67 protein-coding genes and 1 CRISPR repeat array (2 of these 68 only partly in view) are annotated in these 55,338 nt (G+C 36.9%); of the genes, 26 read left to right on the top strand and 41 right to left on the bottom strand.

Annotated features, from left to right (window positions below; translation table 11 throughout):
* The 4 genes from KCV09_RS16125 to KCV09_RS16110 form a co-directional block, all read left to right on the top strand.
* Positions 1-221, top strand: the 3' portion of a protein-coding gene (locus KCV09_RS16125) for a hypothetical protein (protein WP_212515802.1). The gene continues 52 nt to the left of window position 1, outside the view; 221 of the gene's 273 nt are visible here — the last part of the coding sequence; its start codon lies beyond the left edge, outside the window; it ends in the stop codon at positions 219-221.
* 103 nt (positions 222-324) lie between these two features.
* On the top strand, positions 325-1,101 hold the full coding sequence (locus tag KCV09_RS16120; RefSeq protein ID WP_212515801.1) for a hypothetical protein: 777 nt from the start codon (positions 325-327) through the stop codon (positions 1,099-1,101).
* 147 nt (positions 1,102-1,248) lie between these two features.
* The gene (locus KCV09_RS16115; RefSeq protein ID WP_212515800.1) at positions 1,249-2,322 is read left to right on the top strand and encodes a DNA cytosine methyltransferase; all 1,074 of its coding nucleotides are present in this window, start codon (positions 1,249-1,251) and stop codon (positions 2,320-2,322) included.
* Positions 2,323-2,427: 105 nt separating this feature from the next.
* On the top strand, positions 2,428-3,753 hold the full coding sequence (locus KCV09_RS16110) for a DNA cytosine methyltransferase (protein WP_043041742.1): 1,326 nt from the start codon (positions 2,428-2,430) through the stop codon (positions 3,751-3,753).
* Between the two features lie 57 nt (positions 3,754-3,810).
* Here the strand turns inward: KCV09_RS16110 and KCV09_RS16105 are convergent, their stop codons facing one another.
* Complete coding sequence (locus KCV09_RS16105; RefSeq protein ID WP_212515799.1) at positions 3,811-4,266, bottom strand: hypothetical protein; 456 nt, start codon at positions 4,264-4,266, stop codon at positions 3,811-3,813.
* Positions 4,267-4,734: 468 nt separating this feature from the next.
* On the opposite strand from KCV09_RS16105, the gene cas3f reads away from it, so the two are divergent.
* The 6 genes from cas3f (at position 4,735) to KCV09_RS16075 (ending at position 13,674) form a co-directional block, all read left to right on the top strand.
* Positions 4,735-7,857, top strand: coding sequence for a type I-F CRISPR-associated helicase Cas3f (gene cas3f, locus KCV09_RS16100; RefSeq protein ID WP_212515798.1), 3,123 nt, complete (start codon positions 4,735-4,737; stop codon positions 7,855-7,857).
* Positions 7,858-7,859: 2 nt separating this feature from the next.
* Positions 7,860-9,149: a type I-F CRISPR-associated protein Csy1 gene (locus KCV09_RS16095; RefSeq protein ID WP_212515797.1), complete on the top strand. Its 1,290-nt coding sequence runs from the start codon at positions 7,860-7,862 to the stop codon at positions 9,147-9,149.
* Positions 9,149-10,066: a type I-F CRISPR-associated protein Csy2 gene (locus tag KCV09_RS16090; RefSeq protein ID WP_212515796.1), complete on the top strand. Its 918-nt coding sequence runs from the start codon at positions 9,149-9,151 to the stop codon at positions 10,064-10,066. The genes KCV09_RS16095 and KCV09_RS16090 overlap by 1 nt, the downstream gene beginning before the upstream one ends.
* Before the next feature lie 34 nt (positions 10,067-10,100).
* On the top strand, positions 10,101-11,147 hold the full coding sequence (gene csy3, locus KCV09_RS16085) for a type I-F CRISPR-associated protein Csy3 (protein WP_212515795.1): 1,047 nt from the start codon (positions 10,101-10,103) through the stop codon (positions 11,145-11,147).
* A gap of 13 nt (positions 11,148-11,160) precedes the next feature.
* Positions 11,161-11,694: a type I-F CRISPR-associated endoribonuclease Cas6/Csy4 gene (locus tag KCV09_RS16080; protein WP_212515794.1), complete on the top strand. Its 534-nt coding sequence runs from the start codon at positions 11,161-11,163 to the stop codon at positions 11,692-11,694.
* A 118-nt stretch (positions 11,695-11,812) separates the two neighbouring features.
* Positions 11,813-13,042: a CRISPR direct-repeat array (repeat unit 28 nt; unit sequence GTTGTCCATCGTATAGATGGTTTAGAAG).
* 53 nt (positions 13,043-13,095) lie between these two features.
* Complete coding sequence (locus KCV09_RS16075; protein ID WP_212515793.1) at positions 13,096-13,674, top strand: DNA cytosine methyltransferase; 579 nt, start codon at positions 13,096-13,098, stop codon at positions 13,672-13,674.
* Between the two features lie 75 nt (positions 13,675-13,749).
* Here KCV09_RS16075 and KCV09_RS16070 read toward each other — a convergent pair whose 3' ends face one another.
* Together KCV09_RS16070 and KCV09_RS16065 are read right to left on the bottom strand one after the other, a co-directional pair.
* The gene (locus KCV09_RS16070; protein WP_024160928.1) at positions 13,750-14,667 is read right to left on the bottom strand and encodes a hypothetical protein; all 918 of its coding nucleotides are present in this window, start codon (positions 14,665-14,667) and stop codon (positions 13,750-13,752) included.
* Positions 14,668-15,187: 520 nt separating this feature from the next.
* Positions 15,188-16,558: a hypothetical protein gene (locus KCV09_RS16065; RefSeq protein WP_227553500.1), complete on the bottom strand. Its 1,371-nt coding sequence runs from the start codon at positions 16,556-16,558 to the stop codon at positions 15,188-15,190.
* A 159-nt stretch (positions 16,559-16,717) separates the two neighbouring features.
* Here KCV09_RS16065 and umuD point away from each other — a divergent pair, with 159 nt between their 5' ends.
* A complete protein-coding gene (gene umuD / locus KCV09_RS16060; protein ID WP_005006020.1) occupies positions 16,718-17,278 on the top strand; it encodes a translesion error-prone DNA polymerase V autoproteolytic subunit in 561 nt (186 codons plus the stop codon).
* On the top strand, positions 17,275-18,564 hold the full coding sequence (locus KCV09_RS16055) for a Y-family DNA polymerase (protein ID WP_005006021.1): 1,290 nt from the start codon (positions 17,275-17,277) through the stop codon (positions 18,562-18,564). The genes umuD and KCV09_RS16055 overlap by 4 nt, the downstream gene beginning before the upstream one ends.
* A gap of 134 nt (positions 18,565-18,698) precedes the next feature.
* Here KCV09_RS16055 and KCV09_RS16050 read toward each other — a convergent pair whose 3' ends face one another.
* The 13 genes from KCV09_RS16050 to KCV09_RS15990 form a co-directional block, all read right to left on the bottom strand.
* Positions 18,699-18,986 (bottom strand): hypothetical protein, encoded by a 288-nt coding sequence (locus KCV09_RS16050; protein ID WP_032495678.1) that lies wholly within the window; start codon positions 18,984-18,986, stop codon positions 18,699-18,701.
* A 12-nt stretch (positions 18,987-18,998) separates the two neighbouring features.
* Positions 18,999-19,460: a hypothetical protein gene (locus KCV09_RS16045; RefSeq protein ID WP_046127872.1), complete on the bottom strand. Its 462-nt coding sequence runs from the start codon at positions 19,458-19,460 to the stop codon at positions 18,999-19,001.
* Positions 19,461-19,482: 22 nt separating this feature from the next.
* A complete protein-coding gene (locus tag KCV09_RS16395; protein ID WP_227504909.1) occupies positions 19,483-20,439 on the bottom strand; it encodes a hypothetical protein in 957 nt (318 codons plus the stop codon).
* A 335-nt stretch (positions 20,440-20,774) separates the two neighbouring features.
* Positions 20,775-21,194: a hypothetical protein gene (locus KCV09_RS16035; protein ID WP_214288679.1), complete on the bottom strand. Its 420-nt coding sequence runs from the start codon at positions 21,192-21,194 to the stop codon at positions 20,775-20,777.
* A 41-nt stretch (positions 21,195-21,235) separates the two neighbouring features.
* Complete coding sequence (locus tag KCV09_RS16030) at positions 21,236-21,391, bottom strand: hypothetical protein (protein WP_005006030.1); 156 nt, start codon at positions 21,389-21,391, stop codon at positions 21,236-21,238.
* Positions 21,392-21,573: 182 nt separating this feature from the next.
* A complete protein-coding gene (locus KCV09_RS16025) occupies positions 21,574-22,722 on the bottom strand; it encodes a hypothetical protein (RefSeq protein WP_212515792.1) in 1,149 nt (382 codons plus the stop codon).
* A 180-nt stretch (positions 22,723-22,902) separates the two neighbouring features.
* The gene (locus KCV09_RS16020) at positions 22,903-23,661 is read right to left on the bottom strand and encodes a zinc-finger-containing protein (protein ID WP_212515791.1); all 759 of its coding nucleotides are present in this window, start codon (positions 23,659-23,661) and stop codon (positions 22,903-22,905) included.
* 101 nt (positions 23,662-23,762) lie between these two features.
* Positions 23,763-24,371 (bottom strand): hypothetical protein, encoded by a 609-nt coding sequence (locus tag KCV09_RS16015; protein ID WP_033917498.1) that lies wholly within the window; start codon positions 24,369-24,371, stop codon positions 23,763-23,765.
* 31 nt (positions 24,372-24,402) lie between these two features.
* On the bottom strand, positions 24,403-25,236 hold the full coding sequence (locus KCV09_RS16010) for a hypothetical protein (protein ID WP_033917499.1): 834 nt from the start codon (positions 25,234-25,236) through the stop codon (positions 24,403-24,405).
* A gap of 12 nt (positions 25,237-25,248) precedes the next feature.
* The gene (locus KCV09_RS16005) at positions 25,249-25,890 is read right to left on the bottom strand and encodes a hypothetical protein (RefSeq protein ID WP_038350028.1); all 642 of its coding nucleotides are present in this window, start codon (positions 25,888-25,890) and stop codon (positions 25,249-25,251) included.
* Positions 25,891-26,110: 220 nt separating this feature from the next.
* Positions 26,111-26,641, bottom strand: a complete 531-nt coding sequence (locus KCV09_RS16000; RefSeq protein WP_038350029.1) for a hypothetical protein — start codon at positions 26,639-26,641, stop codon at positions 26,111-26,113.
* Between the two features lie 200 nt (positions 26,642-26,841).
* Positions 26,842-27,315: a hypothetical protein gene (locus KCV09_RS15995; RefSeq protein WP_227504915.1), complete on the bottom strand. Its 474-nt coding sequence runs from the start codon at positions 27,313-27,315 to the stop codon at positions 26,842-26,844.
* A gap of 88 nt (positions 27,316-27,403) precedes the next feature.
* On the bottom strand, positions 27,404-27,838 hold the full coding sequence (locus KCV09_RS15990; protein WP_038350030.1) for a DUF6573 family protein: 435 nt from the start codon (positions 27,836-27,838) through the stop codon (positions 27,404-27,406).
* A gap of 150 nt (positions 27,839-27,988) precedes the next feature.
* Here KCV09_RS15990 and KCV09_RS15985 point away from each other — a divergent pair, with 150 nt between their 5' ends.
* Positions 27,989-28,486, top strand: coding sequence for a cold shock domain-containing protein (locus KCV09_RS15985; protein WP_038350031.1), 498 nt, complete (start codon positions 27,989-27,991; stop codon positions 28,484-28,486).
* A 69-nt stretch (positions 28,487-28,555) separates the two neighbouring features.
* On the opposite strand, the gene KCV09_RS15980 is transcribed toward KCV09_RS15985, so the two are convergent.
* The 9 genes from KCV09_RS15980 to KCV09_RS15940 all read right to left on the bottom strand — a co-directional run bounded on the left by KCV09_RS15980 (position 28,556) and on the right by KCV09_RS15940 (position 34,622).
* Positions 28,556-28,831 (bottom strand): hypothetical protein, encoded by a 276-nt coding sequence (locus KCV09_RS15980; protein WP_228267120.1) that lies wholly within the window; start codon positions 28,829-28,831, stop codon positions 28,556-28,558.
* A gap of 220 nt (positions 28,832-29,051) precedes the next feature.
* Complete coding sequence (locus KCV09_RS15975) at positions 29,052-30,149, bottom strand: adenine nucleotide alpha hydrolase family protein (RefSeq protein WP_042892735.1); 1,098 nt, start codon at positions 30,147-30,149, stop codon at positions 29,052-29,054.
* Between the two features lie 228 nt (positions 30,150-30,377).
* On the bottom strand, positions 30,378-30,803 hold the full coding sequence (locus tag KCV09_RS15970; protein WP_228301599.1) for a hypothetical protein: 426 nt from the start codon (positions 30,801-30,803) through the stop codon (positions 30,378-30,380).
* A gap of 72 nt (positions 30,804-30,875) precedes the next feature.
* Positions 30,876-31,190, bottom strand: a complete 315-nt coding sequence (locus KCV09_RS15965; RefSeq protein ID WP_044111919.1) for a hypothetical protein — start codon at positions 31,188-31,190, stop codon at positions 30,876-30,878.
* A gap of 12 nt (positions 31,191-31,202) precedes the next feature.
* The gene (locus KCV09_RS15960; protein WP_212515790.1) at positions 31,203-32,045 is read right to left on the bottom strand and encodes a hypothetical protein; all 843 of its coding nucleotides are present in this window, start codon (positions 32,043-32,045) and stop codon (positions 31,203-31,205) included.
* A gap of 254 nt (positions 32,046-32,299) precedes the next feature.
* Positions 32,300-32,881: a hypothetical protein gene (locus KCV09_RS15955; RefSeq protein ID WP_228301598.1), complete on the bottom strand. Its 582-nt coding sequence runs from the start codon at positions 32,879-32,881 to the stop codon at positions 32,300-32,302.
* Complete coding sequence (locus tag KCV09_RS15950) at positions 32,874-33,437, bottom strand: hypothetical protein (protein WP_125272339.1); 564 nt, start codon at positions 33,435-33,437, stop codon at positions 32,874-32,876. Before KCV09_RS15950 ends, KCV09_RS15955 begins: the two co-directional genes overlap by 8 nt.
* Positions 33,438-33,581: 144 nt before the next feature.
* Positions 33,582-34,340 (bottom strand): Fic/DOC family protein, encoded by a 759-nt coding sequence (locus KCV09_RS15945; RefSeq protein WP_212515789.1) that lies wholly within the window; start codon positions 34,338-34,340, stop codon positions 33,582-33,584.
* Between the two features lie 69 nt (positions 34,341-34,409).
* Entirely contained in the window at positions 34,410-34,622 is a 213-nt protein-coding gene (locus KCV09_RS15940; protein WP_047471675.1) for a hypothetical protein, read from the bottom strand.
* A 197-nt stretch (positions 34,623-34,819) separates the two neighbouring features.
* On the opposite strand from KCV09_RS15940, the gene KCV09_RS15935 reads away from it, so the two are divergent.
* On the top strand, positions 34,820-35,275 hold the full coding sequence (locus KCV09_RS15935) for a hypothetical protein (protein ID WP_125297765.1): 456 nt from the start codon (positions 34,820-34,822) through the stop codon (positions 35,273-35,275).
* A 101-nt stretch (positions 35,276-35,376) separates the two neighbouring features.
* On the opposite strand, the gene KCV09_RS15930 is transcribed toward KCV09_RS15935, so the two are convergent.
* Positions 35,377-35,913 carry a hypothetical protein gene (locus KCV09_RS15930; protein ID WP_125297764.1) on the bottom strand — a complete coding sequence of 179 codons (537 nt, stop codon included), beginning with the start codon at positions 35,911-35,913 and terminating at the stop codon, positions 35,377-35,379.
* Positions 35,914-36,272: 359 nt separating this feature from the next.
* Here KCV09_RS15930 and KCV09_RS15925 point away from each other — a divergent pair, with 359 nt between their 5' ends.
* Complete coding sequence (locus KCV09_RS15925; protein ID WP_198054718.1) at positions 36,273-36,533, top strand: hypothetical protein; 261 nt, start codon at positions 36,273-36,275, stop codon at positions 36,531-36,533.
* Here KCV09_RS15925 and KCV09_RS15920 read toward each other — a convergent pair.
* The 5 genes from KCV09_RS15920 to KCV09_RS15900 all read right to left on the bottom strand — a co-directional run bounded on the left by KCV09_RS15920 (position 36,525) and on the right by KCV09_RS15900 (position 39,938).
* Positions 36,525-37,019: a hypothetical protein gene (locus KCV09_RS15920; protein ID WP_227553480.1), complete on the bottom strand. Its 495-nt coding sequence runs from the start codon at positions 37,017-37,019 to the stop codon at positions 36,525-36,527. The two genes, KCV09_RS15925 and KCV09_RS15920, sit on opposite strands and share 9 nt — an antisense overlap.
* 93 nt (positions 37,020-37,112) lie before the next feature.
* On the bottom strand, positions 37,113-37,538 hold the full coding sequence (locus tag KCV09_RS15915; protein ID WP_047471664.1) for a hypothetical protein: 426 nt from the start codon (positions 37,536-37,538) through the stop codon (positions 37,113-37,115).
* A 41-nt stretch (positions 37,539-37,579) separates the two neighbouring features.
* Positions 37,580-38,473: a hypothetical protein gene (locus tag KCV09_RS15910; RefSeq protein WP_212515788.1), complete on the bottom strand. Its 894-nt coding sequence runs from the start codon at positions 38,471-38,473 to the stop codon at positions 37,580-37,582.
* Positions 38,473-38,901, bottom strand: a complete 429-nt coding sequence (locus tag KCV09_RS15905) for a hypothetical protein (RefSeq protein WP_044100166.1) — start codon at positions 38,899-38,901, stop codon at positions 38,473-38,475. Before KCV09_RS15905 ends, KCV09_RS15910 begins: the two co-directional genes overlap by 1 nt.
* A 227-nt stretch (positions 38,902-39,128) precedes the next feature.
* Positions 39,129-39,938 carry a hypothetical protein gene (locus KCV09_RS15900; RefSeq protein WP_228274671.1) on the bottom strand — a complete coding sequence of 270 codons (810 nt, stop codon included), beginning with the start codon at positions 39,936-39,938 and terminating at the stop codon, positions 39,129-39,131.
* A gap of 201 nt (positions 39,939-40,139) precedes the next feature.
* On the opposite strand from KCV09_RS15900, the gene KCV09_RS15895 reads away from it, so the two are divergent.
* Positions 40,140-40,466 carry an H-NS histone family protein gene (locus KCV09_RS15895; RefSeq protein ID WP_024160744.1) on the top strand — a complete coding sequence of 109 codons (327 nt, stop codon included), beginning with the start codon at positions 40,140-40,142 and terminating at the stop codon, positions 40,464-40,466.
* Positions 40,467-40,545: 79 nt separating this feature from the next.
* Here the strand turns inward: KCV09_RS15895 and KCV09_RS15890 are convergent, their stop codons facing one another.
* Positions 40,546-40,815, bottom strand: a complete 270-nt coding sequence (locus KCV09_RS15890) for a hypothetical protein (RefSeq protein WP_038350036.1) — start codon at positions 40,813-40,815, stop codon at positions 40,546-40,548.
* A complete protein-coding gene (locus tag KCV09_RS15885; RefSeq protein ID WP_038350037.1) occupies positions 40,815-41,159 on the bottom strand; it encodes a hypothetical protein in 345 nt (114 codons plus the stop codon). The genes KCV09_RS15890 and KCV09_RS15885 overlap by 1 nt, the downstream gene beginning before the upstream one ends.
* A 160-nt stretch (positions 41,160-41,319) precedes the next feature.
* Between KCV09_RS15885 and KCV09_RS15880 the strand changes: the two genes are divergently transcribed.
* Positions 41,320-41,508: a hypothetical protein gene (locus KCV09_RS15880; RefSeq protein WP_024160741.1), complete on the top strand. Its 189-nt coding sequence runs from the start codon at positions 41,320-41,322 to the stop codon at positions 41,506-41,508.
* Between the two features lie 108 nt (positions 41,509-41,616).
* Here the strand turns inward: KCV09_RS15880 and KCV09_RS15875 are convergent, their stop codons facing one another.
* The 3 genes from KCV09_RS15875 to KCV09_RS16390 all read right to left on the bottom strand — a co-directional run bounded on the left by KCV09_RS15875 (position 41,617) and on the right by KCV09_RS16390 (position 43,610).
* Complete coding sequence (locus KCV09_RS15875; RefSeq protein ID WP_044102306.1) at positions 41,617-41,922, bottom strand: hypothetical protein; 306 nt, start codon at positions 41,920-41,922, stop codon at positions 41,617-41,619.
* 78 nt (positions 41,923-42,000) lie between these two features.
* Positions 42,001-43,089 (bottom strand): hypothetical protein, encoded by a 1,089-nt coding sequence (locus tag KCV09_RS15870; protein WP_212515787.1) that lies wholly within the window; start codon positions 43,087-43,089, stop codon positions 42,001-42,003.
* A gap of 77 nt (positions 43,090-43,166) precedes the next feature.
* The gene (locus KCV09_RS16390; protein ID WP_228274672.1) at positions 43,167-43,610 is read right to left on the bottom strand and encodes a type I-E CRISPR-associated protein Cas6/Cse3/CasE; all 444 of its coding nucleotides are present in this window, start codon (positions 43,608-43,610) and stop codon (positions 43,167-43,169) included.
* A 604-nt stretch (positions 43,611-44,214) separates the two neighbouring features.
* Between KCV09_RS16390 and KCV09_RS15860 the strand changes: the two genes are divergently transcribed.
* The 3 genes from KCV09_RS15860 to KCV09_RS15850 are packed head-to-tail and all read left to right on the top strand — an operon-like array spanning position 44,215 to position 47,431.
* Positions 44,215-45,399 (top strand): SprT-like domain-containing protein, encoded by a 1,185-nt coding sequence (locus KCV09_RS15860; RefSeq protein ID WP_129717105.1) that lies wholly within the window; start codon positions 44,215-44,217, stop codon positions 45,397-45,399.
* Positions 45,396-45,764, top strand: a complete 369-nt coding sequence (locus tag KCV09_RS15855) for a hypothetical protein (RefSeq protein WP_044102302.1) — start codon at positions 45,396-45,398, stop codon at positions 45,762-45,764. Before KCV09_RS15860 ends, KCV09_RS15855 begins: the two co-directional genes overlap by 4 nt.
* Positions 45,764-47,431, top strand: coding sequence for an SNF2-related protein (locus tag KCV09_RS15850; protein WP_024160737.1), 1,668 nt, complete (start codon positions 45,764-45,766; stop codon positions 47,429-47,431). Before KCV09_RS15855 ends, KCV09_RS15850 begins: the two co-directional genes overlap by 1 nt.
* 145 nt (positions 47,432-47,576) lie before the next feature.
* Here KCV09_RS15850 and KCV09_RS15845 read toward each other — a convergent pair whose 3' ends face one another.
* Positions 47,577-48,461 (bottom strand): hypothetical protein, encoded by an 885-nt coding sequence (locus KCV09_RS15845; protein WP_024160736.1) that lies wholly within the window; start codon positions 48,459-48,461, stop codon positions 47,577-47,579.
* A 156-nt stretch (positions 48,462-48,617) separates the two neighbouring features.
* Here KCV09_RS15845 and KCV09_RS15840 point away from each other — a divergent pair, with 156 nt between their 5' ends.
* A complete protein-coding gene (locus KCV09_RS15840) occupies positions 48,618-49,268 on the top strand; it encodes a hypothetical protein (protein ID WP_212515786.1) in 651 nt (216 codons plus the stop codon).
* Positions 49,244-50,035, top strand: coding sequence for a TraX family protein (locus KCV09_RS15835; RefSeq protein WP_038350041.1), 792 nt, complete (start codon positions 49,244-49,246; stop codon positions 50,033-50,035). The genes KCV09_RS15840 and KCV09_RS15835 overlap by 25 nt, the downstream gene beginning before the upstream one ends.
* A 68-nt stretch (positions 50,036-50,103) precedes the next feature.
* Here KCV09_RS15835 and KCV09_RS15830 read toward each other — a convergent pair whose 3' ends face one another.
* The 4 genes from KCV09_RS15830 to KCV09_RS15815 form a co-directional block, all read right to left on the bottom strand.
* Positions 50,104-50,850, bottom strand: coding sequence for a hypothetical protein (locus tag KCV09_RS15830; RefSeq protein WP_212515785.1), 747 nt, complete (start codon positions 50,848-50,850; stop codon positions 50,104-50,106).
* 118 nt (positions 50,851-50,968) lie between these two features.
* Positions 50,969-51,709 carry a hypothetical protein gene (locus tag KCV09_RS15825; RefSeq protein WP_212515784.1) on the bottom strand — a complete coding sequence of 247 codons (741 nt, stop codon included), beginning with the start codon at positions 51,707-51,709 and terminating at the stop codon, positions 50,969-50,971.
* 34 nt (positions 51,710-51,743) lie between these two features.
* On the bottom strand, positions 51,744-52,283 hold the full coding sequence (locus KCV09_RS15820) for a hypothetical protein (RefSeq protein WP_024160732.1): 540 nt from the start codon (positions 52,281-52,283) through the stop codon (positions 51,744-51,746).
* An 80-nt stretch (positions 52,284-52,363) separates the two neighbouring features.
* Entirely contained in the window at positions 52,364-52,786 is a 423-nt protein-coding gene (locus KCV09_RS15815) for a hypothetical protein (protein ID WP_024160731.1), read from the bottom strand.
* 59 nt (positions 52,787-52,845) lie between these two features.
* Here KCV09_RS15815 and KCV09_RS15810 point away from each other — a divergent pair, with 59 nt between their 5' ends.
* The 4 genes from KCV09_RS15810 to KCV09_RS15795 form a co-directional block, all read left to right on the top strand.
* Positions 52,846-53,652 carry a hypothetical protein gene (locus KCV09_RS15810; protein ID WP_024160730.1) on the top strand — a complete coding sequence of 269 codons (807 nt, stop codon included), beginning with the start codon at positions 52,846-52,848 and terminating at the stop codon, positions 53,650-53,652.
* A 1-nt stretch (position 53,653) separates the two neighbouring features.
* The gene (locus tag KCV09_RS15805) at positions 53,654-54,508 is read left to right on the top strand and encodes a transglycosylase SLT domain-containing protein (protein ID WP_024160729.1); all 855 of its coding nucleotides are present in this window, start codon (positions 53,654-53,656) and stop codon (positions 54,506-54,508) included.
* 85 nt (positions 54,509-54,593) lie between these two features.
* A complete protein-coding gene (locus KCV09_RS15800; protein ID WP_005006141.1) occupies positions 54,594-55,100 on the top strand; it encodes a thermonuclease family protein in 507 nt (168 codons plus the stop codon).
* A gap of 4 nt (positions 55,101-55,104) precedes the next feature.
* Positions 55,105-55,338: the 5' portion of a hypothetical protein gene (locus KCV09_RS15795; protein ID WP_024160728.1), read on the top strand. 75 nt of this gene lie beyond the right edge of the window; only the first 234 of its 309 coding nucleotides appear in the window; it begins with the start codon at positions 55,105-55,107; the stop codon falls past the right edge of the window.

Below are 55,338 nucleotides of genomic sequence, written 5' to 3'. Positions count from 1 at the left end.
AGTTACTAATTCTTTCACATGAACGCCGTTCACCAATTGGTATTAATTCTTATGTATCAAAAAATGGAAAATTGGATTCAACCAGTCCATCACCATTTCGTCATTATTTGATTAATGTTTTAAAAAGTGGTGATAAGGAGCCACGCGGTCAATTTTTTAAAGGGAAGCGCCCTGGTCCACGTACATTAATGATGGATGAATTTTGGTTGAAAAAATATTAATTATAAGACTGCGTTCTATTATTTTTTCAAAAAAGTTATTTCTTATAAAGTAGACTCTATAATTAGATTTATGGAGTTTTCTTTTTTTTGGAGTTAGCCACTTATGAAAAGGGCTGAGATCGATAAAATATTAAATGATTTGTATATTGAATTTAATGTAAAAGCAACGGCGTTACTTGAAGCAAGAAAGGTTTTTGTTAACTTTGATCCTGAGATTCAATTAAGTATATTACAGCTTAACCAGAATTCAGATCTTAATGCGGTACTTCCAGAACTACAAAAAGAGACTGATAAAGATCCTTTGTATTTAACACTATGCAATATCTATTGGATCAAGGTTTATAATCAGATTGTCAGTAAGAGTAACTATCGTTTAGAGGTCAAAACAATGTTCTATGCGAAGTACTGCACACAAAACGGCAAAGTGTTTGGGCTTAATGCTGCACGTAAGGCACTATCTGTTATGAATGATCTTTCAAATAATACATCACTGATTGATGTACTTGCTAATCAAGTCGGTATATACGATACGATATGGAGTTTTAAGTTTGTTGAGAAATCACCTAAAACACGTATTCATGGCACTGGTATCAATAAGAAAAGAAAAATAGACCAATGTTTCAATATGGTTCGTACTTTTGAACAAATAGCTAAAACAATTGATTTAAGCATCAGTGCTGATGAGTCATTGTTAGACATTGATGAAAAAAATTTTGATAAGGCTATCGAGGAATTAACAACAAATCTAAATATGAATAAAGGGTATTACATTCGTATTAACGAACATCTTGAAATTCAATTAGCGAAAACGGCAATCACTATTTACGTAAAGTTTAGTGAAATAGCATCAGGTAAACTTAATAAGTTATATGGGCGATAGGTGAAGTCATGATTTTAATTCGCTAATAATAAAAGGCTGATCATTTCAGCCTTTTTATTTCATATTATTTTTTTAAAAAAGTTTTATTAGAAAAACTGACTCTACAATTAAGTAATCAAGCTCATTGCTTAAAACTTGGAGTCGGTCATGGATTTAGAAAAAACGCAAAGCAATAATGAACAATTGCAACTTTTCAATAAGTATTTATTGGATGCAAGAAATAGCTTTATTGATGATGAATTTAAGATTTCAAACATCTTTGATGCACCGCACAAGAATGAAGTTGTTCGCTTAAATAAGAAATCACAAGCATATGTTGAAGCTAATGGCTGGATGTCCAGATCTTCCGCATTAGAACGTTTAGAACAATGGAAAAACGTTGCGTTTAACCAATATCTAGATCCAACGATCCGCAACCAAAACAACCAAAAAATTGTCCTTTCTCTTTTTGATTTGTCTGGCACATGGTCACAACCATGGGTTGATGCTGGCTATCAAGTATTTCGCTTTGATATACAGGCAGATCCTTATTTTGGCGATATTAATAACTTCAGCGTGGAATTCTTTAACGAGCTTTTTGCATGCTTTGATGGTTTGGACGTTCATGCGATTTTAGCTGCATGCCCATGTACTGACTTTGCTGTTTCTGGTGCAAGACATTTTACCGCCAAAGATGCTGATGGTCGCACGTTAAGCAGTATTGAGCTGGTGTACCAAACTTTAAGAACAATTGAATTTTTTAAACCGAATATTTGGGCAATTGAGAATCCAGTAGGGCGTATTGCAAGCTTAACCGGGTTGTCGCCGTGGCGTCTGTCGTTTGATCCGTTTCATTTTGGTGATACATACACCAAGAAAACATTATTGTGGGGCCGTTTCAATGCCAACCTACCAATTGCACCTGTTGAACCTGTTGAAGGCTCTAAAATGCACCGCCTATACGGTGGCAAGAGTATTGCGACTAAGAATGCTAGAAGCGTAACGCCTGAAGGTTTTGCATACTCATTTTTCACGGCAAACAACGCACATAGCAATTCGTTAATGACGATTTGCAACAAGTATGATCGTTTAGATCCTGAGCTTTTGAGTCGCTGTTTAAATAGCGGTTTGAGTGACTACGACATCTCTAATTTGATCGATGACGATTATTACGACTGTGATGATTATTCAGCACATCAAACATTAGAAAGTGCCGTTGAAAGCATGGGGGTGGCTGTATGAATCTGAGCAAGGTTATTCATGCTTATAGGTATCTGTCTCCAGAAGATGTACCGCATGAATTAAGAGATCTAAGCCATAAAGGGGCATTTGTAAGAGGGAATTTCTATGTATAACTTGCTTCCACATGAATTAATCGTTGATAACTTTGCTGGCGGTGGCGGTACATCAACTGGTTTAGAACGTGCGTTCGGTAGACCGATTGATATTGCAATTAATCATGATCCGAAAGCCTTGGCCATGCATCGCATCAATCATCCAAAAACAAAGCACTACTGCGAGAGTGTTTGGGATGTTAACCCTGTAAAGATTACGGGCAATCAACCTGTTGGCTTGGTTTGGCTTAGTCCAGACTGTAAACATCATAGCCGCGCGAAAGGTGGCAAGCCGTTAAACAAGAAGATCCGCGGTTTAGCTTGGATTGCTTTAAGGTGGGCTGCAACAGTTCGACCACGAATCATCATGCTTGAAAACGTGGTTGAGTTTGTTGAATGGGGTGATTTGGATAAGAACGGTAAACCGATTTTAAAGCGGAAAGGGCGAACGTTTAACTGTTTCGTGAATGCGCTCAGGTACCAAGGGTACACGGTCGAATATCGTGAACTACGAGCATGCGACTATGGTGCACCGACATTGAGAAATAGATTTTTCTTAATTGCTCGGCGTGACAATTTACCGATCGTCTGGCCAGAACCCACACATGCTGAATTTGACTTTTTTGCACCTCAAAAAACGAAAAAACAACCATGGAAGACAGCTGCTCAATGTGTGGACCTTAATTATGAATGTTTAAGCATATTCAAGCGTAAAAAACCTTTAGCACCAGCTACATTAGAGCGAATTGTGAGGGGGATTTTAAAATATATCGTTCACAACCCAAAACCTTACATCGTGGACAATGTGGCGCCAATTCTTACTGAGTGTGCCAATGGTTCAAGTCGTAGATCCATGCCAATAAATGAGCCATTACGTACAATTACAGCAGAAACAAAAGGCGGTACACATGCGCTATACGTGTGTCACCTATCTAAAATGAAAAAGGGGTGCACTGGCCAAGAGCTATCAGAACCATTTCACACGTTAACGACCGTGAATCAGTTTGCGGAAGTACGTGCGCTACTTTTGAAATTTACCGGGCAATTCAACTTTAAGAATGACTTGTTTGAACGTTTCGGCTTAATCGAAATCAATAATGAACATTATTATATTGAAGACATTGGTTTTAGGATGATTCAACCATTTGAGTTGTATAAGGCTCAGGGCTTTCCAAGCAATTACATCTTTACTCATGGTGTAGATGAAAATAACCAAAAAATTAAGCTGACGAAAACTGAGCAATACAGAATGGTAGGTAACTCAGTACCTCCTGATCTATCCCATGCACTTGTCAAAGCAAACTTTAAACATGAAATGGAATATCAAATTGCATCGTAAAAAAAACCTAGCATTGATTGGTCAATGCTAGGTGGGTATAAGACTTTTCAGGGGCTCTTATATTGCAAATGCTAACTGTGCTACTGGTGGCTTTAACATGCCCATTGATGTTAATACATCAGTGTATGTACGTACAGACCAGGTATTCGTTGATATATCAAAATAGATACAACTAAAAATAGTTTTGTACTCAGCGTACAGGGTAATCAAGTCAAAGCTATCGATATTGGCATTTTCAACCCGTTCGCTATATGTCGTACTGTAAGAGACACGCGTTAGATCTTCAGGTACAAAATAGACAATACGTGCTTTGTCGCCGTGTCGTTCGTGGTTGTATTTGATCGTATTACACTTTGATAATCTCTCAATGTAACGGTCAAAAGATGCAGAATTTTGAACCTCTTTGTAGAGTATTTCCGCTGCATGGTAAATAAAGCAGTTGCTTAACCCAATGCCGTGCGAACTAAGGACTTTTTCTCCATCTGTTTTAAACATCGTGTAGCGTAGATACATCTTGAATACTCCAGGTTTTAAGCAATGAGCTTGATGTATTCATTTTAAAGACTGTCTGGGCTTTAAAAGTTTTTCAAAAAAAAACCTAGCTAGGCTAGGTCAAAAGGGTAGAAGTTAATTAAATAACTTGAAGATCCAAAGTCCTAATGCTAAATCTGTTCCTTTAACATTGGGGTTCTTCATCTTCGGTTGGACTGTCTTTCGGCATCCAAAACTTATGTCTAAAGATATTGTTATTTTTGTGATAATAAAATAACCTCTATAACTCATGGTTTAGAAGTATCTATTGTACTTTTGTTTGTTGTCCATCTTATCGGTTTATGAACCGTAAGATAAGGTGGCAGTTGAAAATTAGTTGTCCATGAAAAAAAACTACATAAATTCACGTTTATGTAGTTTTTTTAAAGTATTTGAAAAAATATCCTATCTGTTGTAATTTTAATATAAATATTTATTGCAAAGTGTTTTATGGAAGCCCATATCGAGTTAGCTAGTTTATTAGCGCAAACTGCTGGATTGCTGCATGACTTTGGAAAAGCTAATGATTTTTTCCAAAGTAAGCTTGCTTCTAAAAAAGGTGTGGCTGATCCATTACGACATGAAGCTTTAAGTTCTTTAATCTTTAAAGCGATTTGCTCGGAGCTTCTACAAACCTATCAATTACATTCAGAAAGTGAAGTCATTACCTATCTGGCTAATTTTGGCTTTTCACGCTTATCTGTAGAAGACAGATTGAAAACTTATTTAAATACTGCAACACAGAGCAAACGACCTCAAAAGGAAAAATTTAACATCGGTGACTTTGAAATTTTGAATGCGATTCAATGGATCATTCTTTCACATCACAAGTTGCCAGTTTTTAGTACGCGTAAAGATAAAGCATTACTTGATTGCCTAACTGTAGAACGTAAGACTTCAGTAAGTGATATTCTGAAAACAGTGTCATGGACGAATGGCTTTGAAAATGAATCCGCAAAAAAAATAAATGAATTAGCGAAATGTTTTAACTTTAAAAAGGGATTAATTCACGATTCTGATAAATGGAGTGAGGCTTTATCTGAAAGCTTTGAGCATATTGCATCACGATATTCAGATTTCATGAAAGTAGCATCTGATGGAACATTAAGATTAGTTTTGCTTATGGCGCGGTCAATGATGATGATTGGTGACTATTATTATTCATCACAAAATGCTGATGAAGAATGGGTCGATAAATCAAAAATCTATGCAAATACGGATCAGGATGGTGTTTTAAAGCAAAAATTATCAGAGCATTTATTTCATGTTGGTCGTGAAGCAATTCAAGTAGGTCATTACTTTCCTAAATTTATACATGAAATGGATGTTCTTACGGGTCTTCCAGCATTGAAGCATAAGGGTATTGATGAAAATTCTCCTTTCGCTTGGCAAGATAGCGCCGTTTCCAAAATTAGAGATTATCAAGAGCATTCATCTCAATTAGCTAAAGGCCCCGTTTTAGTAATCAATCTTGCGAGTACTGGAAAGGGTAAAACGATTGGTAATGCTAAACTGATGCAAGCATTATCAGAGAGTGGGGCAGACCTACGCTATATCATTGGATTAGGGCAACGGTCACTGACATTACAAACATCAACTGAATATACCGAAACAATTGGTATGGGTGAAAATGACACAGCCATGCTAGTAGGGTCTAGTTCTTTTCTGAAATTCCAGGAAATAGAAAAAGCTCTAAAAGATTCATCAAACAATCAGCTATGGATTGAACAATCCAAAGATACTTTTGGGCATGAATCACAAGATCATTTCATCACTATTGAGCATGATTTTTTAGTCACTAATCCATCAGAGACAGAACCAGAATTTTTAAAGGTACTGTTTCCTGATTTAAAAAAGAAACCATCCAAACATATAAAAATGCGTAGCTTGCTGTATAAGCCAATCGTAGTATGCACCCTAGATCATATAATTCCAGCAACAGAATCGGTGCAAGGTGGTCATCACATCTTGCCATTTATACGATTAATGTCTTCAGATTTGGTCATCGATGAAATTGATGATTTTTCCGAAAAAGATTTGATTGCGATTTCACGGTTAATTCATCTCGCTGGAATGCTTGGTCGTAAAGTATTAGTTTCTTCAGCGACTATTACTCCCAAAATGGCTGAAGGGTTATTCAATGCGTTTAATACTGGCTGTGAGATCTATAACAAAACACTGTTAACTCCTCAACCAGTGCATACAGTGGTAGTTGATGAATTTAATTGCCATATCTATCAGTCAGAAACAATTCAGCAGTTCTCCAAAAAGTATGCTGAGTTTATTCGGTCTAGATCTCTTGAATTGAGTGAAGCAATAGTACGTAGACTAGCAGTTATTCATGAAATATCAGAACAGGATATAGCATCAAAAAATCCTAAATCTCAATATTTTCAGGCTATACAGACGCAATGTATTCAACTTCACGACACGAACCATGTAGTAGACATTGAGCGTAATAAACATGTTTCTTTTGGTCTAGTTCGAGTCGCTACAATTGATACTTGCATTCATTTGACCAAGTTTTTGATGAATGCTGAATTCCCAACTGATTATGAAGTTCGGGTCATGTGTTATCACAGTCGCCAAGTACTCTTACAACGAAATATTCAAGAGCAGTATTTGGATAAAACACTTAAACGAAAAAATCAAGAATCAAATAAAACACCAGCTATTCTTCATGAAGAGACTGTTAATCAGCACATAGATACCATAGCTGAGAAAAATATCTTATTTATTTTAGTTGTCACACCAATAGAAGAGGTGGGGAGAGATCATGATTTTGATTACGCCGTGGTAGAACCTAGTTCGTATAGATCTATCATTCAAATTGCTGGACGCGTTATGCGACATCGAACAAAAAAAGCTGTTTCAGCTAATATGGCCATAATGTCAATCAACATGAATGTTTTGAAGTCCAGAGATCCAGCATACATTAGCCCTGGGTTTGAGAAGTCTATCAAAGAAGATCAGGATCTCAATCTAAAGAATAAATCACTTCTAAACGCATTAGAAATGACTTCAGCAGAAATGAAACAGGGCTTCAAAATTGATTCAATTGGACGAATAGTCGAGCCAAGCCCATTGGTACCATCAGAGCGCTTCATTGATTTAGAGCATTATGCAATTGCTAAGAAAATGACGAACTATATGCTTTATGGCGCCGATAAATTACAAGGATGGTTAATTGACTCATGGTATTTGACCAATATTCATCAAGAACTCGTTCCCTTTCGTGAAAGTAAAGACGCTGATGTATCTCTTGTTGCACATGTTGAAGAAAATCTTGTCAGCTTTAAAGAGTCCGATATGAATCAAATGTTAGTGAGTCGAGATGAAATTATTCAAGTCAATATAGTCGAGCTATCTGAAGTGGAAAGTAAAAGGCTTTGGCTGCAACGTAACTACCGTGAAAATGTTGAATTATTCAAAACACACCTTAAAACGCATTTACAGTCTGACGAAGATCCATCAATTTTGTTTGGAGAAATACGTATCCCACTTAAGTTTTTAAAGTCAGTAAATCTATATAACGAAAACCTCGGCTGGTATAAACCAGAATTGGAGCAATAAGCATGTCTAAAGAAAGTGAAGAAAGCTTGACTGGACTCAAAGCATTCTTTGAAAAACGCCGTAAACAAAAAGAAACTATTGATTCTAGGTATTTTGTTCCGAAAGTTTGGTTATTTGAACCAAGACCAGGGAAAAAAGGTGCCTTAGCCAGAATCGATGACTTTAATAAGGTTAGTCTTTCAAATTATTGCGCTGGTTTATCATTTTCAAGTGCTAAAACAGCAAGCTTTAAAGCAATTGATCAAGTTGAACGTGGATATATTTATACAGATAAAAGGCTATCTACTGAAAACTATATCGATATGCTAGTTCCATCTGCATCTGTCCTTGATATAGCTGCATTTCTTCGCGTAAAGGAAGGGGATATTCCAGTCTATCAGCATATTTTAAATGATTCAGAACAGATCAAACTAGCTTTAGATTTAGAACCTGAACAATATGAACGCCTAAGAGTTGAGGTTCAGAAACTTTGTGAGAAAACAAATACGCGTATAAGTACTAGAAATCAGCTTTATACACATTACTTAGTGCCACAAGTCTATTTTCCAACTGATCTAAAAAATAATGAGTTCATCTTAGTTACACCCTTACCGCCAATTTCTCTTCTAAATGAAGTTAAGAAATTTGTACATACCAAGCTACACGGTATAGAAACTGAGGTTGCACGAAAAGCATTTTTCAGCCGTAAACCCCATGAAGATACAGTCATTGGCTTTAATAAATTAGTCAAGCTCAAATATGGTGGATCTCAACCACAAAATATTAGTGCTTTAAACAATGAAAATACTGGACGGTTCATACATTTACTTTGTGAAGCACCCTCGCTAAATTCACCACGTATTCCAAAAAATAACTTTTTTGGAATTTTGAATAAAGGAGATTTTCAATGGAATATCAACGCATTGTCGAATCTAGTCAAAAGTGATTATGGCAATAAAAAAATACGAGAGGCTATTACCCATCACATAAACCAAATAACGGATTTAGTTTTCTTGAAAGTGGTTGATTTTAATGGTTATGAAGCTGGATGGTCTGATCGTCCTGATGTACTACTTTCGATAGAACAAAAGTATTGGTTGGATAATAAGTATCAAGAAGAGCGCAAAAAAAATAAGGAATGGATGGCTGAAGTTTCTAAAGACTTTTCACGGTGGTTGATTGCTGAAATTGAATACAACTTAAAAACCAAACATTTAAATATCAAACTATCCAATGATGATTACGTTGAGATAAGAAATCATTTTATAACAGCTCTCGCAAAAGCAATAAAATTTCAATTGGAGTATATGTAATGCCACGGTTTTTCATACTCATTTCTAAAGCCGAAATCCAAGATGCTTGCGCCGTCAATGGGCCTTTAGCTATTGGATTTCCATCGATAACTGCATTCTATGGTGCAGCTATTCAAATACAACGGCATCTTAATCAGGATGAACAGTACCAAGATATTATGCTCAAGAGTGTAGGAGTATGCAGTCATTATTTTCATATGCGTTCAAACCAAAAAAATGATGCATTAGCTCATTTTGATATTCCGCATCTTTACTCTGGTCCATTACGTGAGAATGGCACTCGTGATGCCATAAACCCTCAACCTATCTGTGATTTTACGGTTAGTCTACTGCTTGAATTTGAAGGCGTTAATTCAAGCAATATGCATGATATATGCGCTGACGTAGAAAATGCTGTTTACTTCAATCGCATAGCGAGTGGAGATTGTGTATCCATCAAGTCTGTAGAGCTTTTATCTATGAGCTCAGAAAATATTGAAAAAACTGAAAAAGATATTCTAAGAAAGCTTTTGCCCGGTTTCGCAATGGTGTCGCGCCCTGACCTGTTAAATGATATGCAAAATCAAGCCGAAAATGATGTAACCGCATTCATGTCTAATTTCACCAAAAGCTTTACCTGGATAAAGAGTGATACCAAGGAAAAGGGCTCATGGAAGTTAGATAAAACAGCAATTAGACCTGGTTGGATTGTGCCAATGTGTGTTGGATACAAGGCAATTTCTGAGTTAAGCACTGTAAAAGGACAAAGGAGTTCTGAACGTGAACACATATTTGCTGAAGGTGTCACTACGTTAGGTGAGTTTATTGTACCGATTCGTCTTAATCTGAATCAAATGTTATGGGTTCCAAAAATTCAACCAGATAAAGGACTGTATTTGTATTCCCCTATAGAAAGCATTATCTCAAATCATTATTGAAAAATTAGTTAAATAAAACATTGGAGAACACATTATGAATGCACAAATAAACTCTATTTCTGCGGAAGATTTTACAACTGCATCGACACGCCGTTCAATTTCAACATCTCGTGGAAAAATGAAAGGTACTAAATGGACAGACCGTAAAGCCAATCAACCAATTGTTGTCACCAAAGAGGGAACGAAAGGTGTAATTAGTCAACGTATCGAAGAAAAGGAAGGTAAAAAGGTTAAGAAGGATTTCGATCTTAGACAAGCGAACATTCAGCACAATCACGAAGCGCTGATTCCAGTTGGTTGCGATACTCTACAACTTGATTTTAACTTAAAGATTATCGGTGGTTTACATCGTATTGATACAACAAATACACGCTACCAAGACCGTATTTTTCAAATGATCGAAGAATATAAAGAAAAATTCGGCTTAAATATGCTTGCATATCGATATGCATACAACCTTGCTATTGGTCGTTTTTTATGGAGAAATGCTGAAGAAGCTGCTCAATTAGAAATAATTGTAAAAGATGCAGAATCAGAGCAAACCTGGGCTTTTGATGCGATGAAGGTCTGTGGTACAAATCCAGATCAATTCATTAATCATGATGCTGAAAATAATGATTTAGATGGTCTTGCAAATGAAATTGCTGCAGCAATCCTAGATCATAATAAAGTAAAACGCTTTGAAGTAACTGCTTATGCTTTGATGGGAGAATTGCAGCCTGTTTATCCAAGTCAGATTATGCCTGGAGATGATGATAGTTCAGAAATGTCTCGTCAATTACTTAAGGATAAAAATGATCATGCACAAATGACTGGTACAAAGCTAAGTAATGCTTTACGTACCATTGATACCTGGTATCCAGGATGTGACCAAGAATTTCCCGTTGCTATCCCCGTAGAATCTTACGGTACCGTTCTATCTCGTGGTCAAGTCAAACGTGCCCCAAAACACGGAGATTTCTTCACGTTATTTGATAAATATGTTTTAGACTCCGACTCTATTTCAGATGAAGATAAGCATTACGTCATCGCAATGATTATTCGTGGTGGTGTATTTAATAAAAAAACTAAAAATGATTGATTGGTGTTTAATTATGAAATATTACCAAGACATTCATATTCTTGATACCGAAGGCACAAAGTTTAATCAAATAATTAGTCGTGTGTTTACCAGTATTCACCATGCGATTACAGCTTTTCTTGCAGAGCATGAAGATACTAAAACGACCGATCGTATCGCGCTGGCTTTTCCAGAGCTTGCAGAAAGAATCGAACAAAACTCTTTAATTATTGGTTCTATAATTCGCGTATTCGGTAAGGATGTAGAGGCAATAAGCTCACTTAATCTAAATGTTGCATTGATTAAATATCGTTTTAATACGAGATGCACACCGATTAAAGAGGTGCCAAGTGAACATACATATGCGATGTATAAACGCCATAGTCGATCCAAAAGCAAAGTACTTATCAAGGATGGTAAACATCGCCATCCTGGTATTTTTATGAAAAGTGATTCTACGGGCCAAAACCTTGTGCTCAATATTGATGAAGTGGTTTATGATCACGCACTATATGGTCAATATAATTCTTTTGGATTAAGTAGTACGGCTACGGTACCAAAGTTTTAGACGTTGTTTTTAAGTGACTGAAATATAAATATGTATTTTGGTCGCTTAAAAACAAGGTGTAAGCTAAATATTTGACGAAAGTATTTGAAACTATTTAATATTTGCGAATTATTTTTCAGTTGTCCATCGTATAGATGGTTTAGAAGCTCTGCATTGTCTGAAATTGTTTTTCTGATACGTTGTCCATCGTATAGATGGTTTAGAAGTCTTCTCTCTGAAGCACAGATGCCCTTTCAAGGTTGTCCATCGTATAGATGGTTTAGAAGTAATTAAAGAAAAAGCCTGAAATTGCATTCAAGTTGTCCATCGTATAGATGGTTTAGAAGGTGATTACAATATCACTTTCATGCATATCTTTGTTGTCCATCGTATAGATGGTTTAGAAGTTTCGTCCAAGAATCCTTTAATCTGATGTATTGTTGTCCATCGTATAGATGGTTTAGAAGTTTAGGATCAAACTTTGCATTATGAATCTCTAGTTGTCCATCGTATAGATGGTTTAGAAGACACTAAAGCAAACTGTGGATATTAATGTTCAAGTTGTCCATCGTATAGATGGTTTAGAAGGCTTAGAAAGCGGGTATTTTATTAGGCGTAAAGTTGTCCATCGTATAGATGGTTTAGAAGCAACAAGAAACGATTCCAGCGTTCATTGATAATGTTGTCCATCGCATAGATGGTTTAGAAGTTATTCAAAACAATGGCATGGTGCGAAATGTAGTTGTCCATCGTATAGATGGTTTAGAAGTGCTGCTTCCTATGCAACATCAGCACCTATGAGTTGTCCATCGTATAGATGGTTTAGAAGTATCAATTGGCTGTATTCGCTTTGTACTCGTGGTTGTCCATCGTATAGATGGTTTAGAAGCATGCGTAACCAAGGAAACGACAACCTTTAATGTTGTCCATCGTATAGATGGTTTAGAAGCTCTGTGCCTGTGGGAACGGTAGCCCTTGCCTGTTGTCCATCGTATAGATGGTTTAGAAGAAACATCATTGAGCGTTTACGTGACTGAGCAAGTTGTCCATCGTATAGATGGTTTAGAAGTAAATCATCTAGGGTTTTTTCTTCTGTATTTTGTTGTCCATCGTATAGATGGTTTAGAAGTTGTTGAATACCACCTTGATATTGTCCTGTTAGTTGTCCATCGTATAGATGGTTTAGAAGTGCTACACCAACCGTCTTTAAAACTCTATGTGGTTGTCCATCGTATAGATGGTTTAGAAGGTTCCAAAATCGCCCTGAACCTGTCAAAACTAGTTGTCCATCGTATAGATGGTTTAGAAGTAATAAAAAACGCACCTTCGAGGTGGGTTTGAGTTGTCCATCATATAGATGGTTTATTTAAAAGAAAAAAAGCACTGGCACCAGCTACGTTAGAGCGTATTGTTCGCGGTATTTTGAAATATATCGTTCATAATCCAGAGCCATATATCGTTGATGCAGCTGCTCCAATTCTTACAGAATGTGCAAATGGATCAAGTCGGAGATCAATGCCGATCGATGAGCCTTTGAGGACAATTACAGCTGAAACTAAAGGCGGTACCCACTCACTATATGTTTGTCACCTTTCAAAAATGAAAAATGGATGTACTGGCCAAGAGTTAAATGAACCTATGCATACACTCACAACAGTAAATCAATTTGTAGAGGTACGAGCTTTATTAACGAGATTTACTGAAGGGTTAAATTTCAAAAATGAACTTTTTGAAAAATTTGGAATCATTGAAATCAATGGTGAACGCTATTGTATTGAAGATATTGGCTTTAGAATGCTTCAACCATTTGAACTTTATAAGGCTCAAGGCTTTCCGCATGATTATATTTTCAGTTATGGACATGATGAAAATAACCAACAATTGAAGTTAACTAAACAAGACCAATATCGTATGGTCGGTAACTCAGTACCACCTGATTTATCTTATGCACTGGTTCTGGCCAACTTTACTCATGAACAGGAATATAGTCTGGCCTCATAAGGCTATTTGCATTCTATAAATTATGAGTTAAAAAAAGAGGTCCCTAATGACCTCTTTTTAAGCTAGATAATAAAATTAATAATTACACTTAAACCAATTTGCTTTACTGTCCCAAACCGTTCTACCAGCTTCAAGTGGGATCTGGTTGTACAACACATCACTTCCAGCTGAGATTCCATTTTGGGTATTTAAAAAGCCTTTGATATTGATTTTGATATTTTTCTGATCGTTAGAAAAGCCTTCTACACTTGCGATAACCGTACCATTGGTCTGCTTAAAATTAGGTTGCCCAAATACGTATATACCGGTAAAAGCAGACAATACTGTTTCATTGCAGATAGTTTTACCTATGTCTTTTGTTGTAGGGGCATTTGCAGCTATAAATCTATTTTTTGCATTAATTTGAGCTTGTTCCTGGCGTTGACGCTCATTTTCTTGACGTAATCGCTCATTATATTTTCTCTTGTCTTGTTCAAGTTCTTCTTGTCTATGAACGTTGTAATAATCAATATGACCTTTAAGTGAAGATCGATCAATAACCTTTGTTTTTAGCGAAATGATGTCTAGATTTTTGTTAGTACCACCGTATCGGCTTGATAATGGTTCAATACTTACATACCAGGGTGAACTTACATTACATTCAAAAATACCAATGTGAGGTGCGAGTTCTGACCCGATAGTCTTAGGAGATGGGTTATTACGTTTATCTAAATAGGCATATGAAGAACGTTGAATTTGTCTCAACGATCCATTCTGGCTTTTACATAAATTATTCATGTATGAATGGGGTAAAAGAGCTTCTTTATATCCAGTAAGCATATAGTCTTTACCGGTCCCAGCTTTCCCATTTAGGTTTTTGGAATTAATTATGTTCTCAGGGGTCTGATATTTCAGCATTTGATTTGGCGTAATTTCATCCGGTTGAGGCAGAATGGAACAACCAACAAGAGGTAGAAGAATAGCTGAGCTTAGTACTAACTTAATATTTTTCATGATCTAAAAATTATCCTGATAAAACTGGAGTTCCTAACTATTAAAAGTAGTTAATATTGATGTTTAAACTATAATATTTTACAGTTAATAATTAATAAAACCTATGCTTAAAATGTTCAACCGGGCTGTATGGCACAGCGTTAAAAAAGAAGAATTTGTTTTATAGGGGATTCAATGCGCCCGGAAGATACTAATTCCTGTGTATAACGCCGTTCATACCAGCAGTTTTTCTGTTGATCAATCAGTGGAGATGGATTGTACAATCCTAAGTTGTTTTGGCTTGAAAGATTTTATCTCTAAAGAAGCAATGTACGAATATGTTTGTGAAAATTTGCATTTAGACTTAGACGAAGTAGATGGAACAGAGCCATTAATTATAAAGCAGGGGAATAAGTTTATCCTTGTCTGTGATCGTGGATTCCCATCGGATATTGAAGATCCGAGTATTTATAATTACTTGTCCAATTATATCCAATAGAAATCATTTTCTATAAAACAGAGTGTGTTTCCACACTCTGTTTTATACGGTATTTAGGTCCTTTAAAAGTTCAAAAGCATCCATTTCTTTAACGATGTTCAATAAATATTGCCTGTTGTTTAATAGCAATTCATCAAAGTGACGTATATCAACGATATTACTTAAATTATGTATTTTGAATTGATTTTTTGACATGTAATTAATGCATTCATCTTGATCAAAACATTTTGTTGCTGGAGATCCTGATTCACTTATGAAAATAATGCTGCTGTTCCACATAGATAAATAAAAATATCTGTAAATTTTATCATTTCGCGAAGAGTACCAGTCAGGAAGCATAATTTCACAAGAGTACTTAACATCACCTCCATGAGAATATTGATCCCAAAGTTCAATCATTTCAGAACGTTTTAATTTAGATGTCTCCAGTGCTAAAACTGTGTATTGAGAATCCCTACTTAACCCTAATTTAAAACACATATCTGCGTAATTAATCTGATCGATATCAATTGTGTCTTTGTATCGTTGTTTTTTTAATTGATTCAATAATTCAATCTGATTGCTTGTAAAAATATCCATCCATTGAGTAACTGGCAATGATTTTATTAGGGCCAAAAAAGCTTTTTTATCTTCTCTGGTGCAATCTATGTCTTCTTTCACTTGTCTATTCCGCAAGTATCCATAATTGCCATTTTCTAAATCGGAGCTAACCCAATATGCATCCTGTAAAGTTCTATCGGCTTTACTTTCTAAAGGTGTAATGTCAAATAGTCGGAGATCGTTAGGACAGCACTCTGTAAATGTTGGATGCTTAATAGGTCTGCTGGTATACGCTATTAAAGTTTTACGATGCTTTGATAAGAGAAAAACACTATCTAAATAGTTAGTCATCGTGTTTAGAACGGATAAAGGTAAGGCATATTCTTCATTTTTAGTTTTATATGTATCTAGGACGTCTATCTCAGAGTAACATTCAATATAAGGATAGTGTTGATGCTGACGAAAATTAGCAATAGCTTTTTTATTCTTACTATCAGAAAACTCATATTGAATATTATTCGAGTCTAACCAACTATAAAATGATTGATTAATAATATCCTTCACACGATGATCGATAACCAGGATATCTGGTATTCCAAAAACTAATGGAATATTTGGGCCATTAGTCTTGTAGTAACGGCTCCAAAAAGTCTTCAGGAATTTTGACAGGGAACAACTACTGTCATTTTTTTCATAATATTCCGTGTAATTTAATGGAAAATCATTGACGGAGATGCCAAGTAAACATAATGGCTGCATTGATAGATCAGGATCTATAACTAATGGATCATTAGAACGCATTACGCCGTAGTTAGGCTCTATGAATACCCGTTTGCAAACCTGTACTGTTAAGTAATGAATAATTGGCATCATCTCTGACATATTACGTGTAAATTTTATTATTCATAAGATAGACGATCTTTATTCTAACTCCAAGGATAACCCATTGTGTATTGGTAACTTTTAAGAAATATTTGAACAAACATACAGCTCTCAATACAATGGGTCTCAAATCATAGTAAGGTTTTTTTCATGTCTACTTGCAGTTCAACGTCAGGAAAACCTGAAACGAAAGTTATCGCATTTAGCGGTGCAAATAAAAAGATAAGCGATATTCTTGACCTCGAGCACGTCAGATCTAACTCGCTTTTACAAATTCCTATTGCAGCTGAATTATTATCAGCTGGATTTCCTTCACCAGCACAAGATTTTATTGAAAAGTCGGTCGATCTCAACGAAATGCTGATCACCAATGAGTACTCTACGTTTATTGGTAAAGTAGGCTCTCGTTCCATGCTAAATGCTGGTATAGATATTAACGATAAGCTCATAATCGATAGAAGCTTCAATGCCAAGCATCTAGATATTATTGTTGCTCAGCTAGAAACAGACTTTACCGTTAAGCGGTTGATGATCACCAAGCAAATGTCAGCTGGTGAAATTAATGAAATTTTTGGTCCAGATGCAAAATCTATCCCTCCAGTTTGGCTTAAAGCAGAAAACCAAGAGCACTCACATATTTTTCTAAAACCTGAACAGGAATTGATTGTGTGGGGCGTAGTGACTTACATCATTAAAGACGCACGAAAATGACAAACCGGGTATTTATTCATGTTGATATAAATTCGGCATATTGTTCGATGGAAGCATTTTGGAACCCTAAGTTAAAGGGTAAACCATGCGTTGTCTTAAGCTCTAATGACGGAACAATCATCGCGAGAAGCGCTGAAGCTAAACTCTTAAAAATCCCGATGGGTGCGCCACTCTTTAAGGTCCAAGACATCATCAATAAACATAACGTTCATGTGCTATCGAGCAATTTTGCGCTGTATGGCGAAATGTCACGCCGTTTTCATGGAATATTATCTGGTTTTGTAGATCCAAGCTGTTACAGCATTTACAGCATTGATGAAGGCTTTATAGAATTTACTCAATTTACTAAAAACTTTGATGCTACTGAAATGGCACGGGAGATTCGGCATCAAGTATATAAGCTTATTGGCTTAACAACGTGCGTGGGTGTTGGTAGAACACTGACTGAAAGTAAAATGGCCAACAACCTTGCCAAAAAGAATCCAGAATTAAATGGAATCTGTAATTTAGTGACAATGAGCCTGGTAGATGTCGAAAGCTACTATCAAAGCATGCCAGTTGATGAAATATGGGGTGTAGGGCGAAAGTACGCTAAAAAGCTTAATGACATGGGGATTTTAACTGTGCTGGATCTTGCAACATCCAACCCGAATCGAATGCGTGAACTCTTCAATGTGAATATGCAAAGTACGATTTTAGAATTGCTTGGCCAGTCATGCTTTGAATTTGAAAGTTCACCTAAGGCGAAACAACAGATTGTCTCGAGCAAATCTTTCGGCCAGAAAATTACTGAGCTCTCAATTCTTCAAGAAGCCGTCAGCAAATATACCCATAATGCATTCAATCGGCTTGTTGATGAACACCAGCTTTGCGGATCTCTGATTGTTTTCTTGCAATCCAACCCATTTGACCAGTCAAAACCGTATTACAGCAAGTCGTTAACATACACGTTTACCCAACCTACAAACAATTTGATGCAACTTGTTAAAGCTGCCACATCACTGATTGATAAATTGTACAAAGAGGGGATAGAGTTTAAGAAATGTGGCGTGATGTTGTGTGAATTGATAAAAGAAGAACATCGCACGATCGGCCTACTAACTGACGTAGAGCAGCTTGAAAAAGAGCAAGCGTTAATGACGGCGTTTCAAAGCATTCAAAGTAAGTTTGGCAAGGCTAAAATTGCTGCTGGATCATGTAATCTGAAAAATAGAGATTGGGAACCTAAGTCAGAACGTCAAAGCCGTAACTATTTTAGTGAGGCTGGTATGATTGTCTTCAATTGATTCATTTGAGGGAATTTGTTGGCAATGACGGGGATGGTCAGACTCGAACTGGCATTCAAGGAATCAAACCTTTGCCTTAAAGAGATTGATCAAATCTCAAAATCAATTGGCTACACCCTCGGAAATATAAGAAATTAAGATTGCTGATAGCTTCTTGGTGATTCAGCTGGTGTACCATCATCATATCGCCAAAATAAGAAGCTTCCACTCCATTCGACTTCACCTGAAGCATAGTCACGGATCTTATCGCTCCAGCGGATAGGTTTAATTTCATGGTCTAAGAATTCATCCCACACAATAAACGCCGTGCCATCTTTGTTTGGGATTTGGTCCTCTATGAAGAACCAGGGTGACTTCACATCAACAGAACAGCGTTTTGTCATTTTGTCTCTCTCACTCTTTTGAGTCGTATGCATATTCATATAAGCCTCAAATCAATTGAAAAGATCCTGGAAACTGTTTTGAACGTCAGATCGTGCGATCGGCGCTGTTTCTTGTTGCACAACTTCATCAATCAAATAAGCAACAGGACTTACAGATTGGCTTTTTGTGAAAGTCGGTGCACCAGCTTCAGCGATAAACTTCTCGCTAATCGGTTTTTTGATTTCTAAGCGATACACACGGCGCAGCTTGTTTAAGCAATCAGACATTGAGCCATCGCCAATACCGTGACGGGCTTTCTTGTTATCACGAGTCTTAAACGTGAAGTATGGAAAATGTTTGGCCATGACTGCAGTAATGTCTTTACCAACCAAGTAAATGTGGCTGTGTGTTTCGTAGAAGTGGGTAAATGACGTCTCTACGTGATAAGCAGCCAACAAGCTTTTTGCTTGAGGGTCAGTGATAACCGATTTAACTTGGTTAATCATTTTTTTGGCAATTGTTTTGTTATTCATGATGAACACCCTATAAATTTGATTAATTAGATTGAGTTAATGCAAGTTGCGTAAAAATGCGTTTTAGGCACACTTTACATGTAACAAGGTGCGGTACCGTGTCCACGGTAACTTCACCTACTTTCATTTTGAATTCTTTCTTTGCTTCATCTGCAGGGAATAAGCCTCCAGCTGAGCACAAGTACTGGTTTTTCTCACGAACCAATTTAGATCCTGAGTAGTCTTCATCAAAAACCAAGTGAGTCACTGTATTTGATTTTTCACCATCGCCCCATGATCCAGCTGACAAGCCTGACATTACAATTTTTACACCAGTGAACCATTTGAACGGTAAAGCACTGAAGTTTTTCTTCTGATCGATAGCATCAAAGATCGGTTTAGCTTGTTGCAGCGCATTGAATAATTCAAACAATGCAGTAATTTTTTTCTTAGCATCCTGTTCAGCCTGGTTCCACTTGGTTTGCGCCTCATACTCAGCACGGGTATACCAGACCACTTGCCCATTTTTTGCATATAGCCAAAGTTTTTTACCAGTCATGAGATGGTTCACCATCGCATCGGGCATATCAAACATGAGGTTGTTAAATGACATAACTTTGTCATTCAGGTTGATAAAAGACTTTTTATCTTCAGGTAGTAGCACCGGCACTAACGTAGAGCGTACTAATGCTTCGTAGTTGTCAGTAGACATGCTAGAACGTGGGAAACTATGACCTGTAAACACTGGCTTAAGATAAGGGTTGTATGGCAACTCAGTTGCTAAAACCTTGGTGGACCATTCTTCCCACAAATTGAACTTTTTAGCTTGTTCAACCATATGGTGCAGATCTGCAGTAGAAATTCTAACTGATGGCATTGAAGGGTTATTTATTGATTCTGGCGCACGAGTTACACGAACAAGTTCTATAACTTCATGCGCTTCAATTGGACCATATTTGCGATCAAGGTTTTTGCTAAGTAATTCATTAATAGTAACCATTTCAACTCCAAGTTTTAAGCTTTCTGCTTCAATATGTTTATTTTAAGATAGAACCTAAACCAAAAACTTTTTTAAAATTATTTATTTTTATTATTGTTTTACTGGTCCTTGCTGCGACTTTTAACAGATAGCAGCTAAAAATAGTAATGAGGATGCTATTAAAATGATGGAAGCAATTAAGGTACCATACAAATAAGCATTGATCCTGGTGCGCCAGATCTAGCGCTGGCCACAACCAAATTTCTAAACCTTTTTTTAATCAATTAAAAAACATCGAATGCGGTTTTCAACTGCCAACCAGTGAAGCAATAGACATGCTTCACTGGTTGTTGTTATTAAGCTTCAGTCAATTCATTAATATCTAGGATATGAACGCCGTTTGATGTCAGTAGCCAACATGAGAGGGTATGTGCTTCAGTGACTTGAAGTATGAGGCTGTTAAGAGTGTCACTAGATTTTTTGCAGTAAAGGCAATCAGGTTCAGGATTGCTACCATCATCATCAATCAATGGCGTGTCAGCAATTAAGCGGTATGAAGCATACTTAATGATGTCAATATCATCGGCATTGATTGGCTCTTTTGAGCTTAGGCGTACTTGCTCTAAACTGAATGCTTCAGGTTCAATCCATTTAACCTTACTGGTGTTTTCAATCTGGTAACTTAACTGAGTGCCGTCAGCAAAAAACACGACAAATTGACCATCTTCAATGTGCTGTACTTTAAAATTGCATGGTATGGTGAATGTGTTGTTCATATCTATGCTCCGACTACTTATAGGCGTTGAGCCTAAGTTGATTAATCGTTTAAAACAGATTCGATAAAAGAGAGTATTTCAGCTTTAAGAGATGCTGAAATGGTTGCAGTATTTAACTGGCTTAAATACATATCAGCTTTGTCTTTTATTTCTTTTGACGTTGCGGTTTTACGAATTAAAACTAATGTATTCCACATATTAAAAGCCCTTTAGGATAGTGATTAAATCTATATTCATTATACAAAGCGCAATAGCTGTTTAATTTTTCTTAAAATTTAAAAATTCAAAAACTTTTTAATCAATTAAAAAACATCGAATGCGTTTTAAAAAATGCCCAAAAGAAAAGGGATAAGGTTTTACGCTTATCCCTGTTTGGGTTTTAGATATGACAATCAACAATCGTGATTATATAGTCGCTTGGAAAGCTCTTGAGCAAGGCTTGGTTTTTGTTTTCCCAATCTTCTTCCTTGCGAATATCCTGTCCAAACATGCCACACTCTGAACCTGTCCAGTCGCCTATTTCATCACCACTGGTCGCATCTAAGAAACAGTATGTACCGAATGGGTTTGCTGATTTTTTAGCTAGGAATTCTTCACGGCTCACCAAAAATTCATCAAATTCATGTCCGAATATGCAAAACAAGTTATCCGTATCATTGGCTTTCATTAATAAGATTGCATCTTGGTTGTGATAGAAATTACGCTTATCGTTCACTGATCCGATTGATTCATCAGACCAAACATCAGCCCATGACCGCCAAGTACGTGAAGCATCACCGATACACTTCTCAAAATAGTCATAAACACGGTTAGCTTCGGTTTTTAAGCGGTTGATTTCGGTTTCAAAATCTAGCTCACCAATCGGACAGCTATCCACTTTTCGTCCATCAAGACGCAACAGCATGTTTTTCCAACGTCCTCCGATTTCATACCAATCGTATTTCGGATTCGGGTTGGTGGTGGTGAAGTAATCGACCACTTTGCCATCAGCATCAAGCTCTATCCATTCTGTCCAACTTTCATCAGGTTTTTCACCTGTCAAAACAGTTGGCGTAACTTCTTCGTTATACCAATTAATGAACTGTTGAAGCTCAAACACTTCAGTACATGGCACATCTTTTTGATGCCATTGAATGAACATGCCTAAATCACGAATGCGACTTGAGTACGTACCATCATCGTTTTTGACCTGTACCACTGATAAATGCTCACCGCCGTTCGGGAAGTCAGCAAAAATATCACCTTTGTTGTTTTTGATGGCATCAAGCTCTAAGTCTGTTGCATCACGCACGAAACGAGGGTCGTCAAGAAACGCATAGCGTTCTTCACCATCATCTAAGATAGGCTTTGAGTTTTTCATCAAAGTGATTTCTGTCGATTCGTATTGGTCTTTAATTTCGTCCAATGATGATTCTGAAATGCAATATTTGTTTTTAATGCCTGAGCATTCAAATTCGTAAAATGGTTCTAGGGCATCTACAACATCACCATCAGGGGTGGTAACTACTGCAACTGTGAAATGTGACATTTTAAAATCTCCAAGTTTTGAGCCGTGTGCTCTACATCTGAGATTCCATAATAGCTATTAAGTGGCGTTTATAACTTTTTCTTAAAATATAAATGAAGCTGAATATAACAACGGTAGTGGTTCAGCAATGAAAATATTTTAATCAATTAAAATCACCGTATACGTTGAATAAAAGTAATATCAATTATTTCTATTTAATGAAATAAAATAAGGCTCACATATTAAAATAACCTGATTACATAGATCTATATCAAAAAAAGCAATGTGGCATAAATGGTGCGATATATTTAACTTTTCTGATAACCACTTATAGCCTAATCTTCTTGCTTGGTTTTTTGTTAGGTTCGGGTGTGTAATTAACTTTCTTTGCCATAAGTTATCAAAAAAATAATGTGCTTTTTTTCTGCAAGCTCTAAGTTCTTCATCTGCAATATATCCTAATGGTCTACCATCGCTATTAATTCCAACATACTTTGAACAAATAGGGCATATATAAGATTTATTTACTAATTCTAACTGAACTTCGCATTCAAGACATTTATATGATGGTAGGTGAATATTATTATGCCAGCCAAACTTAGACTCTATGCTATCTAGTGGTGCGGATATTTTATTTAATGGGCTATTTAAATAAACAGATAATTCTTTTAGAACACCAACATTGTTGCAACTATTAGCCCACCACAATAAAAAGTTATATTTCTGCTTTAAAATAACAATATTTTGAGTCTGGCTTTTCCAATACTGAAAAAGTACATTTATGTGTCTACCTTTAATCTCATTTGATCTAAGCCTGAACGTGTTATATCCGAATGATTTTAATATTGCATCACATTCTTTTATTAAGTAAAAGTTGTAATGCATCAGGTGATCTTCATTTGTATTTTTACTTTTATTCTGTTTTTTATTTAGTTCATTAAGCTGATAACTTAAAGTCATAAGGAATCCTATATTTAGGGTTTATAATTTATATGTTAAAGAAAATAAATAAAAGATGGCAATATTTAATAGTTGCCATCTTTTTGAGTTCTAGTTAATGATTAAATATATTCTTCAACCGTACTGGTCATAAGTTTTTTCATCTTGTAAGGTTTGTAATGAGGAATATAACAAGGCTTGCAAACTGATTCATAGGTTTTGGTATCAGAATGATAATAAAAACGATCCAGTGGTTCATAACCGTTGCAATGATGGCAATAACGCTCAAAACCCAATGAAGTGAAGATCATCTTCTCCATAAATGCTTGTTTTTTATGTTTTGCTTTAAGTGTGGGTGAGTTTTTGACTTCACAAGAACAGATGTAATCTTGGTAACTATCTAACTCTGGTGATTCTTGGTATATACGAACAAACCGACTTAAGACATTAGGATCAAAAATATTCCATTGCTGGTCATGTTCTGAAAATAGGAAATATCCATCTGCACCTGATGGCATTTCTTTACTGTATTTCGAGTAATGGATAACATGTTTTTCCGTTGGCTCAAAGTCATTCAGGAACATTCTCAAGGTATTGAGGTTCGGGAATTGGACTTTCATTAACTGTGCTTGAGTCACCAGATTGGATCTTGATTCGTAGTTCACCAGAACCATAAGTTTACGGCTTTTGTCGATTCTGCCGATGATGTAATTATAGATATGATCAGACATTGTATTTTCTCCTATTCCATAGAGATCCATGTTAAGAACATGGATCATTACCAAAAAATGCAATGAGATCGTTGCTCTGGTAGCTAAACTGCAATTCGGTGTAGTCCATTTTCAGTGTGCTATCTAAGTACGGTGTAATGTCGAGTTGCACGAATGAATCAATAAATTCATTTTCTGCGCCATACGCATCTATTGAGCCTTTGAACAGCTCCAGTACATTGCATGTTACATAGTCGCCAATTTCTGATTTATGTGTCTTACATGATGGTAGTAGTGCCAAGTCATTCAGGATCACTTGAACATGAGTGCCATCATATGAGCCTTGATATAGGCTGTAATGTTTTTCAGGATTCAAGATACATTCAAGAACTAAATCAAAGTTGTTGCTGTAAGAGTTACGCGTAGCGACATATACACTTTCTGCTACTGGCTTTTCAACTTTGGTGAGTGTGATTGAGTCTGAATGCTCATAAGCGAACAAAATAGGGTCGTCTACGTCTTGTTCTTCATCTGGCTCAATGTCCATTAACGCCAAGCGTCTATCTTTGGTTTCTTGGTCGAGAATTTCCCAACCATCGATAGATAAAGTACCGCCGTCAGCAAGTTGAATGAGAACAGGGGTTTCTTTGTCCTGATCCGTATTGTCCAGAATGGTGAAGATCCCTAGTAATCGAACCCATGAAGTGATTAACTGGCAAATGGGTAGGTTTTCATTAATTTCATGGCGATTCTTGCAAGACTCGCTAAACATCGCCAGATTTTCAGGGTGATTAATATCAATATAGACATTGTGCAAAACAGCATCAGCACTGGTGTTGTTTGGTGCTTCGTAGCTCAATTCAATCAATAAGTATTTTTTAGACATGATCAATATTCCTTAGTACAAAACTTCAGTGCCAACAACGCAATCCAAAAACTTACCTTGCAGATCAAATACTAAAAATTGTTGCAGTTCTTTTTGTGTCGAGTGGATGTTAAAAACAGGCACAATCAAGCTGTCTTTTTCAAATAGGTTATGGTTGTTAATGACGAAATCATGAGCTGAATAGCAATGACCTTGCAGATATACACCGCAACGCATCAGCTTATCTAAATCAAAAGATTGAGAGATGTAGTGAACATCTTCTGGTGCATATTCACTGGCAATATCTCGGCTATATGCAAGATTGACTTGCTTGACCAAGCTTTGTTGAAAAAAGTCGCTGTCATGCACTTCTGAACGTGCGATGTCAGTAACAACTAAAATGGGTTGTGTTTCCCAAAAAATGCTGAGCAATTGATTAAAATCAAGATGCTCAGGGAATTGAACTTTTGAAGTAATAACGCCCCAATCATCAAGGGTTAAAGATAGAAAGTTTCCGTAATGATCAAGCGGAATAACCGTTAATACATTAAGGTCTTGATGCAATTCTTCGTTATACGAAAAATCAGCAAGGGAATGACCTGTATTTAATTCAGGATTCACAATAATGTTTAATGTTTTAGAACGGTTTGTAAAAAAATCAAGTAGGCTTTTCATATCTTCAACTCCAAGTTATAAGCAATTGCTTAGGTATGAATTAATTATATTTGTGAAATATCCCTTAAAAACTTTTCTCAAATTACTTATGGAACTGGCAATGAAAAATTCCAATATTTTTTTAATCAATTAAAAAACATCGTATACGTCATAAAATCTAAAGGCATAAAAAAAGAGGGTAGACCTTTATTGGATCTCCCTCTATTTGTTTAATGGTTTCTTATGACAGGTTGTTTTTAAAGTACTCAATCAGTCTTAAATAAACAGTGTTCGCCATAAAATGTGAGCTATGCAGCGCATTAAAATCTGCGACATCTTCAAAACATTCAGTCAGTAATGCACTGGCGAAACCTTTATTCCATGTATTGAACTTTTCCAGTTCTGCATCTGACAGCAAATCATATTGAATCATGTCATTAATGGCCTGGCGTTGTAAATTAATCGCCACATCCATGACTTCGCCCTCAATCAATGCATGAGAATCATCAGGATTGAATCTAAATGATTCGTGAGCGTCTGCGATGACTTGAGCCTGTAACGGTGCATTGACTTCAATGCAGTAGGCTTGTGACTTGTGTTGGTGAAATAAAACGACATCCAGTTCAATGTTAAAAATAAACTGCGGATCTGCTTTGGTTGCTACGCCAATCACATTGATGACGCAACTTGGTAAACCGTCATACGCTTGGGTGAAGCTTTGTAGCAAGTGGCGCACATTAGCAGTACCAGCATTAAATTTTTGTAGTTGCATTGTCGTATCTCCAAGTTTTAAGCAATGAGCTTTGATGTAATAATTATATCGGTGCATGTAGACTGAATAACTTTTCAGTAAAAGTATTTCGGCTGATAGGCTCATGATTTCAAGTTATTTTTAATCAATTAAAAACACCGTTTACGGCCATCATCTTATGAAAGGAATAAGCTATGGGTGCTTATTCCTGGTGGGTGTAATTAGTGCGGTTCTACGTCATACGTGTTTTCATTTTCTTTAAGTCTGGCTTTTTCACGCTTCAGTCTTAAACGCTCCTGATGTTCCCTGTATAGGTTGGTGAGTTGACCGACTGGCAAATGTAGAAACTTTAGATCAATGTTTCTTACCCAACTATCAACAGCAAGCTTTTTGCTTTTTTTAACGTCTGGCACTTCGTAATGATCACGCTTGATTGCGCCTTTTACGGCATTTAACACGAGATCCGCGGTAGCTTCATTCCAGCACTTGAATAATTTAATGCCTTTAAACGCCTTATATTTTGCTGGTACTTTTTCACTGTACTTAAACAGCTCTCCAGTAGATGTCACGGCGATAAACCAGTCACAACGGACAAGCTTCATCGTTTCTATACGTTTTAATTCGTTTTTTTCTCTTTGTTGTTCTATTTCTTGCATATTTGCAAAGCCGAATAAGTCAGGGTTGTCAATTTTCATAGTCGCCATTTGAATTTTTTATACCTCTCAATGAACGTTCGGATCTCAAAAAAACCTAGCATTGGTTGGTCAATGCTAGGTGTTGTGTTTATTGGTCTTCAGGCATCATAAAAGTAATGATAGGCTCACCATTCACACCAGGCCCAACCGTAGCAATATTGGTGATTAAGGTGTCAGAAAAGGTATGCGGTGTATCTTGTAGAGCATATTTAAACTTAACGCTTTGGTCATTAAGTGCAACTGAACCACGAACGCTCATGTTCAACATATCAAAGATGGTATATCCCATTAAATCATTGATTTTTTCTGCATCAGCTTCCGTACCATTCGGAAAAATTGCTTTTGCAGCTGTCAGGTGCTTGTTATACAAGTTGCTTGTAATATAAACAGGGAACTTATAGAACTGTTTGCAATCTTTGGCATGTTCTTCTTTATCGCTAAGGCAAATAATCACGCCCTCTTCTAAAGCGTCTTGTAAAGAAAAAACAGTGATGACTTCAGCACCAGCGAAAAAATTATTCATAATAGCTACTCCATGTTTTAAGCAATTGCTTTTGATGTTTTAATTATAATAAATCCATAAACCTTAAAACTTTTTTTTAAAAAAAAGATAGTATTTATTTAGGTTTAACAAATATAATTAATATAGCTTTTAATATATATGGGGTTTTAGGTGGTACTAACAGGAACAATTAAAAAATATAATAATGAGCGTGGTTTTGGTTTTATATCTACGAGTAATTTTGGTGATGTATTTTTCCATATTAAGGATTTTCAGAAAGGCGAACAGCCAATAGTAGGTCGAGAGGTCTATTTCGAGGTAGTTAAAAAAGAAAATAAAAATAGGGCAATCCATGTTTACTATTCCGACCATGAACAAACGCATGACAAGCAAAAATCATTGCCACTATATCTATGGATAATTTTTATTAGCATAGCTATTGGGGTGGCATATCTAGGTAGCATTCAATTAAAGAAATATCTATATAAAGATAATCAAACTACAAATGTTATATATCAAAAGCCAGTAGCCTATAAGTGCGATGGTCGTAAGCATTGCTCTCAAATGCGATCTAAAGAAGAAGCTGATTGGTTTGTGAAAAACTGCCCAGATACCATGATGGATGGTGACGGCGATGGCGATGCTTGTGAAAATGATTCAAGGTGGTAGTTGTATAGTTTCAGACAATAAAAAATGAGCTATTAATACTTAATTAATAACTCATTCCTTAGGTTGATTTTAGATTTCTGCCAGTGTTTTACCGTCTTGTAATTCATTAATCTGCGCCAGTGTGACAGCTTGAGCGTCATATTCTTCTGTCACATACGATAAAATTTCTTCTATTGAGCATTCACCAACTACACCCCAAAGCACAAAATTGGTATGGGTTTTTTCATTCCAGACCTGCTCAACTTGTTCTAGATCCAGATGCCCAATACTCACCAAAAGGTCATAAGCCAATGCCCAATTTTCGTAACGGCTGACAGATTCATCAATGATAGGATCATCAGACATTAAATAGGTCATCATTGCCTTAGCTTTACAGAACTTTTGCATTGTTTCGTTTAAAGTTGTCATAAACATCATCTCATATTGATTGGTTTAAAATCATTTTATGCTGACAGGTGGTGTCAAAAACTTATTCAAAAACAAAATTATTCCAAACCATTTTTAATCAATTAAAAAACATCGCTTGCGGTTTTCATCCTAAAAAGGTGCCAAATGGCACCCTAATTTACAGCGATCCACAACCCTCCTTGTTGAATGCGCCTGGTGGAACCGTCCAGTTATCCGTGAACACTGGTAGGTAATAACTTTCAATTTTGGACTGTACCAGTGCTTCCATATCCTGAATGTCGAATGGCTCAATGCCATTGCTCAGACTGACGACATCGATCTTTGAGCGACTGATCGTACAATCAAACTTTTGTTCATAACCAGCGATCAGCTGAGCGCGTTCCGGGTAGTAGGTGCTGATGGTTGACCAGATTTTAGGACTGTTGAAGATACAGGTCATGCATGAGCTACGGCCCCAACCTAAGCGATATGGCACTGGTGGCGTAACCTTGTACTTCTCCAGTAACGCCCATACTTGCTCTTCAGTGAAGTGAAGCACGTTCTTCCACCAGTCAACGCGTCTTGCTTTCTTACCGCTTCTACGGTCGCATGGGTGCGGTTCTAGCTGGTTGTACTTACTGCGGTTTGGCGACTCTTCACGGCGTTCACCAGTGATAAAACAAATGTTCTTGCCGTCAAAGCGTTCTTGGTTGTTCAATGCTCTGCGTCCGACATCGATCTTTAACGCTGAAGAACACCAGCGCGTCATGAGGCTGGCTGCTTGTTGTGGGAACTTCAAGCGTGTGCCTGGTTTACTGCGGTTGTTGTCGCGTTCAAGCTTAATTAAGCCCTCTGGTGTTTCTACGAAGTGGGGTTTTGAGTAGCTGTTTTCTTTGAGCATTTCGCCAAGGAAACCGCCCTCGAGCCAACTGAAGTACAATGGTGTGTCGAATGCCTGAGCGAATGCTTTGGTATAGTTTTCCATGAACACCCAATCCATGAACGGCTGGTTTTCTTCATCAATTTTGTGGTGCCAAAGCTCAATTTTGCTTTTATCTACTCCAGCCTCCAGTAAGCGCAAATACGCTGCAATCGAATCCTTACCGCCACTTAAGCAGACAATAAAAATGTCATAGATACTTAGATCGATGTCTGGTGCTTCATGAAAAACATGCTCAGCCAGTTCTTTGTTTAGATCGGTACCAGACAGCAACTCCAGTTGCCCGGCTATTGTTGGGATGATGACTTGATCATCGTACTTATGCGCTGTATTCATTCGACTTACTCCAGATTTAAGGCTTTGTGCCTTGCTTGCTATGGATTAAGTATAGAGGGGTGTACCAGGGGAAAAACTTTTCTCAAAATTTAAAATTATTGAAAATATTTTAACCAATTAAAATCATCGTAAGCGGTTATAACGTCTAGCAAAACGGCATTGCGCCGTTTCGGTGGTTACTTATATTTTTGGATGATGCGTTCAATAAATCGAATCATTGTGTCCTTATCAATTTTTGGCCTGGTCGTAATTGTCATAGCTAAACATCACCAAAGCATCTTCCTGAGTGATGCCAAAAAACTCACGTACTGCTTTCCACTGGTAAACGACTGGTACAGTGACAACAGGCGCATCTTTTAGCTCTTCATTGCTGAGTATTTTTTCATACATGAAGATTGGCCCAACAGAACCATGAAAATTGAAACCTAGATTTTGGAAATACTCGACAGACGTAGCCCAACCAATCAGGCATCCTACAATATTTTTATCTAACAATTCTTCAGTGGTGAAACCTGAAAAGAAATCGGTGTGTTGTTCTGTATGGCTTGCGTCATAATCACGCCAAATGTCGAAATCAAAGCTTTCATCAGGAATGACCTCGATCACTAGCTCAATCAGCTTTTCTAAACGCTCAACGGTCGTTGCTTTGTTCATATCTGCTCCAAGTTTTAGGCGGTGTGCCAAAAGGGGTAGCGGTACATATTGGCGCACGTACCGCTGTTGGATTTACAAATCCAGTTGAATTAAGAACAGTGGTAAAGGTGCATCACTGTCTTGTGTAATGAGCATAGGCAAGAAGAAACTAAATCCCTCAAAAAACACGCCCATGTCGTAATCATCTTGAAAATAAAAGGGCTGTGAAGTGATACTGACATTCTCAATAGCACTAATTAGTGCCTCGATGTTGGTATGTTTTGCTGTATCAATCACATACACACGAAAACCGGCTTCTGTGGTGTTCGGTATCTGTTGTACTTGCTGTGGCAAGTAAAATCCAAGTTCGTTGATGGCACTGACGAGTTGCGGATTTTCAATTGTCATGGGTAGGTTTCCTTATTGAACTACTTTTGCGTTATTTAAATTTTGCAATGCTATATGCGTTAAACGCTGATTAATGATTTCGTCATACGGCGAAATGAAATCCTCTTGCCAGTTATGCATGAGATGTTCGATCGGGTATGTTTCCAGATATTCTTCTAATGCTTCATTCGGCTTAGGAACGAAAGCTAATGGCTCTTTAATGTTGTAATTGCTGGCGATGTATTCCAGTGGATCACAATCACCTGGTACGTTGACCTTAGCAACAAACTCAAGATAAGCACCATCGGGGAAAAACTTATTGAAGCAATCAACCACAACAGATATTTCACGGACTTCATCATCATTTAAGGTGAACTCACGGACTTCTTTATCCAGTGCAACAATTGAGCTAGATAACAGGTGGTCAAGGTCTTGTGGACGGATGTTTACACGATCAATAACATGGTTGATATGATCAATAATCTCGTCTTTGATTGGGTCTTCATAAGCGTAGTTGCTCTCAAAAATAATATGATCGGTATCTTCATAATTGAGGCCAAAAAACTCACGTACTGCTTCAGAACCGCGATAAACAACATTTGTTTTGAGTTCTTCATAAGTGAATGGCTCACCAGTATTCGCACGGAATGGTGCATAAAGGGGAACGCCGTCAAACAACATGAAGTTAAGTCTTCTAAAAGTAGCATCAGCTGTCGCCCAACCCATGACGCAACAATCAGCATCACTAAGTAAAAGCTGAGCAAATGTCACATTGTCGGTTTTTTCAACCGTGCGCCATTTGTCCAGATCAAAACGTTCATGTGGTACTTGCTTAATAATATTTTTTAAATGATTAAGCTTATCAAGTTGATGCATTAGAGGACTCCAAGTTTTAAGCTATTGCTTTCGATAGAGTCATTTTATTTAAAAAAATACTAATGAATAACTTTATTGAAATTAATTAACCGACCTCAAACACGTAATGGATTTAGGAAATATTTTAATCAATTAAAATCATCGTATACGTTTTAAGCCATGCTTGGACGGCGTATATACCGGTCTATTTTTCTAATGCACAAAAAAAAAGAGTACTTAAGTTCGGACTTAAATACTCTTAATGAGTTGGGGCATTATTTCCGATTGGCTAAGTTGAAAAATAGTGAATACATTGCATTCTTAAATAACCAAAAGGTGAGGGGATTATCCGCTTCATCTTTAGACTGGTGGCGAATGATATTCCAGTTGAAATACTTTTCTGAATAGCCCATGTGAGTGACATAAGCAAAATTACGAACGTCATTTTCTGAAACGTATTGGAATGCTTGTTTAAGCTCATTTTGGGCGTTTTGTTCGCCGTCATGGTCAAAAGCATCAGCTTCTAAGATAAGTTCGCGCATGCCGACCATCGCAAGGTATATGACTGCTTCAAAGTCATAGTTCATCATGCGTAGGAAGTGTTTTTTCAAAAAGGCTTCGTCAATGTGTTCAATTTCATTGTAATTTTTAAGTGCGCTTAGACCATGCACACCAAAGATATATTTAAGTACACGAAATTGAGCGCATAACGGCAAGTTTTCACCCTCCACATGTGAGCAAAGGGCGGTGTAGCGGTTCATGTCGATGACTGAGCTTAGAGATTGTTTTAAAGCGCCTAATAGCATTGTTATATCCTTTTTCGGGTTTTGTTTATTGTATGGTGTACGGTTAAGCAAGAAACGTGTTAACTAAATGAGTTGTGTCATGGTGTTGAGATAACTTTTCGGCATCCATGTCGTTATGTTCTTCATAGATAGTTTTTAAGGTTTTAATGGTTTCATGCATCAAGGTTTCATGATGCTCAGTATTGAATTTGAACTTTTGGCATTCTTTAGCAAGGGATACTCGAACCTTGAATTTTTCTAAAAATTCGATGGTTTTATTGGTGGTGTCGCTTTCACATCCAAAGTAACAAACATTATCAATATGCAATGCGGTTGTTTTCAGCATTAATGGATTTTTATTAAACACAAAATAAGCAAAAATGCAGCTTTCTCGACTGTTGTAAGTAATGTAAGACTTCTCAACATTAATTGCGTCCACTGATTTAAACCAAACAACGCCATCGTCATAGGTTTCAGCATGGCTTGAGAAAAGCATATAAATTAAGGTGTCGATAATTTCTGCGGTGCTGTTGCCGATAATTAAATGATTCAGACTTGAATCACTTCCGTTTGTAAATTGGTATTGAGCGACCACTTTATTTGCAAATTGATGTGCTGCGTTATTCATTATTCATCTCCAAGTTTCGGACAATATTTTCCTAAGGTTTTATTTTAATCTGAGCCACTTCATTAGAAATTTTTCTCAAAAAAAAGATTCTTTTTTCAAGAATCTTTTAATCAATTAAAAGCCATCGTATACGGATTAATCTAATTATCCGTAACTCGGTGAATCATCATCATTTGATTTATCCTGGTCATTTTCCTGTTCTTGATCTTGTTCTTCCGTATTTTCAAGCTTCAGGACTAGATCGTATGGTTCAATGATATTGTCAATGACTTTTAAAAGGTAAGAGAGGTCTTGTTCCATCGGTTCTAGGTTTTCATAGTTTTCACCGACATAAAGCTCTTGATCTGTCAGTGAACGTTTAAACGCATAGTTCCAATCTGATACGGCGACCTTGCTATATACCATGGTGTAACCAGCATCATTCGCCAGCTGGTTCATCATCAGTTTAGCAGCGCGACCGTTACCCTCTTCAAAAGGGTGAGCTTCATTTAACTTGGCATAAAGCTGAGTGAACTCTTGCACAAACTGGTCTTTGTCCAAACCTTTCAGGTGGTCTTTTTCTTTAACCGCCTGTGAGAACTTATTCAGTTCATCATGGATCAGGTTTTTATCTAGGAAATGACCGATTTCATAATTACCGTTCGGGTCGATCGCACGTTTAGATATGTCGTCCAGACGCACTTCTCCAGCCCAATCGTAAATATGCTCAAAGATTTTTTCATGGATTTTAGAGAGGTGGTCGAGATCGTAATTGCCACGTAACGGCGAAATTTCCATTTTCGCTATTCGATGTTCCGTGATTTCTTTTTCCAGTGCCTTTTTATAGTCGCCTTGCGCCTGGCAACTGGTAGGTTGAGATAAGATGTCTTTCGCATCTAAATAAAACTCAAGTTTATCGTCCATATTGTTCTACTTATGAGTGATTGGGTTTGGTAATCCGCTGTAAGCTAGATTAGGTTGTATTCGCGATGATTAGGCTTTGTTTTTAAGTGCATTCCATTTCTTCATCAATACAGCTTCTTCCTCGTCAAATGTTGTTTGACCAGTTGCTAAGCGCTCCATACGTGCGTTTGATGATGCTTCACATGCTTTAACAATGTGAGGGGAGAACTCTTGAGCTACATTGCCTTGAGCAGAACGGTATGCAGCACGTACACGGTCTTCGTATTTCACTTCTTCAGACATATCAGTTTCCTGTATCAACAATCTGTAAATTACAATAATTGTAACCCCAAACAAGGGGGCGATTCTTGCTAAATTGCGTATAAACAATCTGATTGGTATATACCGATTAACAAAATCAAATAAGATTAAAATTCCAAAAAAATCAAATATCGTATATTAAGTATATAATTTAAGTATATACAGGAAAGTCGTTAAACATGAACGTATTCAAAACACTAAAACTATCTGCAGTTGCAATAATCTCAGTGTCTATGTCGTGCGCTGTTTTAGCTAATAGTTCTTTAAATAACCTGAATACAAACAGCTTAAAATCTGCTGTTGCGCTTTCTCCTACTGCTGAAAACAAACGTAAAGTTGAGCGTTTGCTTAACACTAAAACACCGTACCAGATTGAAACTGGTGCGGTACTTAAAAAAGTGAAGTATTCAAAACACTTTAATATGAACGTTCAGATGTCTAGCAAAACTGCAGATAAATACTCTTCTGATGAAACTGACTCTTTAAACCGCTTTGTGAATGAAAAGATTCATCCGTTTTATTGCTCTGTATTCGCCAATGCTCCAGTTAAACCAGATCTGTATGTAGACATCGTGGACAAACAGGGTAAATCATTCTTTGGAAGTGCTGAGCGCTATTCAGATACTTGCCAATAGTTTTAAGGGCTAAATTTACATAGATCTGTTAACGCCGTTTTAGGCAAAGAAATAGACCGCTTAATTGCGGTCTATTTGTTTTTATACTGGCACCTAAAACCTTATGGAAAGGTCTTAGGTAGCACCGCTGTATAGCCTACGATCTTGCGTATTTTGATCTGCATATCAAGATTCAACGGCTGTACTGTCAACCGATTGAAGTAAGACTTAATCTCGCGCATCCACGCATGGAAACGATCATCACAATGACGCATAAGCTTCTTAAGGTGATTGCGGTCAGCTTCTTGTAAGAAACTGAGTTCGCTGTCGATTGACCAAAGATCAATATCCTGATCATTTATACATAACAAGTACTGCGTATCAACGACCAATGAAGATACCAACTTGCCTTGGTCTTGCTTGTAGATCAGCTCAAAATCAACTAGTGCATCTAAAGCGCCGTTGATATTTTCGATTTGAATGTCACGGCGTAAACGTACTGGTAGCTCCAGCAGTACAGTATTCTTATTTGACTGGTAATAATCAGCACGGACTTGGCTATCCCATGCAATATTTTCAAACATAAAATTTTGAAAAGAGGTGAGAGAATCTTCTTGTAGACCGACAACTTTTGTTTTAGATAAGATTTCAAAGTTCATATAATTTCTCCAAATGGTGAGCATTGAGCTCATACATTCATTATATTTCACTGTACCTTTTCAAAACTTTTTTCAAAAAATATAGATTGTTTTAATGCTGTCCACGTTTACATTACATAGACAATGGCAAGAAATCTAATTAAACTGACCTTGAATAAGAAATGCGTTCAAGTGATTTGTGTTTTTTTTATTCACCTTTCAATTTTAAAGAGCCAGGCGTTTTGCGTCTGGTTCTTTGCTTTCTGGTATATACCAAGCACATTTTTTTAATGTGCATTGACCAATCTCAATAGTAAAGTTTCAGTTTTAAACCTTATTTATCGTTACGATTAAGCCAGTTGCTAGATGGGCTTTAAGATATGAATGCATCAAGTACAATAGCTTTAATGGCGGTATCTATTGGTTTTCCAGTGGTATTAAACTTTGACTTTGCTTTTACTTATTTAATTGGTTTTGCCTTATTCCTCTGCACGATCGCTTTAATGTTTATGATTGTTTTTATTGTTCATAATGGTGCTGTGACGGAAAAGATTAGCGCAATAATTATAAGGATGTTCTTTTTTGCTGGTTATTGCGCTTGTGTATTAGGTGCGGTTTTGTTTACAAGATGCCTAGTTTAGTACGTTAATATTTAATGCATATTTGCTAAATAAGTAATACCCAAACATACAGATCGCTAAAGTAACTACCGTCACTTTACGCGTTGAGTTCACAACTTCAGCACTGTCTTTCTTGCTATTAAAAATACCAACTTTGACTAACTTAAACACTGAGTCAAAAAGGGTGATGGCAAACCACGTTCCTAAAAAGTAAATCGCCATGGTCAAATATTCCTGTTTGTGCAACACAAACTTATATAAATAGACCAGTGTAGTGACCACAATTAATGAAAATGAAGCGCCATAGTGCAAAGTTTTGACGGCATTGCGATGTTGTTTTTCATTGTTGATGTTAATCGCTGCGTTGATAAAACAAAAAATTGCCAATTGTCCAATGATGACGACAATCCCCATTGCAAATAATTGGATGTTAAGACCATAAGCCTTTTTCACTAAAATTACGGCGCTTGCAAACGCAAGGAACATTAAATATATGAGATATGGCATGATTCTCTTGGTATGAAGCGATGATATTGGATGATTCTAGGCTAAGGTTCAAAAAAAAAGAAGTATGCTGGTCGCAACATACTTCCGATCTGATCAGGCTTCTACGTTCTGATTGATATAGTTTTTGTAGGCTAATTTCACTTCACTTAAAAGGGCTTCTTTCAAAACACCTTTGTCTTTTATCGTTGGATTGTGCAAACCAAGTGACGCACGGCGCTGTTTAGTGGTGTTTTTATTAGCATCTGTTACCCAAACTGAGTCGATATAATCATCAACTAAAGCATGCAATTCGTTTGGTTTTACTGCATTGTCTAAATTGGAAAGTATAGCCTTATTGGTTACGATCGCTAAACTTTCATCATATTCTCGATAGCTTGTACGTAAAGTATTCTTAAAATGAAGCAATTGATCTTCAATTTTTAATTTACCGCCATCAAGCTCGATGTCGATTACAAATGTCGTGATTTTAGATGATAGACCTAAAACACCAACTGATTTAACGCGAACAATAGTATCCATAACAACTCCAAGGTTTTGAGCAATGAGCTCAGGTAAAACGGTTAAACTTTTGTGAGATCTGCTTCAATATCTATCAGCAATTCTTTTACTGCTTTCATGTGTGGCAATAAAGTATAGGTGTTCATTTCGCTATTAAATGCACCAGCTTCAAGTTGTACACCAGCAATAAACGGGTCATTGATTAAGTTGTTGCCAATGAGATGACTTAAGCAAGCCTGTACCAGTTCGTTATTTTCTTCAGACTTAACCAGTAGGGGATACAAAACCACGAGTATTGATAAATCACAAAACTCCATGTTGTTTGCATCAAGTAGCTGTTTAAGAGCATCCTTAATATCTTCGTTGAGAACCAACAGTTCTAAACCTTTTTTCATGTCTTTATAGGCGTTATCAATGGCCACTTCGGAAAAGTAAAACCAATCGCGCTGGTCATCGAGCATGAAGCTATCTAATGCAGCGATTTTCTGTAAGATCTGCAATTGTTCAGGGTTGAACTTGCGAATCGCTGTTCCATTGATTTTATGCTGTAACAACAGCTTTAACGCCGTTTGCGCTTGATCGTTTAACTGCTGTACTTCTTGATTGAAGAAATTGCATAACTGATTCGACAGATCTACAAAGATAGAATTGTCATAGCAATCAGGTACCACGTTTTGAGTGGATAGCAACATAAACCCATTTTCTGACAGCTCAGGATTCATATAGATACAAAGATTATGATCTTCGGTCAGCTCTGCAAAACCTTTTAAAGTGGTATATGCAATTTCATGATCAGGCAATTCAATACCAGCATGGATATTAATGTGGAAGCTTGGGCTTTGGTCGCCGTGGTCTTGATCTGCAGTACTGATCATAGATAACAGGGTTTCCAAAAGCGCCGTATTCTTACGAATAGGCGCCATAGCTTCATTAATTAAGATAAAGCTACTATTCATTAAAGTGCCTCCAAGAATAGTGAGCCCACAATATCAGTATTGAGTGGGTTAATTTCAATGAATTCGACCAGCTCCAGCGCTTTATCAAGTGTGAGTTCCTTAACGCGAAAATCAAAAAGTGTATCCACGCCAACGCCATCAATCACACAATATGAAGACATCAACTCTTCCAATTCAGGGATATTTTGATAATTTTCTTCAGCCAAGTTTTCCAAGGTCAAAAGGGCATTATCTACATGTGATTTGAACATGTGGGCAAGGAAGAAAGCTAAACGGTGCTCATGAGGTGCTCGAATGAAGAAATACTCACTATGCTCGTCATCGTTAGAATCCTGGCGTGACGCTTTAACCAAAAACAAAGGTAAATTGTCAGTACTGCCGTAAACTTCGTTAAAATCGATCGGGCAAAAATTAGGGTTTAAATTCATGAGCTTTCTCCAAGTTTTAAGCTATTTGCTTGATTTGGTTTCATTATATTAAGAATATGAACGGATAAAGTTTTTTTAAAAAATACTTATTTAAGCATCCAGAAAGAATTAATAATGACGAGCGCCATTGCAGCGCTAAAAATTCAAAACCTTTTTTAATCAATTAAAAAAACATCGTTTACGTTTTTAAGCGCAACTTTAAGAGATTTCTCTCTTAAAGGCTTGGTTTATTCAAAAGTGTTGGTGTATAAGTCGGTCTTAATAAGATTAAACACATACTCGCATTCAACAACGAGATTTGCATATTCATCATCAAAACATTGTTCATCTTCAAGCATAATTTCAAGATTTAAAGGCTCAATCACTGAATAAGGGTTTTTGACGCCAGTTTCTTTGTAATTTGAAATAATGACCTGAATAGCTCCAGATGCGAAGTCACCCTCAAGCGTATGGCTAAAGTAGAAACGGTTTCTTGTATCGCTGTGAGTGCTGTCGATAGGTTCTAAAGCTGTACCAAACTTGTAGGTAGTCAGCAACTCTATAACGTCTTGAGCAAATGTCGAGTTTAAAGGGGCATCACTTTTTAGGTTGAATGCAATGTCTTTAAACTGCTTCAAGATTTCTTGCTCTTTAGACTCGTTAAAGTTTTTGAAATATTCGTCAAACTTATGCTCACCATGATTCGACAAAAGTTTATGGTGGTAGTTGTATTCGTCTACCACGGTCAACAGGTCAAGTTTTTGCAATAATTCAAACTCGTCTTTTGTAATTTCTTTAAAACCTAAAACGTAAAAAGAATCACCGCTGATTTCCCAAGAGTCATAGCGAGTTTTAAAATCATGTTCTTCTAATAAGGTTTCAATGTCTTCAAGTTCTTCACTCTCATAGCTTGAATACTTAAACAGGGTGTAATTAACCAATGCCATTAAAGCTGGCACTTCTGAAATTTTCTTAGAGGCATATAAGCCGATATTAAAATCACAAATACGGATACCAATTGGTAGTGCTGATGTTTCGTTAATCGCAAGATTCATCATGAGATACTTGTGCATATTAATTTACCTAACAGGTTGAATGTATTTTTAGATTAATGGATTTAAAGTGGGAATAACTTATGCTTAAAAATTAGAATAGCCATGGAATAAGTCGAATATTTTAATCAATTAAAAGTACCGTATGCGGTTGTAAACAAAACGCACTGGTGTATATTTGATATATCCAAATTTTCGAGATTAGTTATGGAAGTTGAAAACCTAAGTAAAGACCAGTTAGAAGACCTAATTAAAAAGGCACAAAACCAAATTGTTGTAGTAGAGAATAAGAAACTTGATGACGGTTATCTCAAAATGTTTGAGATCGCAAAAGAATTAGGCTTAACTATTCTTGAATTAAATGAGCACGGCGAAAATCGTAAATTAAATAAAAAGCCAGTGGTTAAAGCAGATCCTAAATATCGCAACCCGAATAACCACAAAGAAGTGTGGGCCGGTCGTGGTAAACGTCCATCCTGGTTAAATCGTGAGATTGAATCTGGTAAAACATTAGAAAGTTTTCTTATCGTATAAATATTAAAAGGGCTTAAATGATTTAAGCCCTTTTTTTAAATGCCATTGTCAGTGTTGTTTAGAGCAGGTGCGCGATTACTTAACAAAGTTCAGCTTTGATGTGTTCTAACACATCATCTTCAACACCCTCATTAGAAAATGCTTCAATGAATTCATTCAGGTTTTCATTGCTTAATGGCAAACTTCCGTATTGATCTACTGCAATCATTTGTGAGTTATGCACCAGATATTCAATACTGCAGTCAACAGAACAAAAGGTTTCTTGAATTACATCATTCACCTGATGGCCAGACTTTTTATCGTTAGTATCAATATCACTATTACAGTGAGGGCAAGTAAATAATCCCATTACGCAACTCCTTTCTCAATTAAGCTAATTACACCGTGTTCTAATTGATCATCAAACCAGTGCCAGATAATGAAGCGGTCTGTACCTTTGCCCCATAGATGAAAGTCTTCTTCGATTTCATCATCATTGTTTATCGGGGTGTTGCCAAACTCTTCCCATAATGTTTTATGGGTTTTGCCTTGCAAGCTTAATACGCCATTTTCAGAATTTGCTTCAAACCAATCTAGGATCTGATAGCGATATGTACCTTTATTCCAGATATGGAATTCGCATGGTAAGGAATTAGATTCATCAAATTGAATCTGCTGTAATTCACTCCATAACTGGTCTATTGATTTAGCCATGCTTTATAACTCCTTGCTTAATAATTCAATTTTAATAAATAAAAGCGCTCAAAAACTTTTCTTAAAAAACATATAAAATCTGCTAATAATTCCTTTTGGAAAAATACTATCTAAGCAAAACTATTGTTATTATCGAGTGAGCTTATTAAGAGGTTTAAGCATGAATCTAGATAAATACGTTAAAACAGATATAGACGATGGCAATGGTCACATTTGGCTTAAATTTACGAATGATTCAGGTAATGATACTTTTGCTTGTAGTCAATGTGGCTATTTGAGACGGGTAGATAGTAATAATCGCCCACTAAACAAAAAGTGTGTTGGTAAAGTGAAAATCACGCTGCGTTAAAATTGAGATTTACAAAAACAAAATAAGAGCCAACATAGGGCTCTTTCTTATTTCATGTGGCTTTTACTGACTTTACAGAATCAGTGTTGGAATCCAATATTTTTTAGACTACCCAACCATTGCGTAATTAGTCGTTAACCTAATTTCATCACGTTTGCCATTAGTATTTATAAAGCGCATTACAATATTAGACAGATCATCAAAATTGTAAATCGAACCTAATTTTCTTTTAAGCTGCTTTTGCATTTTGGGAACATTATTAGGGCAATATTGCTCAAAAGCTTTAAGCCATGCATCTTGCAAACCTTGCACTTGATTAGTATCAACAAGTTCAATATTTAATTGAAAATCATCTGCAAACAGGCAATAAAAAGTTACTGTTAAGGTCGATGGATTAGCGTTAGTCTCATTCATAAAAAAATACTCTTATGCATTTCTACTTGACATATATGCTTATATTTACTGGTGGTAAGAAATTTAAATTTCTATAACTTATTTCTTTGAGCCCTTTTCTTTAGGCACACCGCCAACAATCTGAAATGGTATCCAATGGTTAACCCATTTTTCTTTGGTACCACGTTTGCCCAACCAGTAAAAGTTCCAGTGAGGAATCCGTGGATGTGGTTTTTTGGTGCCTTTGTAGTTGCCAGACTTTAGATCTTCATCGCGCTTTAGGATCGCTTCATTGATCTTTTTATTTGTTTCGGTACCAACAATAGTTGGCTTGTACTTATTGGCCTCAAATAAACGCAATTCACGCTTAATCAGCTCCAATTTAGGCCTGGCTTGTGTTGTTTCTGGTGTTAATGGTCTGAGATCTGGTTCTTTTTGGCTGAACCATAGAATCAAATTGATTAGCTTCTTCTGCAGTTCCATGAACGTGTTAATTTCTTGTTCATCTGGCAAGTTCTTTTCATCAAAAAACGTATCAATGAAATCGGTCATGCAGTCCTCAACAGTTGATTCAAAATCATCATCATCAGGGAAGTGCATGGTAATGGTTTTTGCTAAGCCAGTATCGGTATATACCGTGGTAAATAGCACTTTGCGATCGTTCAACGTGTTTTTCGCAAAAATAACACCGACCACTTGTTCATTTTGCACGTAGAGATTGGCATTGTCGGTTTGAACGTAGATTGCAATATCAGGTAGGTTTAATAGGAAACCGGGGATACTGCGGTTGTATTCGGTCTTTACAAGCATTTGAATGACTTGATCTTCAAACCGATAAATATTTTTGGTTAGGCTCCATGAGCCAAGGGTAATGATTTCACCAATGTTGCAAGGTAGCTGATTGATAAATGAGAGTGGGATTTCTTGGCCAGTGGCTTGAACACCCATAATGGTACTGGTGCGTTTCATTCGTTCACGCCAGATAGGATCTCGACAATCTAGTGCAGCATATGTCCATTCATCACCACTGATTAGGCATTCGTGCGGATCTTTACTGTTTTGTCGTGCGATCGCATAAGCTTCTACACGTTTCATTAAGCCATTGAGGTTAAGCTTCACATGTTCTAATCGCGCTGTGATGACTTTAAGTGGTATTCCTATCTTTGGATCTAAATCTTTATTTCTCATGTTGAGCAACCAGGATCTACATCAGATCAATATCTGAAAAAATTTCGTTGAAAAAAGGACTTTAAAAGTCCTTTCGATTAGGCGTGAGCACTATTATTACAAGGCGGTGTAAACAAAGTACCATCTAAGCGGATCATTCCAAAGCCGTAGGTTTTATCACGACCAATACCATTGAGCCATGCTGTTTTAAATAGCTCTAAATCACCAACAGTCGCACTAAATGAAATATCTATGGTCTGGACTGGAATATTCAAAATGCTGAGCTGTGGTCCACATTGTTGCTCAATTATAGTGACATCCAATAGACCTTTGCTACTAAGAGCGTTTTTGGTGAATTCGGCTGCTTCATCTCCAGTTAGATTTTTACGCTTCTTACCTGAATTGCCTTTGGGTTTTTCGCCGTGGACCGAAATGTATTCTTCAATTTCTTGGCGGTTAAAGCTACATTCACGGTTAAGAGGAACCATGATTTTTCCAGTGATTTGCTGACCGTGCGAAATTTCAATGTATTCTTTGGCCATTGGGATTTTGACGTCCGATACGCACGTTCTTAAATAGATGTGCTTGCCATCTGTAAAAAATATGACTTTTGCGGAACAGAATGTCTCGACCTTATTTCGTTTAAACATTTCTCTAAAAATGTACTTGAACAAGTTCTTTTCATTTTCAGGATGTGTAAGGGCAAAACAATTGGCTGTTAGTTTTATGTTATTCAGACTCATTTCGATATCCAGTTTTCTATAAACAGCATTATTAAGAACCATTGCCTTTAAATAGCGCCTTATTGACAATAAGGGTATTATTCAGCATTTATAAACGCTAAAAGTAACTTCTATGTGCATTTAACAAAAGTGGCTTATAATATACTTAAAACCCTCAAAATTGATATAGGAACACCAGTTTTGTGTGGAAGTAAAGCGTAACACTCATATTATGAAAACCAACCACAATTTATTAAACCTACACTTTAATGATACTTATTTTTTGTGTTGTAATTTTTTTTTAAAAAAATATATGCTTTGCTGATTATTTTAAACTATTGACTGTATTTTAAGCTGTGCGTAAACTTTAAACGTTGTTTTGTACAATCCACACCTAGTTTGATCCTGTTTGGACGACTGAAAAATGAACATAAAGAATAGAACTACGTTGCAGTTTTATGAAGAACTGCAGTTGGTGTATGACCGTTTCAATGAAAGGCTATTCAAAAATGAATTACCAGATTGTTTGATTACGCTTCAACGTATCAACAAAAATACCGGTTATTGGTCTGAGAATAGATTTGCTTCGACAGAAGATGATACGGCGTATACGCACGAACTGGCCCTTAACCCTGATTACTTTGGCACCCAACCATTGCTTAACATTTTTAAATGCTATGCACATGAGATGTGTCATATGAAACAAAGCATTTTTGGTGAGCCATCTAAACGCTCATATCACAATGCTGAGTTTGCGGCATTTATGCTTGAGATCGGTTTGATTATGACTGATGACGGCACAAAAGAAGGTCGCACGACAGGCGAGAAGATGACCGAAATCGTTGTACCTGATGGCTTGTTTATTCAAGTGTGCAATGAGCTAGTCGATGAAGGGCGTATCATCAAATGGTATGACAAGTACGCACCCAAAACGATTTCAAGTCTAGAAATGATTCAAGAGCAAGTGCAGTTGTTGGAGTCCATTCCGACTGCTTCTCCAAAGCTATTTCATATTGCCTTACTTGGCAATGAAATCAATTCAGCTTTGAAATCACCTAAAAAAGAGAAGCCAGTTGCCGAACCGTCAAAAGCACAAGATTCCCTCACTGGATATGCCATCCCAACAAGTGATGAAGAAGAGGAACCGACTCCCACTACAATGAATCCCTTTGATGTAGCGATCGGACTAATCGACATATCAAATACCGGTGCAAACCTTGGCGGTTATTATCCAACGGCTTTTGATGAAGATCCGTTAGATGATGACGACAAACCAATACCAGAACCTAAGGTTGTTAAACTTTATAAGGGTGAACAACCAAACGGCGATGATAACGAGTTTATTGTACTCAAAGAAACTATGATCGGTGGAACACTCTATCAAGAGCTTGGTTTAGCCAATTTTGAAGAGCCTGAGCCTGAGCCTAAGAAACAGACTAGGGCATCTTTTGCGTGTCCTGAGTGTGGCCGTGGTGCAACGTGTAGTCCTACTTTTAGATTATCGTGTACTGAATGTGAAGTTGAACTGGTACCATCAAAATCCATTGATAAAAACCAGGTGAAGAAAAACAAAAAGGCTGCTAAAGCTGACCAAGGGGATGCAGAATGAAAACGATTGAAGAGCTTGGAATTCTGTTTTCTTCACACAAATACCGTTTTTATAACGAAAAAGACTTACAATTCGCGATTGAGCAAATGTTTATTGCCAATGAGATTCCGTATGAACGTGAGGTTCGTCTATCAAATAAAGACATCATTGATTTTACTGTTGAGCTTGATGTCGGCAAGGTGGGTGTTGAATTAAAAATAGATGGTGCACGTAACGCATTATTGCGTCAGATCAATCGCTATTTAAGCCATGACAGCATAAAAGCGCTCTATGTGGTTGGTACACCGTATTGGGTGAATAACATTCCAATCCAACTGAACAATAAATTTATTTACCGCCATCGTATTTTAGTGGGGGTCTTCTAATGTCTAAATCTTACGGCACCATTTCTCGTCAAGAAAAAAACTGGCACATTGAATGTGAACCACATGTTAAAACACGACTTAAGCGTGTATTCCCACAAGTCAGCCAACATGCATCAAAATTTATTGAGTTAAGCGATACGCCGTCTAATTGTCACGACCTACTTTGGTTTATTGAACGTTATCCAATGCATGTTGATGATCTTAAATACATGAAAGCGCAATCTAAGGCTTATGTGTCGCTAAAAGAAGATATTTTGGATGTGATGGACTATAAACGTCCGATCAAAACATTTGATCTTGCCGTGCCTCCATATGAGTATCAAAGAGCAGCTGCAGATCTACTACTTAATGTTAAAGGTTTGCTCTTGGGGGATGATTTGGGCCTTGGCAAAACAGCGAGTGGAATATGTCCGATGATTCTACCTGAATCGCTCCCGGCGCTTTTTGTGACAATGACACATCTTCCAATGCAAATTAAGAATGAAATTGAACGCTTTGCTCCGCACCTAAAATGTCACATCCTAAAGAAAGCATCGCCTTATCCATTGCACAAAGAGGGTGAAGCAGCACCCGATGTCATTATCACCAGTTATTCAAAGTTGAACGGTTGGGCTGAATATCTTGCCGGAAAGATTAAGTACGTAGTGTTTGACGAGATCCAAGAGTTACGGACTGGCTATACATCGCAAAAGTATTCCGCTGCTAAACTCATTAGTGACCAAGCTGAATTACGCCTCGGTCTATCAGCTACACCGATTTATAACTACGGTGATGAATTCTACAACATCATTGAAATATTGCGTCCAGATAGCTTAGGTACCGCTACCGAATTCGCTCGTGAGTGGTGTTCACACGAAAAACGTATTAATGATCCTAAAGCGTTCGGGATGTTTTTACGTGATGAAGGTCTAATGTTGCGCCGTACTCGAGCAGATGTAAATCGAGAGTTACCGCCAGTACAAATCATCCCTCAATATGTCGAAAGCGATCCTAAAGTACTGGATCAAATTAAGGGCAAGGCAATGGAACTGGCAAAAGTAATTTTAAGCTCTACTCAAGAATTCCAAGGGCAAAAGCTTCGTGCGACAGAAGAATTCAATATTATGATGCGCCAAGCAACAGGTATCGCCAAAGCGCCGTATGTCGCTGAGTTCGTGCGTATGCTTGTTGAGTCTGGTGAATCAGTCATGCTTTATGGTTGGCATCGAGATGTGTACAACATTTGGCTAGAACGCTTGGCTGAATTCAATCCTGTTATGTATACAGGTACGGAAGGACCTGCAGCTAAGGAACGATCTAAACAAGCATTCTTGAATGATGAAAGTAAAGTCTTCATTAGTTCATTACGTTCATCTGCCGGGCTTGATGGCTTGCAGTACCACTCAAAATGCAAAACATTTGTGTTTGGTGAGTTGGATTGGTCGCCTGGTGTTCATGATCAATGTATTGGTCGCTTAGACCGTGACGGTCAAATCAAACAGATCTCGGCATATTACTTGTTGGCTGATTCGGGTTCAGATCCAATTATTTCTGATGTCTTAGGCATCAAAAAAGGCCAGTTGGAAGGAGTTAAAAACCCGAATGGCGAATTATTTGAACATTTAATTACGGACGGTGGCGGTATCAAGCGCTTAGCCGAACACATACTGAATAAGAAGGTAGCTTAAGAGAAACTTTATGACTGAACTTTACCTAGCTTGTTTTAGAGATTCTGCTACAAAACTTCGGTATGACCAGTCCCTTTCGTTAAAAGATCGCTATATTCTTCTTCCTTTTGATATAGCCGATGCACATAAACTACCATGGTGCTATTTATGAATATTGAAATGCTTTTGTGTATGTCCAACTTAAATTGACCAACAAATTAGGTTCTTTATCCAAAGCGAATAGATCTGAATAAACATTAAAGTTTTTACCCAAAAATGCATTGTGTAAGAAGTGAATAAGGTCTAGATCCACGTAGTTAACCGTAGACACAATCTTTAAGTATTCAGACAAAGCTTTAAACATCGGTGTTAGCTCTGCGATGGCACGGCTAAACCGCTGTTCTGATTTATGCTCTCTATATTTTTCAAAGCCATTTTTCAAAATCCTTTTGAGCTCTGCATCATCAAATGGAATATTTGAATAAAACTCACCAGTACTAAGATCTCCAAAATTAGACATAAAGTTATCAATCACGGGTAATTTACGTTCTAGAGATAAGCGCTGCGTTGATCTGATTAATTTAATGAATGAATAGAAAAACGGTAAGAAGCGTCTGTAGTAATCATAAATGACCTCTGCAAGCTTACGATCGCGAACATCAGCATTGATGGGTACACATTTAGGATATTGCGTAACAAAATTGGGTTTCTGCAGATAAATGGTTAGGTCCTTAAACACCTCAGCACCATTTAGGCGATTAGATTTAAGAAATGACCAATCTACCAAGTCATAATCTACTGCACGAATCTCTCTTAGATTTAATTCATCAAACTTAAAGTTGAGTAGGCGTAGGTAATCTACAAAATTAGCCAAGTACCATGGCTGAGTTTTATCGATGTTGTATTCAGGATGACTATCAATGTCCAAGTGATTTAATAAATTGGTCCACGACTGGTCAATTCCAGCCAAATTAACTTGTTTGTCTATTCGATCAGGGGTAAGCATAGTAATCCCAATTGTATATACTAATTCGTAAGAAATTAGATACATTGTATCAATAATTCCTAGAATAAATATTCTTTTAAATTTTTTAACAATTCTAATTCGCCACACAACAAAAATGCTTATTTACTGAGCTAAAAACTTATATCCAATTAATTAAAACCCTATATAATTATTTTAATACTCTAATTCGAGTGAGTTGTTATGATTAGTGATCCAATCGAAATCGCAAAATTAAAACAAAGCATCTTAGATTTAAGAAACAATATTTTTCCTCCACAAAACCTTTTAACGGTTGATGGATTACCAATTTATTATGGTGAGAAAAAGTTTGTTGATGAATATCTTGCACAATGGATGAACTTTTATCAAAAAGCATTAGAACTTTCTAATCCTTTTGGTGATCCTATTGATTTGTCCGAAATAAATGAAATTCATTTGCCTGTGCATTTTAATTTGCCCGTGTTTGCTCGTAATGTCACTCGCATGATTTTAAATAAAACACTGGCCAAGGAATCTATTACTTTTCGTTCAAGTGCAGATCTGTTTGAGAAGTGCGGATACTTCAATCGTGAATATACGGATTTAATTTATGAGTACTTTGATCGTGATGAAGATAACGTATTGGTCGGGCATCGACCGTATAACGATATTCGTGCGTACTTGTTTTATGCCGGCGATGAAGAGCGTCATCGCACGAGATTTTATAACTCTGGCCTGGTGCTCGGTTATCCCGAAGGTTGGAATAGCATTGAGATCTTAGATAATCGTAACAACACCCGAAAACAGCGTAGTGATGCTTATACAAACCCTTTAGCGAAAAATAACACATGGTTCATCTACAAGAAGCTGTAATTAGCCAAAGCGCCGTGCGAGATCGCAATAGAGCCTTGGATCTATTGAAGTGGATTGCGATTGTGACCATGGTTATTGACCACGCATCAATATTATTTCCTCAATATAATCTGTTGTTGAGGACGATTGGCCGTTGGGCTTTTCCTATTTTTTGTATCATGCTTGCATTCAATTTGAACCAAGCTATTTCTAAAAAGAAAACCCATACATTAAAAAACTATTTTAAAAATTTGGCGTTGTTTTGTGTGCTATCAGAAGTACCGTATCAACTATTCAACCAAGAGCCATTTACAACTCTGAACGTCATGCCTACGTTGCTTTTAGGATTTTTGCTTGTTGTATTAGGGGAATCTAAACATAAATATGCAACGCTGCAGTTTGTCTCTCTGTTAGTCGTGATCACATTGCTATCTAATTTTATTATGTATAGCGTGTGGGGCGTTTTATTAATTGTATTCCTGTATTTATTCTTTAAAACAACCAACGTTCATTCTAAGAAATACTTTTTAATGATCAGCGTCTTGCTCACTTCATTGGCCAACATTTTCAACTGGTTGATTGGTGGCTACTATACGGATATGACTACATATTCTTTGGCATTCTCATTTGCTGTCAGTAGCGCCATTGCAACGTGTATTGGTGCACAATTCCTACTGAAAGGACAGCACATGAATTTACCTTTTGAATTACCGCCAGTGGGGAAGTGGGCGTACTGGTTCTATCCAGTACATCTCGTCATCATTTGGATTCTTTTTAAATTTGCATAATAAATTTAGGCATAAAAAAAGCACCAAAGTATTTATGACTAAGGTGCTTTTTTATTGTTTAATCAGCGTTATTCGCTAGATCCAGCATCTAAACCGAATGAGCTAATTTCTTGCTGTCTTTCTTGCTCAGCTGCTTGTTCTGGTGATGCTTGTGGAGTAGGTGCACCAGATTGGTTATTTTGTTGATCATATTGATTCAGCAATTGCTTTAATGCTTCAGGATCTTGAGCAATTTGATTCGCAATTTCTAATGTTGGGTCCTGTTGTTTTTTACCAGCAGCATAACCAAAAATAGCCAAACCAATGAAAGCAGCAAAGAAAGTGGCAAGTACGATCAGTACAAATTTACCAATAATGCTACCTTTGAAGCGTTCAAACCAAGTTTCATCTTCATAGTGGCAAGGTTGGTTAATGTTTTGGCAACCATAGCTAAATGCATCCATCCACGCATTACGAACCAATTGTTTAATTTGTTCTGTTTGCGGTAAATGACCTTTTTTAGCCACGTTTACTTTGATTTTTGGCTCTGCTAATACAAAACGTTTTTCTTCACCATTACCTAGTGTATTAACGAGCTCTACGGTACCAGAACAAGTGAAATAACGACCAACATCATTGTTTTCTAAAGTATCAAAACCACTGATTTGTATTGTTAACTCTTTAAGATCGGCATTCGGGATTTTTATATTTTTAGGTTGACGATTCAAATCTTCAGAATCCGTATCAACTGAGATTGTTAAAAGGTCATTGTTACTAAAAATTGAAACAAGAGGGTCGTGAGATAGAATGTCTTTTTGCTTCTTAATTAAACTCACAATGTATCACCAGTTAAAATAGAAATTAAAAGTATTATATTTTAAAAAAGGGTTTTAGTGATAGTTTATTTTATGTTTAACGTAAAAAAAGCCACTTTTAAGAAAGTGGCTTTTAGGTTTAAGGGATATAGTTATTATTTATAAAATATTCCTTTTTAATTCTCTTAATCTCCATGCCTTTGTCTAAAAGCAATTTAAACTCATTAAAATCATCACGCATAAGCTTATGAACCTTTAATGATTTTTGACTCTTAGCTTTGATGGCACTGTTGTATTGTACTGCAGCAACCAGATCGTAATGCTTATTTAGATCCAAACCATAAAGTGATGTTAATTTTTCAGAAATATAATCAAATATAACGGTCAAACAGATGACCTTATTGTTAGTGTTAGTCAGTATCTCTTCTGGAAATTCATTATTTCCCGAAGCTGCACTGGCTAAACGTGCCCATTCTGTCATGGGTAGGGAACCATCTTCACCAATCACGTTGATTAAGTTGTTTAAAAAGATAAAGCGGTGATTAAAAAACTTCACTTTGCTTTTTTGCAAAATTCTAAATGTATAAACGTTTGCCCAATACACAACATAGTTTTTAATCTTTAGACCATTGATTGAGTCTTGCGTTAATAAATCTTCATTGGTGATGCCATGATATTGAGTTGCTTCTTCAGTGACTTGTTTTTTTGGCTTCCAGTAGCTCTCTTCAGCATTATAAAGATACTGAACCTGCTCTATTGATGATGTGCGGCACTTTTTAATACGCGTCAAAATAGACGACTTAATAATGTCAGGCACATCAACTGGATTCTTGACTTTGGCGGTAAATTCCAGTGTGAGGAAACATAATGGTGCTGGCATAGCTTGGCCTTTCTAATATCCCTTAATTTATAACTTAAAACGTTCTATTTTCTGAATTGATATTCGCGAAATAAGGAACTAATTGCTTTTCTCGGTCATGAATGTATGCAGTTGATGACATATCCAATACCGCACCTGGTACATAAGTTAGGTTTAGATTGATATTTTCACCGTTACCATCGATCAAGACGCCATTAAACCGCGCTTTGTCTGGATCTCCTTTTACAAATAGCTGTTGGCCAACATAACCGGACAAGCTATTGATATAGAGGTTTTTCATTTTTTCCGAAGATTGCAAAGCATTTATATAGAGAAGATCCATAATTTTTTCTTCTCCATTTTGATTTCTAATTTTTACTGTTTTTGGACCAACAACATCCACAATTGTAGCAATCCATAAGTCATGATGTTCAACTTCCCAACCATTGTAGCGACTTTCAATCCAATCGGGGCTTAAGAGTCTTGGCTTAAAGGGGTAGGAGTAGATTTTGAATATTAAGATCGAAACCACAATTATGATTGGTAAGCCAAAACATATTTTTATTTTATGTTTCTTAAAAGCACTGTTAAACATAACCGTATATACCAAAAAATTTAAAATCATTTTAACTTAAAATAATAAGTTTGTATTGGTTAAAACCATTGATATATCAATTATTCATCACTGTTATAGGTATAACCATCATCACTACTGCGATCTTTACCTACTAATAATTCTTCAATACGCTTAGCTTCAGCTATTGTTCTGAGTGCATTTTCCTTTTTTTCTTGTCGTTCTGTATTTTCACGAATCGCTTCAAGAATCTCAGGAGATAAGGCCTTTTCAGGTTGTTGTTCTTGGGCTTCAGGCTCGGAAGCACTTGCTTCTTCAGCCTTTATAGGTTGGTCTTTTTTCTTAGGATCTACCAAGTCATAAAACACAAGTTCTTTTGATTCACTCGTTGCGGATTCGTCTAAAAACTTCTTTTCTTGACCTTTTAATGGATCTTGTTCATTTGGAGTATTAGAGTTATTACAGGCACTTAAAAGGGTGGAAATTAAAATAACCGTTGCGAAGTTGAAAAGGGTTTTAGACACGTTGAAAATCCTTTAATATAATAACGTATTCTACATAATAAAAGTCCGTAGGTAAAAGTATGTCTTCAGATAAAAATAGTTCTGATAGTGCTACACAAAAGGTAAATATTACCAATGAGGTTTTAGATGAAGCTGCCATTAAACAGGCAATTGAAGCTAATCAACCCCGTAAATCAGGTATTTTAAAGCGAGTCTTTTTTGATTTCGGGCGTAAAAGCCACTGGAGTTCAGCTAGAAAAGGGTTTTTACCGCATTTATCTAATATTAGATCAATGCTGTCGCCAACATGCCCCGAATGCGGTAAATCGATTTTAATGCATGACAACAGGATTCCACGTTCTTATAAAGGCAACGTGAATTGGGTATGTGCACACCCTTTATGTGAATATGAAATTGTCGCACCTAACAATTTTAAACAACTTAAAAAACTCATTGCTAATACTCACTACCCAAGAGGGCAAGAACGTTTAGCTTCAATGAGTAATGATGAAATAGACAAGCTTATTAAAAACCATCAGTTTTCTTCTTATTTGTATTTAGCATTATCTATGTTTACAGGCTTGTACGTAGTTTATATGTTCTTTAAAGCGCTATATCCAATGCTTGTTGTACCAGGTGTATTATTGGTGTTTTATCTATACATGGTTAGTATCAATTCAGCTTATCGTGCGTGGCAAGTCCGTACTGGTCTTTTATTCTTACCGAATTCGCCATTCTTGGCATGGTTCCGCTATGCGCCAAAAAAATATAGCTTATCGTGGTATGACGGCAAAAACCCATTGCCAGTTGAAACACTGAATAAGTTAGCTGACCGTAAACAGCACCTAATCGACAATTTCAACAACAACGATAAAGGTGCTGATTAATATGCTGTTAAAACCAACGCTATTTGCGACTCTATTAGGATCAAGCGTTGCTTATGCTCAATTGCCTCAAAGTTCTGAGGCTCTAGGTGCATATGCAAACCATGTCAATTCTAATGGATCAAGTACACCATATCGACCATTTCAGGTCATGACCAACACTCAGCAAGAAACGGCGCCAGCAAAGCCAAGAGGCTTTACGAGTCGTTACCTGGGCGTGAAGTACACACCGAAAAAAACTGAAGAAACTCCGACTAGCACTGAGCGCACGGCAGTTGCACAAAATAGACCACAACCTAGTGGCCAGCAAGCACCAGCACCACAACAACAACCCGTTCGCCAGAATATCCGTCCTGTTACTTATACCTATCCAACTACGCAATACAATCAAGCGAGTGCATCTTACGATCAAACCGTACCGGGTAGAGTCGCTACTTTGAGTTGTGTTATTCATGCTGCGCGGTCAGAAGGTGTTCCGCTGTATGTTTTATTGGGTATACATAGCAAAGAGCGTGGTACCAATGGACAAACAGTGCAAAACAAAAACCTTTCATTGGATATGGGGCAATTCCAAATCAATACCATACACTTTAAACGTGGCGGTATGTTTGAAAGTTATAATAGCCATTATGTGCGTACTGATGGATGTCTGAATGCGCGACTTGCAGCCAAGATCTTGCGAAATCGATTAGCCACAAAACCGTCAACCGATTTTTGGGTTAGAGCAGCTGCTTACCATTCATGGACGCCATCTTTTAATGCGATATATCGCAATGGCACGGCGAAACAACCTGGTTTAGTTGCGTATGCACTTCAATGGAAAAACTGGCTTGAGAGAAAGGGGATAAATCCTAACTAATCAGCTAAATATATTTTTTAAGAAAAAAATTCCAGTTATGTAATGCGATATAATTTACCTATTCTTTACCCACTAAGGATTCAAAATGAACCTTAATACAACTTTAAAAAGTTTAGCTTTAACCTTATCCATGTCTGTTGTTGCTACTGCAGCTCAAGCCGATTTTGTTGGCAAAGTTGTACGTATTTCTGACGGCGACACTATCACCGTTTTAAACAACAACAATGAGCAGATCCGTGTTCGCTTCAACCAGATTGATGCACCAGAAAAGAGTCAAGCTTTTGGTCAGAAATCGCGTCAGAACATCAGTTTCTTGCATGAAACGATTGTGTATGTGCAAGAAAATAGTAAGGACCGCTACGGTCGTACTCTTGGTACCATTTTTCAGATGCGTACAAACCAAGTGCCTAACTTAAACATCGTGAATAGTGTTAACTATAAGCAAGTTAAAGATGGCTATGCATGGGCTTATCGTGAATATCTCAAAGATAAAATTATTTTGAGTGCTGAAAGCAACGCACGTTCTCAACGCCTTGGTTTATGGGCTGATCCAAACCCTGTTTATCCAAGCCAGTACCGTCACAATAAGTAATATGATGAACGGTGAATTAAATACCGCTAAAGCAGTAGCGGTATTAAATAAATATGTACTGCAACAACAATGTGGTAATCGTATGGAACTGCAGTTCTTCAGTGAAGAACTGCAAGCTCAGATTGAAGCTCTCAGCTTGGCTTCTGTACAAAATGAGTTGGTTACTCAGTTGGCAAATTTGGGAAAATGTCTTTGTGATGAAAAGTTGGTGAATTGTTCAGCCAACGCAAATTACTCA

Origin of the sequence: Acinetobacter soli, from assembly GCF_018139125.1 — a bacterium.
GTDB lineage: Bacteria > Pseudomonadota > Gammaproteobacteria > Pseudomonadales > Moraxellaceae > Acinetobacter > Acinetobacter soli.
Note: the sequence above shows the minus strand (reverse complement) of the source record. Positions and strands in the feature narration are given on the sequence as shown.

What these genes read in the sequence shown, in the direction of transcription:
- KCV09_RS15905 (WP_044100166.1), bottom strand. Translation starts at nt 38,901, where the DNA reads ATGAATTTAAACCCTAATTTTTGCCCGATCGATTTTAACGAAGTTTAC.
- KCV09_RS15800 (WP_005006141.1), top strand. Translation starts at nt 54,594, where the DNA reads ATGAACCTTAATACAACTTTAAAAAGTTTAGCTTTAACCTTATCCATG.
- KCV09_RS15875 (WP_044102306.1), bottom strand. Translation starts at nt 41,922, where the DNA reads ATGAATGAGACTAACGCTAATCCATCGACCTTAACAGTAACTTTTTAT.
- KCV09_RS16095 (WP_212515797.1), top strand. Translation starts at nt 7,860, where the DNA reads ATGTCTAAAGAAAGTGAAGAAAGCTTGACTGGACTCAAAGCATTCTTT.
- KCV09_RS16050 (WP_032495678.1), bottom strand. Translation starts at nt 18,986, where the DNA reads ATGAATATGCATACGACTCAAAAGAGTGAGAGAGACAAAATGACAAAA.
- KCV09_RS15870 (WP_212515787.1), bottom strand. Translation starts at nt 43,089, where the DNA reads ATGAGAAATAAAGATTTAGATCCAAAGATAGGAATACCACTTAAAGTC.
- KCV09_RS15880 (WP_024160741.1), top strand. Translation starts at nt 41,320, where the DNA reads ATGAATCTAGATAAATACGTTAAAACAGATATAGACGATGGCAATGGT.
- KCV09_RS15910 (WP_212515788.1), bottom strand. Translation starts at nt 38,473, where the DNA reads ATGAATAGTAGCTTTATCTTAATTAATGAAGCTATGGCGCCTATTCGT.
- KCV09_RS15925 (WP_198054718.1), top strand. Translation starts at nt 36,273, where the DNA reads ATGAATGCATCAAGTACAATAGCTTTAATGGCGGTATCTATTGGTTTT.
- KCV09_RS15885 (WP_038350037.1), bottom strand. Translation starts at nt 41,159, where the DNA reads ATGGCTAAATCAATAGACCAGTTATGGAGTGAATTACAGCAGATTCAA.
- KCV09_RS16065 (WP_227553500.1), bottom strand. Translation starts at nt 16,558, where the DNA reads ATGATGCCAATTATTCATTACTTAACAGTACAGGTTTGCAAACGGGTA.
- KCV09_RS15950 (WP_125272339.1), bottom strand. Translation starts at nt 33,437, where the DNA reads ATGAATAACGCAGCACATCAATTTGCAAATAAAGTGGTCGCTCAATAC.
- KCV09_RS15835 (WP_038350041.1), top strand. Translation starts at nt 49,244, where the DNA reads ATGGTTCATCTACAAGAAGCTGTAATTAGCCAAAGCGCCGTGCGAGAT.
- KCV09_RS16390 (WP_228274672.1), bottom strand. Translation starts at nt 43,610, where the DNA reads ATGGCCAAAGAATACATTGAAATTTCGCACGGTCAGCAAATCACTGGA.
- KCV09_RS16005 (WP_038350028.1), bottom strand. Translation starts at nt 25,890, where the DNA reads ATGAAAAGCCTACTTGATTTTTTTACAAACCGTTCTAAAACATTAAAC.
- KCV09_RS16020 (WP_212515791.1), bottom strand. Translation starts at nt 23,661, where the DNA reads ATGACTTTAAGTTATCAGCTTAATGAACTAAATAAAAAACAGAATAAA.
- KCV09_RS15940 (WP_047471675.1), bottom strand. Translation starts at nt 34,622, where the DNA reads ATGTCTGAAGAAGTGAAATACGAAGACCGTGTACGTGCTGCATACCGT.
- KCV09_RS15980 (WP_228267120.1), bottom strand. Translation starts at nt 28,831, where the DNA reads ATGTCTGATGATCCTATCATTGATGAATCTGTCAGCCGTTACGAAAAT.
- KCV09_RS15995 (WP_227504915.1), bottom strand. Translation starts at nt 27,315, where the DNA reads ATGAAAATTGACAACCCTGACTTATTCGGCTTTGCAAATATGCAAGAA.
- KCV09_RS15810 (WP_024160730.1), top strand. Translation starts at nt 52,846, where the DNA reads ATGTCTTCAGATAAAAATAGTTCTGATAGTGCTACACAAAAGGTAAAT.
- KCV09_RS16395 (WP_227504909.1), bottom strand. Translation starts at nt 20,439, where the DNA reads ATGGTTACTATTAATGAATTACTTAGCAAAAACCTTGATCGCAAATAT.
- KCV09_RS15990 (WP_038350030.1), bottom strand. Translation starts at nt 27,838, where the DNA reads ATGAATAATTTTTTCGCTGGTGCTGAAGTCATCACTGTTTTTTCTTTA.
- KCV09_RS16045 (WP_046127872.1), bottom strand. Translation starts at nt 19,460, where the DNA reads ATGAATAACAAAACAATTGCCAAAAAAATGATTAACCAAGTTAAATCG.
- KCV09_RS16000 (WP_038350029.1), bottom strand. Translation starts at nt 26,641, where the DNA reads ATGCAACTACAAAAATTTAATGCTGGTACTGCTAATGTGCGCCACTTG.
- KCV09_RS15820 (WP_024160732.1), bottom strand. Translation starts at nt 52,283, where the DNA reads ATGTTTAACAGTGCTTTTAAGAAACATAAAATAAAAATATGTTTTGGC.
- KCV09_RS16030 (WP_005006030.1), bottom strand. Translation starts at nt 21,391, where the DNA reads ATGTGGAATACATTAGTTTTAATTCGTAAAACCGCAACGTCAAAAGAA.
- KCV09_RS16110 (WP_043041742.1), top strand. Translation starts at nt 2,428, where the DNA reads ATGTATAACTTGCTTCCACATGAATTAATCGTTGATAACTTTGCTGGC.
- KCV09_RS15805 (WP_024160729.1), top strand. Translation starts at nt 53,654, where the DNA reads ATGCTGTTAAAACCAACGCTATTTGCGACTCTATTAGGATCAAGCGTT.
- KCV09_RS15975 (WP_042892735.1), bottom strand. Translation starts at nt 30,149, where the DNA reads ATGAATACAGCGCATAAGTACGATGATCAAGTCATCATCCCAACAATA.
- KCV09_RS15900 (WP_228274671.1), bottom strand. Translation starts at nt 39,938, where the DNA reads ATGATGAATCTTGCGATTAACGAAACATCAGCACTACCAATTGGTATC.
- KCV09_RS15930 (WP_125297764.1), bottom strand. Translation starts at nt 35,913, where the DNA reads ATGAACTTTGAAATCTTATCTAAAACAAAAGTTGTCGGTCTACAAGAA.
- KCV09_RS15895 (WP_024160744.1), top strand. Translation starts at nt 40,140, where the DNA reads ATGGAAGTTGAAAACCTAAGTAAAGACCAGTTAGAAGACCTAATTAAA.
- KCV09_RS16080 (WP_212515794.1), top strand. Translation starts at nt 11,161, where the DNA reads ATGAAATATTACCAAGACATTCATATTCTTGATACCGAAGGCACAAAG.
- KCV09_RS15840 (WP_212515786.1), top strand. Translation starts at nt 48,618, where the DNA reads ATGATTAGTGATCCAATCGAAATCGCAAAATTAAAACAAAGCATCTTA.
- KCV09_RS16055 (WP_005006021.1), top strand. Translation starts at nt 17,275, where the DNA reads ATGACAAACCGGGTATTTATTCATGTTGATATAAATTCGGCATATTGT.
- KCV09_RS16015 (WP_033917498.1), bottom strand. Translation starts at nt 24,371, where the DNA reads ATGTCTGATCATATCTATAATTACATCATCGGCAGAATCGACAAAAGC.
- KCV09_RS15970 (WP_228301599.1), bottom strand. Translation starts at nt 30,803, where the DNA reads ATGAACAAAGCAACGACCGTTGAGCGTTTAGAAAAGCTGATTGAGCTA.
- KCV09_RS16120 (WP_212515801.1), top strand. Translation starts at nt 325, where the DNA reads ATGAAAAGGGCTGAGATCGATAAAATATTAAATGATTTGTATATTGAA.
- KCV09_RS16035 (WP_214288679.1), bottom strand. Translation starts at nt 21,194, where the DNA reads ATGAACAACACATTCACCATACCATGCAATTTTAAAGTACAGCACATT.
- umuD (WP_005006020.1), top strand. Translation starts at nt 16,718, where the DNA reads ATGTCTACTTGCAGTTCAACGTCAGGAAAACCTGAAACGAAAGTTATC.
- KCV09_RS15855 (WP_044102302.1), top strand. Translation starts at nt 45,396, where the DNA reads ATGAAAACGATTGAAGAGCTTGGAATTCTGTTTTCTTCACACAAATAC.
- KCV09_RS15960 (WP_212515790.1), bottom strand. Translation starts at nt 32,045, where the DNA reads ATGCATCAACTTGATAAGCTTAATCATTTAAAAAATATTATTAAGCAA.
- KCV09_RS16070 (WP_024160928.1), bottom strand. Translation starts at nt 14,667, where the DNA reads ATGAAAAATATTAAGTTAGTACTAAGCTCAGCTATTCTTCTACCTCTT.
- KCV09_RS15825 (WP_212515784.1), bottom strand. Translation starts at nt 51,709, where the DNA reads ATGCCAGCACCATTATGTTTCCTCACACTGGAATTTACCGCCAAAGTC.
- KCV09_RS15890 (WP_038350036.1), bottom strand. Translation starts at nt 40,815, where the DNA reads ATGGGATTATTTACTTGCCCTCACTGTAATAGTGATATTGATACTAAC.
- KCV09_RS16090 (WP_212515796.1), top strand. Translation starts at nt 9,149, where the DNA reads ATGCCACGGTTTTTCATACTCATTTCTAAAGCCGAAATCCAAGATGCT.
- KCV09_RS15965 (WP_044111919.1), bottom strand. Translation starts at nt 31,190, where the DNA reads ATGACAATTGAAAATCCGCAACTCGTCAGTGCCATCAACGAACTTGGA.
- KCV09_RS15915 (WP_047471664.1), bottom strand. Translation starts at nt 37,538, where the DNA reads ATGGATACTATTGTTCGCGTTAAATCAGTTGGTGTTTTAGGTCTATCA.
- csy3 (WP_212515795.1), top strand. Translation starts at nt 10,101, where the DNA reads ATGAATGCACAAATAAACTCTATTTCTGCGGAAGATTTTACAACTGCA.
- KCV09_RS15850 (WP_024160737.1), top strand. Translation starts at nt 45,764, where the DNA reads ATGTCTAAATCTTACGGCACCATTTCTCGTCAAGAAAAAAACTGGCAC.
- KCV09_RS15860 (WP_129717105.1), top strand. Translation starts at nt 44,215, where the DNA reads ATGAACATAAAGAATAGAACTACGTTGCAGTTTTATGAAGAACTGCAG.
- KCV09_RS16025 (WP_212515792.1), bottom strand. Translation starts at nt 22,722, where the DNA reads ATGTCACATTTCACAGTTGCAGTAGTTACCACCCCTGATGGTGATGTT.
- KCV09_RS16105 (WP_212515799.1), bottom strand. Translation starts at nt 4,266, where the DNA reads ATGTATCTACGCTACACGATGTTTAAAACAGATGGAGAAAAAGTCCTT.
- KCV09_RS15845 (WP_024160736.1), bottom strand. Translation starts at nt 48,461, where the DNA reads ATGTATCTAATTTCTTACGAATTAGTATATACAATTGGGATTACTATG.
- cas3f (WP_212515798.1), top strand. Translation starts at nt 4,735, where the DNA reads ATGGAAGCCCATATCGAGTTAGCTAGTTTATTAGCGCAAACTGCTGGA.
- KCV09_RS16010 (WP_033917499.1), bottom strand. Translation starts at nt 25,236, where the DNA reads ATGTCTAAAAAATACTTATTGATTGAATTGAGCTACGAAGCACCAAAC.
- KCV09_RS16115 (WP_212515800.1), top strand. Translation starts at nt 1,249, where the DNA reads ATGGATTTAGAAAAAACGCAAAGCAATAATGAACAATTGCAACTTTTC.
- KCV09_RS15945 (WP_212515789.1), bottom strand. Translation starts at nt 34,340, where the DNA reads ATGGACGATAAACTTGAGTTTTATTTAGATGCGAAAGACATCTTATCT.
- KCV09_RS15935 (WP_125297765.1), top strand. Translation starts at nt 34,820, where the DNA reads ATGAACGTATTCAAAACACTAAAACTATCTGCAGTTGCAATAATCTCA.
- KCV09_RS15920 (WP_227553480.1), bottom strand. Translation starts at nt 37,019, where the DNA reads ATGCCATATCTCATATATTTAATGTTCCTTGCGTTTGCAAGCGCCGTA.